The 56,343-nt window shown below is 65.2% G+C and carries 51 protein-coding genes (1 of these 51 only partly in view); 12 read left to right on the top strand and 39 right to left on the bottom strand.

From position 1 onward, the window contains the following. From ispH to murJ, 6 genes are all read right to left on the bottom strand, one after another. On the bottom strand, positions 1-828 hold the 5' portion of the coding sequence (gene ispH / locus ACFW0B_RS18940) for a 4-hydroxy-3-methylbut-2-enyl diphosphate reductase (RefSeq protein ID WP_004420133.1). It extends 117 nt beyond the left edge of the window; the window shows 828 of its 945 coding nt (coding positions 1-828); the start codon lies at positions 826-828; its stop codon lies off the left edge, out of view. A gap of 91 nt (positions 829-919) precedes the next feature. Then, positions 920-1,357 carry an FKBP-type peptidyl-prolyl cis-trans isomerase gene (locus tag ACFW0B_RS18935; RefSeq protein ID WP_449150545.1) on the bottom strand — a complete coding sequence of 146 codons (438 nt, stop codon included), beginning with the start codon at positions 1,355-1,357 and terminating at the stop codon, positions 920-922. Further along, a complete protein-coding gene (gene lspA, locus ACFW0B_RS18930; protein ID WP_449150544.1) occupies positions 1,350-1,853 on the bottom strand; it encodes a signal peptidase II in 504 nt (167 codons plus the stop codon). The genes ACFW0B_RS18935 and lspA overlap by 8 nt, the downstream gene beginning before the upstream one ends. After that, on the bottom strand, positions 1,846-4,680 hold the full coding sequence (gene ileS, locus ACFW0B_RS18925; RefSeq protein WP_449150543.1) for an isoleucine--tRNA ligase: 2,835 nt from the start codon (positions 4,678-4,680) through the stop codon (positions 1,846-1,848). The genes lspA and ileS overlap by 8 nt, the downstream gene beginning before the upstream one ends. A gap of 15 nt (positions 4,681-4,695) precedes the next feature. Then, a complete protein-coding gene (gene ribF, locus ACFW0B_RS18920) occupies positions 4,696-5,634 on the bottom strand; it encodes a bifunctional riboflavin kinase/FAD synthetase (RefSeq protein WP_151131843.1) in 939 nt (312 codons plus the stop codon). A 110-nt stretch (positions 5,635-5,744) separates the two neighbouring features. Then, a complete protein-coding gene (murJ, locus tag ACFW0B_RS18915) occupies positions 5,745-7,280 on the bottom strand; it encodes a murein biosynthesis integral membrane protein MurJ (RefSeq protein ID WP_449150542.1) in 1,536 nt (511 codons plus the stop codon). Positions 7,281-7,497: 217 nt separating this feature from the next. Here murJ and rpsT point away from each other — a divergent pair, with 217 nt between their 5' ends. Then, positions 7,498-7,773, top strand: a complete 276-nt coding sequence (gene rpsT, locus ACFW0B_RS18910) for a 30S ribosomal protein S20 (protein ID WP_069082204.1) — start codon at positions 7,498-7,500, stop codon at positions 7,771-7,773. A 205-nt stretch (positions 7,774-7,978) separates the two neighbouring features. Here the strand turns inward: rpsT and ACFW0B_RS18905 are convergent, their stop codons facing one another. From ACFW0B_RS18905 to rplU, 5 genes are all read right to left on the bottom strand, one after another. Continuing rightward, positions 7,979-8,443 (bottom strand): CreA family protein, encoded by a 465-nt coding sequence (locus ACFW0B_RS18905; protein ID WP_449150541.1) that lies wholly within the window; start codon positions 8,441-8,443, stop codon positions 7,979-7,981. A gap of 15 nt (positions 8,444-8,458) precedes the next feature. Then, positions 8,459-9,577 (bottom strand): glutamate 5-kinase, encoded by a 1,119-nt coding sequence (gene proB, locus ACFW0B_RS18900; protein ID WP_449150540.1) that lies wholly within the window; start codon positions 9,575-9,577, stop codon positions 8,459-8,461. Positions 9,578-9,657: 80 nt separating this feature from the next. Next, positions 9,658-10,875, bottom strand: a complete 1,218-nt coding sequence (gene cgtA / locus ACFW0B_RS18895) for an Obg family GTPase CgtA (protein WP_449150539.1) — start codon at positions 10,873-10,875, stop codon at positions 9,658-9,660. Between the two features lie 140 nt (positions 10,876-11,015). Then, complete coding sequence (gene rpmA, locus ACFW0B_RS18890) at positions 11,016-11,273, bottom strand: 50S ribosomal protein L27 (RefSeq protein ID WP_449150538.1); 258 nt, start codon at positions 11,271-11,273, stop codon at positions 11,016-11,018. Positions 11,274-11,297: 24 nt separating this feature from the next. Then, entirely contained in the window at positions 11,298-11,609 is a 312-nt protein-coding gene (gene rplU / locus ACFW0B_RS18885; RefSeq protein ID WP_044872190.1) for a 50S ribosomal protein L21, read from the bottom strand. Between the two features lie 244 nt (positions 11,610-11,853). Between rplU and ACFW0B_RS18880 the strand changes: the two genes are divergently transcribed. After that, the gene (locus ACFW0B_RS18880) at positions 11,854-12,822 is read left to right on the top strand and encodes a polyprenyl synthetase family protein (RefSeq protein ID WP_449150537.1); all 969 of its coding nucleotides are present in this window, start codon (positions 11,854-11,856) and stop codon (positions 12,820-12,822) included. A 129-nt stretch (positions 12,823-12,951) separates the two neighbouring features. Further along, entirely contained in the window at positions 12,952-13,194 is a 243-nt protein-coding gene (locus ACFW0B_RS18875; RefSeq protein WP_449150536.1) for a PA4570 family protein, read from the top strand. A gap of 138 nt (positions 13,195-13,332) precedes the next feature. On the opposite strand, the gene ACFW0B_RS18870 is transcribed toward ACFW0B_RS18875, so the two are convergent. The 6 genes from ACFW0B_RS18870 to ACFW0B_RS18845 all read right to left on the bottom strand — a co-directional run bounded on the left by ACFW0B_RS18870 (position 13,333) and on the right by ACFW0B_RS18845 (position 18,628). Continuing rightward, positions 13,333-13,950 carry an FKBP-type peptidyl-prolyl cis-trans isomerase gene (locus ACFW0B_RS18870; RefSeq protein WP_449150535.1) on the bottom strand — a complete coding sequence of 206 codons (618 nt, stop codon included), beginning with the start codon at positions 13,948-13,950 and terminating at the stop codon, positions 13,333-13,335. A gap of 84 nt (positions 13,951-14,034) precedes the next feature. Continuing rightward, positions 14,035-14,340, bottom strand: a complete 306-nt coding sequence (locus tag ACFW0B_RS18865; protein ID WP_449150534.1) for a DUF6482 family protein — start codon at positions 14,338-14,340, stop codon at positions 14,035-14,037. A 123-nt stretch (positions 14,341-14,463) separates the two neighbouring features. Then, a complete protein-coding gene (locus tag ACFW0B_RS18860) occupies positions 14,464-14,958 on the bottom strand; it encodes a TIGR00645 family protein (RefSeq protein WP_449150533.1) in 495 nt (164 codons plus the stop codon). Positions 14,959-15,151: 193 nt separating this feature from the next. After that, entirely contained in the window at positions 15,152-15,493 is a 342-nt protein-coding gene (locus tag ACFW0B_RS18855; RefSeq protein ID WP_449150532.1) for a PA4575 family protein, read from the bottom strand. 212 nt (positions 15,494-15,705) lie between these two features. Then, a complete protein-coding gene (locus ACFW0B_RS18850; protein ID WP_449150531.1) occupies positions 15,706-18,216 on the bottom strand; it encodes a Lon protease family protein in 2,511 nt (836 codons plus the stop codon). Positions 18,217-18,304: 88 nt separating this feature from the next. Further along, positions 18,305-18,628 (bottom strand): TraR/DksA family transcriptional regulator, encoded by a 324-nt coding sequence (locus ACFW0B_RS18845; RefSeq protein ID WP_449150530.1) that lies wholly within the window; start codon positions 18,626-18,628, stop codon positions 18,305-18,307. A 163-nt stretch (positions 18,629-18,791) separates the two neighbouring features. Here ACFW0B_RS18845 and ACFW0B_RS18840 point away from each other — a divergent pair, with 163 nt between their 5' ends. Then, the gene (locus tag ACFW0B_RS18840; protein ID WP_449150529.1) at positions 18,792-20,645 is read left to right on the top strand and encodes an Lnb N-terminal periplasmic domain-containing protein; all 1,854 of its coding nucleotides are present in this window, start codon (positions 18,792-18,794) and stop codon (positions 20,643-20,645) included. 115 nt (positions 20,646-20,760) lie between these two features. Continuing rightward, on the top strand, positions 20,761-21,981 hold the full coding sequence (locus ACFW0B_RS18835; RefSeq protein ID WP_449150528.1) for an RtcB family protein: 1,221 nt from the start codon (positions 20,761-20,763) through the stop codon (positions 21,979-21,981). Between the two features lie 132 nt (positions 21,982-22,113). On the opposite strand, the gene gdhA is transcribed toward ACFW0B_RS18835, so the two are convergent. The 3 genes from gdhA to ettA all read right to left on the bottom strand — a co-directional run bounded on the left by gdhA (position 22,114) and on the right by ettA (position 25,953). Next, positions 22,114-23,448, bottom strand: a complete 1,335-nt coding sequence (gene gdhA, locus ACFW0B_RS18830; protein ID WP_449150527.1) for an NADP-specific glutamate dehydrogenase — start codon at positions 23,446-23,448, stop codon at positions 22,114-22,116. Between the two features lie 253 nt (positions 23,449-23,701). Then, positions 23,702-24,232: a hypothetical protein gene (locus ACFW0B_RS18825; RefSeq protein ID WP_449150526.1), complete on the bottom strand. Its 531-nt coding sequence runs from the start codon at positions 24,230-24,232 to the stop codon at positions 23,702-23,704. Positions 24,233-24,285: 53 nt separating this feature from the next. Next, positions 24,286-25,953: an energy-dependent translational throttle protein EttA gene (gene ettA, locus ACFW0B_RS18820; RefSeq protein WP_449150525.1), complete on the bottom strand. Its 1,668-nt coding sequence runs from the start codon at positions 25,951-25,953 to the stop codon at positions 24,286-24,288. 342 nt (positions 25,954-26,295) lie between these two features. On the opposite strand from ettA, the gene ACFW0B_RS18815 reads away from it, so the two are divergent. After that, positions 26,296-30,435: a sensor domain-containing protein gene (locus tag ACFW0B_RS18815; protein ID WP_449150557.1), complete on the top strand. Its 4,140-nt coding sequence runs from the start codon at positions 26,296-26,298 to the stop codon at positions 30,433-30,435. 181 nt (positions 30,436-30,616) lie between these two features. Beyond that, entirely contained in the window at positions 30,617-31,873 is a 1,257-nt protein-coding gene (gene glyA, locus ACFW0B_RS18810) for a serine hydroxymethyltransferase (RefSeq protein WP_449150524.1), read from the top strand. Between the two features lie 102 nt (positions 31,874-31,975). Here the strand turns inward: glyA and ACFW0B_RS18805 are convergent, their stop codons facing one another. From ACFW0B_RS18805 to ACFW0B_RS18795, 3 genes are all read right to left on the bottom strand, one after another. Next, on the bottom strand, positions 31,976-32,179 hold the full coding sequence (locus ACFW0B_RS18805) for a YbdD/YjiX family protein (protein WP_120653017.1): 204 nt from the start codon (positions 32,177-32,179) through the stop codon (positions 31,976-31,978). A 13-nt stretch (positions 32,180-32,192) separates the two neighbouring features. After that, a complete protein-coding gene (locus tag ACFW0B_RS18800; RefSeq protein ID WP_449150523.1) occupies positions 32,193-34,259 on the bottom strand; it encodes a carbon starvation CstA family protein in 2,067 nt (688 codons plus the stop codon). A gap of 153 nt (positions 34,260-34,412) precedes the next feature. Beyond that, on the bottom strand, positions 34,413-34,919 hold the full coding sequence (locus ACFW0B_RS18795; RefSeq protein WP_449150522.1) for a DUF3015 domain-containing protein: 507 nt from the start codon (positions 34,917-34,919) through the stop codon (positions 34,413-34,415). A gap of 231 nt (positions 34,920-35,150) precedes the next feature. On the opposite strand from ACFW0B_RS18795, the gene ACFW0B_RS18790 reads away from it, so the two are divergent. Further along, a complete protein-coding gene (locus ACFW0B_RS18790) occupies positions 35,151-35,519 on the top strand; it encodes a PilZ domain-containing protein (RefSeq protein ID WP_449150521.1) in 369 nt (122 codons plus the stop codon). A 170-nt stretch (positions 35,520-35,689) separates the two neighbouring features. On the opposite strand, the gene radA is transcribed toward ACFW0B_RS18790, so the two are convergent. The 3 genes from radA to ACFW0B_RS18775 form a co-directional block, all read right to left on the bottom strand. Further along, positions 35,690-37,057: a DNA repair protein RadA gene (gene radA / locus ACFW0B_RS18785; RefSeq protein WP_449150520.1), complete on the bottom strand. Its 1,368-nt coding sequence runs from the start codon at positions 37,055-37,057 to the stop codon at positions 35,690-35,692. Positions 37,058-37,100: 43 nt separating this feature from the next. Further along, complete coding sequence (locus ACFW0B_RS18780; protein ID WP_449150519.1) at positions 37,101-37,352, bottom strand: hypothetical protein; 252 nt, start codon at positions 37,350-37,352, stop codon at positions 37,101-37,103. Positions 37,353-37,431: 79 nt separating this feature from the next. Continuing rightward, positions 37,432-37,677, bottom strand: coding sequence for a YdcH family protein (locus ACFW0B_RS18775; RefSeq protein WP_449150518.1), 246 nt, complete (start codon positions 37,675-37,677; stop codon positions 37,432-37,434). Between the two features lie 207 nt (positions 37,678-37,884). Here ACFW0B_RS18775 and mscL point away from each other — a divergent pair, with 207 nt between their 5' ends. Continuing rightward, positions 37,885-38,301 carry a large-conductance mechanosensitive channel protein MscL gene (gene mscL, locus ACFW0B_RS18770; protein WP_449150517.1) on the top strand — a complete coding sequence of 139 codons (417 nt, stop codon included), beginning with the start codon at positions 37,885-37,887 and terminating at the stop codon, positions 38,299-38,301. A gap of 155 nt (positions 38,302-38,456) precedes the next feature. Here the strand turns inward: mscL and ACFW0B_RS18765 are convergent, their stop codons facing one another. The 3 genes from ACFW0B_RS18765 to ACFW0B_RS18755 form a co-directional block, all read right to left on the bottom strand. Beyond that, a complete protein-coding gene (locus ACFW0B_RS18765) occupies positions 38,457-40,010 on the bottom strand; it encodes a TerC family protein (RefSeq protein ID WP_449150516.1) in 1,554 nt (517 codons plus the stop codon). Between the two features lie 278 nt (positions 40,011-40,288). Beyond that, complete coding sequence (locus tag ACFW0B_RS18760) at positions 40,289-40,771, bottom strand: DUF934 domain-containing protein (protein WP_449150515.1); 483 nt, start codon at positions 40,769-40,771, stop codon at positions 40,289-40,291. Next, positions 40,768-42,438, bottom strand: coding sequence for a nitrite/sulfite reductase (locus ACFW0B_RS18755; protein ID WP_449150514.1), 1,671 nt, complete (start codon positions 42,436-42,438; stop codon positions 40,768-40,770). The genes ACFW0B_RS18760 and ACFW0B_RS18755 overlap by 4 nt, the downstream gene beginning before the upstream one ends. Before the next feature lie 266 nt (positions 42,439-42,704). Between ACFW0B_RS18755 and ccoN the strand changes: the two genes are divergently transcribed. Both ccoN and ACFW0B_RS18745 read left to right on the top strand, forming a co-directional pair. After that, complete coding sequence (gene ccoN / locus ACFW0B_RS18750; RefSeq protein ID WP_449150513.1) at positions 42,705-44,141, top strand: cytochrome-c oxidase, cbb3-type subunit I; 1,437 nt, start codon at positions 42,705-42,707, stop codon at positions 44,139-44,141. After that, complete coding sequence (locus ACFW0B_RS18745; protein WP_449150512.1) at positions 44,134-44,379, top strand: cbb3-type cytochrome c oxidase subunit 3; 246 nt, start codon at positions 44,134-44,136, stop codon at positions 44,377-44,379. The genes ccoN and ACFW0B_RS18745 overlap by 8 nt, the downstream gene beginning before the upstream one ends. A 129-nt stretch (positions 44,380-44,508) precedes the next feature. Here the strand turns inward: ACFW0B_RS18745 and ACFW0B_RS18740 are convergent, their stop codons facing one another. Beyond that, a complete protein-coding gene (locus ACFW0B_RS18740) occupies positions 44,509-45,285 on the bottom strand; it encodes a ferredoxin--NADP reductase (RefSeq protein WP_449150511.1) in 777 nt (258 codons plus the stop codon). Between the two features lie 83 nt (positions 45,286-45,368). Between ACFW0B_RS18740 and ACFW0B_RS18735 the strand changes: the two genes are divergently transcribed. After that, positions 45,369-46,493 carry a methyltransferase gene (locus ACFW0B_RS18735; RefSeq protein ID WP_449150510.1) on the top strand — a complete coding sequence of 375 codons (1,125 nt, stop codon included), beginning with the start codon at positions 45,369-45,371 and terminating at the stop codon, positions 46,491-46,493. 130 nt (positions 46,494-46,623) lie between these two features. Here ACFW0B_RS18735 and ACFW0B_RS18730 read toward each other — a convergent pair whose 3' ends face one another. The 9 genes from ACFW0B_RS18730 to ACFW0B_RS18690 all read right to left on the bottom strand — a co-directional run. Further along, positions 46,624-46,764 (bottom strand): DUF2474 domain-containing protein, encoded by a 141-nt coding sequence (locus ACFW0B_RS18730; RefSeq protein WP_449150509.1) that lies wholly within the window; start codon positions 46,762-46,764, stop codon positions 46,624-46,626. Between the two features lie 10 nt (positions 46,765-46,774). Continuing rightward, positions 46,775-47,782 carry a cytochrome d ubiquinol oxidase subunit II gene (cydB, locus tag ACFW0B_RS18725; protein ID WP_449150508.1) on the bottom strand — a complete coding sequence of 336 codons (1,008 nt, stop codon included), beginning with the start codon at positions 47,780-47,782 and terminating at the stop codon, positions 46,775-46,777. A 2-nt stretch (positions 47,783-47,784) separates the two neighbouring features. Beyond that, complete coding sequence (locus ACFW0B_RS18720) at positions 47,785-49,224, bottom strand: cytochrome ubiquinol oxidase subunit I (RefSeq protein WP_449150507.1); 1,440 nt, start codon at positions 49,222-49,224, stop codon at positions 47,785-47,787. Positions 49,225-49,558: 334 nt separating this feature from the next. Then, positions 49,559-50,128, bottom strand: a complete 570-nt coding sequence (locus ACFW0B_RS18715; protein WP_449150506.1) for a nucleotidyltransferase family protein — start codon at positions 50,126-50,128, stop codon at positions 49,559-49,561. A gap of 148 nt (positions 50,129-50,276) precedes the next feature. Continuing rightward, on the bottom strand, positions 50,277-51,248 hold the full coding sequence (locus tag ACFW0B_RS18710) for an XdhC family protein (protein WP_449150505.1): 972 nt from the start codon (positions 51,246-51,248) through the stop codon (positions 50,277-50,279). A gap of 15 nt (positions 51,249-51,263) precedes the next feature. Then, the gene (locus tag ACFW0B_RS18705; RefSeq protein WP_449150504.1) at positions 51,264-52,484 is read right to left on the bottom strand and encodes a cytochrome c; all 1,221 of its coding nucleotides are present in this window, start codon (positions 52,482-52,484) and stop codon (positions 51,264-51,266) included. 2 nt (positions 52,485-52,486) lie between these two features. Next, a complete protein-coding gene (locus tag ACFW0B_RS18700; RefSeq protein ID WP_449150503.1) occupies positions 52,487-53,026 on the bottom strand; it encodes a (2Fe-2S)-binding protein in 540 nt (179 codons plus the stop codon). Then, positions 53,019-55,847, bottom strand: coding sequence for a xanthine dehydrogenase family protein molybdopterin-binding subunit (locus tag ACFW0B_RS18695; protein ID WP_449150502.1), 2,829 nt, complete (start codon positions 55,845-55,847; stop codon positions 53,019-53,021). The genes ACFW0B_RS18700 and ACFW0B_RS18695 overlap by 8 nt, the downstream gene beginning before the upstream one ends. Before the next feature lie 379 nt (positions 55,848-56,226). Continuing rightward, on the bottom strand, positions 56,227-56,343 hold a 117-nt coding region (locus ACFW0B_RS18690), incomplete at its 5' end, for a transposase (protein WP_211168518.1).

Below are 56,343 nucleotides of genomic sequence, written 5' to 3'. Positions count from 1 at the left end.
CACCAGCACCTCGGGGGCGGAGGCGCCGGCGGTGATGCCGACCCGACCGGCCTGGTCGAACCACTCGCGCTTGAGATCCTCGGCGCCGTCGATCAGGTAGGCCGGGGTGTCCAGACGCTCGGCCAGTTCCCGCAGGCGGTTGGAGTTGGAGCTGTTGGGACTGCCCACCACCAGGACCACGTCGCTCTCGCTCGCCAGTTGCTTGACCGCGTCCTGGCGGTTCTGGGTGGCGTAGCAGATATCGTCCTTGCGCGGTCCGCCGATGCTGGGAAAGCGCGCGCGCAGGGCGTCGATCACCCGGCTGGTGTCGTCCATGGACAAGGTAGTCTGGGTGACGAAGGACAGGGCGTCCGGGTTGCGCACCACGAGGCGGGCCACATCGGCCTCGTCCTCCACCAGGTAGATGGCACCGCCGTTGGCGGGGTCGTACTGGCCCATGGTGCCTTCCACCTCGGGGTGGCCGGCGTGGCCGATCAGGACGCACTCGCGGCCGTCGCGGCTGTAGCGGGCAACTTCCATGTGGACCTTGGTCACCAGGGGGCAGGTGGCGTCGAACACCTTGAGGCCCCGGCGGGCGGCTTCCTGGCGCACGGCCTGGGAAACGCCGTGGGCGCTGAAGATGACGATGACGTTGTCCGGCACCTGGTCCAGTTCCTCGACGAACACCGCGCCACGGGCGCGCAGGTCTTCCACCACGAACTTGTTGTGCACCACTTCGTGACGCACGTAGATCGGCGGGCCGAAGACTTCCAGGGCGCGGTTGACGATCTCGATGGCGCGATCGACGCCGGCACAGAAGCCGCGGGGGTTGGCGAGTTTGATTTGCATGCTGGTTACCTCGTGCAGCCGTCGCGGTCGGGAATCGCCCATTCGCGAGCAGGAACTAGGCGCCCCCTCGCTCCACAGGTGCCCCGCCCCATCAGACGGGGCGGACCGAGAGGATCTCCACTTCGAAGGAGAGCGGCTTGCCGGCGAGCGGGTGGTTGAAGTCGACGGTCACATGGGTGTCATCGATCAGCTTCACCACGCCGGGCAGTTCGGCGTTGGCTGCGTCATTGAAGATGATCAGCAGGCCTTCGGAGAGTTCCATGTCCTGGAAGTTGCCGCGCGGCATCACCTGCACGTTCTGCGGGTTGTGCTGACCGAAGCCTTGCTCGGGCTCGATGGCCAGGACGCGCTTGTCGCCACTCTTGAGGCCGAAGAGCACGCTTTCAAAGCCCGGGAGCAAGTTGCCGTCTCCCACCTTGAAGGTAGCCGGGTTCTTCTCGAAGGTGCTGTCCACCACGTCGCCGTTATCCAGCTTGATGGCGAAATGCAGGGTGACTTCCATGTCCGGCCCTATGCGATGTTCAGTCATGGGCGGGTTCTCCGGACTTCTTCGCTTTGAACATATCCAGCGCCAGCATCACGGCGCCGATGGTGATGGCGCTATCGGCCAGGTTGAACGCCGGAAAATACCAGCGGTTCTGCCAATGCACCAGGATGAAATCGACCACGTGGCCAAGCACCACGCGGTCGTAGAGGTTACCGAGGGCGCCGCCCAAGACCAGGGCCAGCGCAATGGCCAGCCAGGTTTCCTCGGGTTTCAGGCGCTTCAGCCAGACGACCAGTACGCCGCTGACCACCAGGGCGATCAGGGCGAACAGCCAGCGCTGCCAGCCGGAGCTGTCGGCCAGGAAGCTGAAGGCCGCGCCGGTGTTGTAGGCCAGGGTCCAGCTGAAGTAGTCGGGGATGACCACGATCTGCTGGTAGAGGTTGAGCTCGCTCTCGAAGAACCACTTGCTCGCCTGGTCCAGCACGAACACGAGGGCAGTCAGCCATAGCCAACCCAGGCGGCCGTATGCCTTAGGCATAGTGTCGAACCTCGCCGGCACCCTCGATGTTCTCCACGCAACGGCCGCACAGCTCAGGGTGTTTCACGAACTGGCCGACATCGGCGCGGTGGTGCCAGCAACGGCCGCATTTGGTGTGGGCCGACTTGTGGATCTTCAGCTTGAGACCGGCGACTTCGGTTTCCACGGCATCGGCCGGGGCGCTGGCCAGCGGCTGCACGTCGGCCGCCGAGGTGATCAGCACGAAGCGCAGCTCATCGCCCAGCTTGGCCAGGGCGGCTGCCAGGGCGTCTTCGGCGAACAGGGTGACTTCGGCCTGCAGGTTGCCGCCGATGGCCTTGTTGCTGCGTAGGTTCTCGAGCTCCTTGTTGACCGAAGCCTTCACGGCCATGACCTGCTCCCAGAACTCGCGGCCCAGCTCGAAGCCTTCCGGCAGCTCACTCAGCCCTTGGTACCAGGTGTTCAGCATGACCGATTCATTGCGCTCGCCCGGCAGGTATTGCCAGATTTCGTCGGCGGTGAAGGCCAGGATCGGCGCGACCCAGCGCACCAGTGCCTCGGCGATGTGGAACAGCGCGGTCTGGCAGGAGCGGCGCGCCACGCTGTCGGCAGCGGTGGTGTACTGGCGGTCCTTGATGATGTCGAGGTAGAAGCCGCCCAGCTCCTGTACGCAGAAGTTGTGCACCTTGGAGTAGACGTTCCAGAAGCGGTACTCGCCGTAGGCTTCTTCCAGTTCGCGCTGCAGCAGCAGGGCGCGATCCACGGCCCAGCGGTCCAGGGCCAGCATGTCCTCGACGGGCAGCAGGTCCTTGGCCGGGTCGAAGCCGTTCAGGTTGGCCAGCAGGAAGCGCGCGGTGTTGCGGATGCGGCGATAGGCATCGGCGCTGCGCTGGAGAATCTGCTGGGAAACGGCCATTTCGCCGGAGTAGTCGGTCGCCGATACCCACAGGCGCAGGATGTCGGCACCCAGGCTGTCGGTAACCTGCTGCGGAGCGATCACGTTGCCCAGGGACTTGGACATCTTGCGGCCGCTCTCGTCCACGGTGAAGCCGTGGGTCAGCAGCTGGCGATACGGCGCGTGGCCGTCGATGGCGCAGCCAGTCAGCAGGGACGAGTGGAACCAGCCGCGGTGCTGGTCGGAGCCTTCCAGATAGAGATCGGCAGCCGGGCCGCTGGCATGGCCCAGCTCGGCATGGGAGCCGCGCAGCACGTGCCAATGGGTGGTACCGGAGTCGAACCAGACGTCCAGAGTGTCGCTGATCTTGTCGTACTGGCCAGCCTCGTCGCCAAGCAGCTCGGCGGCGTCCAGCTTGAACCAGGCCTCGATGCCTTCCTGCTCGACGCGCTTGGCCACTTCTTCCATCAGCTCGACGGTGCGCGGGTGCAGCTCACCGGTGGCCTTGTGCAGGAAGAACGGGATCGGTACGCCCCAGTTGCGCTGGCGCGAGATGCACCAGTCCGGGCGGCCGGCGATCATGCCGTGCAGGCGTGCCTGGCCCCAGGCGGGAACGAATTCGGTCTTGTCGATGGCGGCCAGGGCGCTGTCGCGCAGCGTGGAGCCCTGCTCCGACTGTTTGTCCATGCCGACGAACCACTGCGCAGTGGCGCGGTAGATCAGCGGAGTCTTGTGGCGCCAGCAATGCATGTAGCTGTGGCTGATGACCTCGTGCTTGAGCAGCGCGCCCACTTCTTCCAGCTTGGCGACGATGGCCGGGTTGGCCTTCCAGATGAACTGACCGCCGAAGAACGGCAGGTCCTGCACATACACGCCGTTGCTCTGAACGGGGCTGAGGATGTCGTCGTTGCTCATGCCGTGCTGTTTGCAGGTACGGAAGTCGTCCTCGCCGTAGGCCGGCGCGGAGTGGACGATGCCGGTACCGGCGCCCAGTTCGACATACTCGGCCAGGTAGACGGGCGACAGGCGCTCGTAGAAGGGGTGGCGGAAGCGGATCAGGTCCAGCGCTTCGCCCTTGGCGGTGGCGATGACCTGGCCTTCCAGGCCGTAGCGCGAAAGACAGGATTCCACCAGCTCTTCGGCCAGCACCAGCAGGCGCGCGCCGGTATCCACCAGCGCGTAGTTGAATTCGGGGTGGACGTTCAGGGCCTGGTTGGCCGGAATGGTCCAGGGGGTAGTGGTCCAGATGACGATGGCGGCCGACTTGGACAGGCTCGCCAGGCCGAAGGCCGCAGCCAGCTTGTCGGCGTCTTCGACCGGGAAGGCCACGTCGATGGCGTCGGACTTCTTGTCGGCGTACTCCACCTCGGCCTCAGCCAGGGCCGAGCCGCAATCGAAGCACCAATTCACCGGCTTCAGGCCCTTGAACACGAAGCCGTGCTTGACCATCTCGGCCAGGGCGCGGATCTCGCCTGCCTCATTGGCGAAGGCCATGGTCTTGTAGGGGTTGCCCCAGTCGCCCAGCACGCCCAGGCGGATGAAGTCGGCCTTCTGGCCCTCGATCTGCTCGGTGGCGTAGGCACGGCACAGCTCGCGGGTCTTGTCCGCGGGCAGGTTCTTGCCATGGGTGGTCTCGACCTTGTGCTCGATCGGCAGGCCGTGGCAGTCCCAGCCCGGCACATAGGGGGCGTCATAGCCCGCCAGGGTCTTGGAGCGGACGATGATGTCCTTGAGGATCTTGTTGACCGCGTGACCGATGTGGATGCTGCCGTTGGCGTAGGGCGGGCCATCGTGCAGGATGAACTTCGGGCGACCTTCGCCGATCTGCCGCAGCTTGCCGTACAGATCGATGCTGTTCCAGCTTTGCAGCAGTTCCGGCTCGCGCTGGGGCAGACCGGCCTTCATCGGGAATGCCGTCTCGGGCAGGTTCAGGGTCGCTTTGTAATCGGTCATTTCAGTCCAGGCTCTTCAATTTGATTGAGTACCCTGCCAATAGGCACGGGCGGCAGCGACATCCGCATCGATCGCCGACTTCAGCGCCTCCAGGGAGGCAAAACGCTGCTCATCACGCAGCTTGTGATGGAAGGTCACGCTGATCCGCCGGTCATAGAGATCCCCGGCGTAGTCCAGCAGGTGGACCTCCAGATGGGCGCGCCCGTCGCCCTTCACGCTCGGGCGCACACCGATGTTGGCAACACCGGGCAGCTGCCGGCCTTCCAGTTCCACGCTGACCAGGTACACGCCATTGAGCGGAACCCGGCGACGCTTGAGCTGCACGTTGGCGGTCGGAGTGCCCAGCTGACGGCCAAGCTTCTGCCCGTGCAGCACCCGGCCGGTAATGGTGAACGGGCGCCCCAACAGGCGTTCGGCAAGGGCGAAATCACCTTCGGCCAGCGCCTGGCGGACGCGGGTGCTGCTGACCCGCAGGCCATCCAGCTCCACCGTGGCCGCGGCTTCGACGCTGAAGCCTTCCGCTGCACCGGCCTGCTGCAGGAATTCGAAATCACCGGCGCGATCGCAACCGAAGCGGAAATCGTCACCGATTTCCAGATGCCGGGCCCCCAGCCCCTCGACCAGGACCGCATGGACGAACTCGGCAGCGCTGAGTTCCCGCAGGCGGCGGTTGAACGCCAGGCAAAGCACCCGGTCCACACCCTCACGAGCCAGCAGCTCGAGCTTGTCGCGCAGACGGGTCAAACGTACCGGTGCGGTATCCGGGCCGAAGAACTCGCGCGGTTGCGGCTCGAATATCACCACGCAGGTGGGCAAACCAAGCTCAGCCGCACGCTCGCGCAACCGCTTGAGAATGGCCTGATGGCCGCGGTGCACGCCGTCGAAATTGCCGATGGTGGCGACACAGCCCCTATGTTGGGGCCGCAGGTTGTGGAGGCCTTGAACCAGCTGCATAGCACAAGTCTTGTTCACAAAGTGGTCGATTATACGCACAGCCGGCGCTGGACAACAGGCGCTATAAGCCCGCCAGCGCGACAAGTGGCGATGCGTCGCGGCTCAGCGAATCACACGGCCCGCCGGGCGAAGTCGCGAAGCCTGAAGCCCAGCACGGCCAGCATGCCGAAATAGGCCATCACACCAGAGCCGACGAGCACGCCAAGGCGCAGCAGGCGCTCGGGCATGCCACCCAGCTCCCAGGCCGGCAGCAGGTGCATTACGCCCAGCAGAACCGCACACATCACCAGCACCGCCAGCCCCAGCTTGACGAGGAACCGGCCCCAGCCGGGTTGCGGCTGGAACAGGCGCTGCTTGCGCAGCTGCCAGTAGAGCAGGCCGGCGTTCATGCAGGCCGCGAGGCTGATGGCCAGCGCCAGACCGGCATGCTTCAGCGGGAAAACGAAGGCAAGGTTCATCAGCTGAGTCGCCACCAGGGTGAAAACGGCGATCTTCACCGGCGTGCGGATGTTCTGTCGGGCATAGAAACCGGGCGCCAGCACCTTCACCAGGATGATCCCGAGCAGCCCCACGGCGTAGGCGATCAGCGCACGCTGGGTCATCAGGGCGTCATTGGCGGTGAACTTGCCGTACTGGAACAGCGCCACCGTCAGCGGCTCGGCCAGCAGGGCCAGCGCCAGGGTGCAAGGCAGCACCAGGAGGAAACACAGGCGCAGGCCCCAGTCGAGCAACTGCGAGTAGGCCTGGCGATCATCGCTGGCATAGGTCTTGGCCAGGGAGGGCAGCAGGATGGTGCCCAGGGCCACCCCGAGCACGCCGGACGGCAACTCCATCAGGCGGTCGGCGTAGTACATCCAGGACACGGAACCGGCTGCCAGGAACGAGGCGAAGATGGTGTTGATGATCAGCGAGATCTGCCCCACGGACACCCCGAAGATCGCCGGCCCCATCTGCTTGAGCACGCGCCAGACGCCGGTGTCGCGCAGATTCAGGCGCGGCAGCACGAGCATGCCGATGCGTTTCAGCGCCGGCAGCTGGTAGAGCAGCTGTGCCAGGCCACCAGCCAGCACGGCCCAGCCGAGGGCCATGACGGGCGGGTCGAAATAGGGCGTCAGGAACAACGCGAAGACGATCATGCTGACGTTCAGCAAGGTCGGCACGAAGGCCGGTACCGAAAAGCGGTTCCAGGTATTGAGGATGGCGCCGGCCAGGGAGGACAGCGAAATCAGGAAGATATAGGGGAAGGTCACCCGCAGCAGATCCGTGGTCAGGGCGAACTTCTCGGGGGTATCGGCGAAGCCCGGCGCGGTCACCCAGATCACCCAGGGCGCAGCCAGGATCCCCACCAGGGTCACCAGCGCCAGAACCAGCGTCAGCAAGCCGGAGACGTAGGCGATGAAGGTACGGGTCGCCTCCTCCCCCTGCTGGGTCTTGTACTCGGCGAGGATGGGGACGAAAGCCTGGGAGAACGCGCCTTCGGCGAAGATCCGGCGCAGCAGGTTCGGCAGCTTGAAGGCGACGAAGAAGGCGTCGGTCGCCATGCCGGCGCCGAAGAACCGCGCAACGATAGTGTCACGGACAAAACCCAGCACGCGGGAAAGCATGGTGATGGAGCTGACAGCCGCCAGCGACTTGAGCAGATTCATTCAGGGGTCCGGAGAGAAAGTGCGCCTCCCGCCGGGCAGCGCTGCCGGGGGAGGTTCAAGGCTGCCGAGTGTAGAGTCCGGGCAGGATAAAATCATCCGGAAGAAAAGCTTACGCTCGTCGCCCCATCCACCGGATCGCCCTTGACAAGCCCAAAGCGCGTGGGCATGATTCGCGGCCTTAATTTGATTCAATCCCCCAGTTTCGAGGAGCTTGACGGTGGCCAACACACCTTCTGCCAAAAAACGCGCCAAACAGGCTGAGAAGCGTCGTAGCCATAACGCCAGCCTGCGCTCCATGGTCCGTACCTACATCAAGAACGTGGTCAAGGCTATCGACGCCAAGGACCTGCCGAAAGCCCAGGCCGCTTTCACCGCTGCCGTTCCGGTGATCGACCGCATGGCTGACAAAGGCATCATCCACAAGAACAAAGCTGCTCGTCACAAGAGCCGCCTGAACGCCCACATCAAGGCGCTCGGTCAAGCTGCTGCCTAAGCTTGAGTTCTTGCGAAAAACCGGCCTTCACGGCCGGTTTTTTTATTGCCTGGACTTTGTACTCGCGAAGCTTTCCGGGACATCACCTCTCTGCCAGCAAGCTGGCTCCTGCCGCGATTTCCCGGCACAGAAAGCAGAAACGCCGCTTACCGATGAGGGATAAGCGGCGTTCTTATATGAACAGCACGCGCTCTTTCCAGTTATCTCAGGGCCTGTTCGGCCATGGCAGGATCGGGATTGCCGTGACGGAATTCTGCGGACTGCCCTCGATCACCCGGTCGCTATAGACCAGATAGACCAGGGTATTGCGCTTGCGATCGAAAAAGCGCACCACCTGCATGGTCTTGAACACCAGCGAAGTGCGCTCCTTGAACACCTCCTCGCCGTCCTTGAGCTCGCCACTGAAGCGGATAGGCCCGACCTGGCGACAGGCGATGGACGCCTCGGCTCGATCCTCGGCCAGCCCCAGGCCACCCTTCACACCGCCAGTCTTGGCCCGCGACAGATAGCAGGTCACGCCTTCCACCTTGGGATCGTCGAACGCCTCCAACACGATCTTGTCGTTCGGACCGACCCACTTGAACACCGTCGACACCGAGCCAATCTCTTCAGCCCCAGCCAGCAGCGGCACCACCAGCAGCGCCGCAGCCATTCCCTTGATCAGTCGCATCCCTTCCCCCACGCCTCAGACCAGGACCAGGTTATCGCGATGCACCAGTTCCGGCTCATCGACATAGCCCAGCAGCTTTTCGATGAGATCGGAGGACTGGCCAATGATCTTCTGCGCCTCGAGGGCGCTGTAGTTGGCCAGACCGCGAGCGATTTCCGAACCATCAGGACCGACGCAGACCACCATCTCGCCGCGACGGAAACTGCCCTGGACGGCCTTCACACCAACCGGCAACAGGCTCTTGCGATCTTCACGCAGCGCCTTGACCGCCCCCGCATCGAGCACCAGGGTGCCGCGCGTTTGCAGATGCCCCGCCAGCCATTGCTTGCGTGCCGCCAGCGTGCCGCGCTCGGGCGCCAGCAGCGTACCCAGGCGCTCGCCAGCCTTGAGGCGATCCAGCACCCGCTCGATGCGCCCGCCGACGATCACCGTGTAGGCACCGGAGCGCGCCGCCAGGCGAGCCGCACGCAGCTTGGTCTGCATACCGCCGCGCCCCAAGGCACCACCGGTTCCGCCGGCCACGGCATCCAGGGCCGGGTCATCGGCACGAGCCTCGAAGATCAGCTGAGCATCGGGGTTGTGGCGCGGATCGGCGTCGAACATGCCATCGCGGTCGGTGAGGATCACCAGCAGGTCGGCTTCCACCAGGTTGGCCACAAGGGCCGCCAGGGTGTCGTTGTCGCCGAAACGGATCTCGTCGGTGACCACGGTGTCGTTCTCGTTGATCACCGGGATCGCCCCCAGCTCCACCAGCGTACGCAGAGTGCTGCGCGCATTCAGGTAGCGCTTGCGATCCGACAGGTCGTCGTGGGTGAGCAGGATCTGCGCAGTGTGGCGGCCATGCTCGGCGAAACTGGACTCCCAGGCCTGGACCAAGCCCATCTGCCCCACAGAAGCCGCAGCCTGCAGCTCATGCACGGCGCTCGGGCGACTGCTCCAGCCCAGGCGGCTCATACCCGCCGCCACGGCACCGGAAGACACCAGCACCAGTTCTACGCCCGCATCGCGCAGGGCCACCATTTGCTCGACCCAAACCGCCATGGCCGAACGATCCAGCCCACGGCCATCAGCCGTGAGCAACGCACTACCGATCTTCACCACCCAGCGCTGCGCGCCAGTCACCTTGTCCCGCATATCGTCCAACCTTAGCTAGAAGGCCGCGCGGCAAGGCGCGCGGCCATGCGAACACTCCACAGCGCCGGGCGGCGCCGGGCTCAGGGCACGTAGAAGATTTCCGGCCCGTCGCCGTCATCCTCGTCGTCATCGAAATCGTCGTCATCGTCGGCACCGGCACTCTTCAGGCCGGCACGGCGCAGGGCGCGCTGGTCATCCATGGCCTGCAGACGGGCACGCGCCTCGTCCTCGATGCGCTGATCCAGCTCGGTGAGCCGTTCGGCGTATTCTGGGTCCTCCTCCATGCGCAGGCTGCGCTCGTCGAGGTAACGCATGATCTCCTGGGAAAGCGCCTCGGTACCTTCGCGCTCCAGGGCGGAAATCACGAATACCGGCCCCTCCCAACCCAGGCGCTCGATCACCGCCTTCATGCGTGCATCACGATCCTCGTCGAGAAGCTGGTCGGCCTTGTTCAGCACCAGCCAGCGATCACGCTCGGTCAGCGCAGGGCTGAATCGGGCAAGCTCTTCGATGATGGTCGCGGCAGCTTCGGCCGGATCGCTTTCGTCCAGCGGCGCCATGTCGACGATGTGCAGCAACAGGCGGGTACGCGCCAGGTGCTTGAGGAAACGAATGCCGAGGCCGGCACCTTCGGCAGCGCCCTCGATCAGGCCGGGAATGTCGGCCACGACGAAGGACTTGAAGCGCCCCACGCTGACCACACCGAGGTTCGGCACCAAGGTGGTGAAGGGGTAGTCGGCGACCTTCGGCTTGGCGGCGGATACCGCGCGAATGAAGGTGCTCTTGCCGGCATTCGGCAGCCCCAGCAGGCCAACGTCAGCCAGCACCTTCAGCTCCAGCTTGAGGTCGCGGGACTCGCCCGGCTTGCCCTTGGTGGTCTGGCGCGGCGCGCGGTTGGTACTGGATTTGAAACGGGTGTTGCCCAGGCCGTGCCAGCCACCCTGGGCCACCAGCAGGCGCTGACCCGGCTTGGTCAGGTCGCCGATGATTTCCTGGGTGGACGCGTCGATCACCGTGGTGCCCACCGGCACCGGCAGGATCAGGTCATCACCCTTGCGCCCGGTGCAGTCCTTGCTGCCGCCGTTCTCACCGCGCTGGGCATCGAAACGACGGGTGTAGCGATAATCCACCAGGGTATTGAGATTCGGATCGGCCTCCATGAACACGGAGCCGCCATCGCCCCCGTCACCACCGTTGGGGCCGCCCTTCTCAATGAATTTTTCGCGACGGAAACTCATCAGGCCGTTGCCGCCGTCGCCCGCTTTTACAAAGATCGATACTTCATCGACGAATTTCATCAGGACGCCTCCCGCCACGGGGACGGGTTGAGTGAAACAAAGCACATAGGATACAGGGAACCCTGCCCGATGCAGAGTTTCCACGAAGCAGAAACAAAAAAGCCCCGTCGCAAGACGGGGCTCTTCCAGCGAGGTCGCTATCAGGCAGCGACGATGCTCACGTACTTGCGACCGAAAGCACCTTTGACCTCGAACTTGATCACGCCGTCCACTTTAGCGAACAGGGTGTGGTCCTTGCCCAGGCCTACGCCGAAACCGGCGTGGAACTTGGTGCCGCGCTGACGCACGATGATGTTGCCGGCCTTGACAGCCTGGCCGCCGTAAAGCTTCACGCCAAGGCGTTTACTTTCTGAGTCGCGGCCGTTGCGGGTAGAACCGCCAGCTTTTTTGTGTGCCATGAGTCAAATCCTCCAAAAAGGAAATTAGGCCTGGATGCCGGTGATCTTGATTTCAGTGAACCACTGGCGGTGGCCCTGGCGCTTCATGTGGTGCTTACGACGACGGAACTTGATGATGCGCACTTTGTCGTGACGGCCCTGGGAGACCACTTCAGCGACTACTTTGGCGCCATCTACGACCGGAGCACCGATTTTCACGTCTTCGCCATTGCCGATCAGCAGGACGCGGTCGAAAGTCACGGATTCGCCGGTGGCGACTTCGAGCTTCTCGACTTTCAGGAATTCACCTTCAGCGACTTTGTATTGCTTGCCGCCGGTAACGATAACTGCGTACATGGATTTTCTCCGTTAAACCTGCTCACCCGACGCTTTATAGAAAGAGGTATGGGTCGGCATGGCTGCATGGGGCCGGAACTGACACCCGTGCAATTGCGTAAGGCAGGAAAATGCCCAAGGAAGTTCAGGGGCCGCGATTGTACGCAAGCCACGATTGCCGCGCAAGCACCGCCAGCGCTCGCCTTGACAGCCCCCGGCCCGGTCCCTAGCATGCCGCGCATCCCAATTGGAGCACCTCTGGCTGATGCAACCCCAGGCTTTCTACCGCGTGGTGGCGGACGATTTTACCGCAGTCGACGACATCATTCGCCGGCAGTTGACCTCCCGCGTTCCCCTGGTGGAGAAGATCGGTGATTACATCGTCTCCGCCGGCGGCAAGCGCCTGCGCCCGCTCCTGGTCCTGCTGAGCGGCAATGCCCTGGGCTTCGGCGGCGACCAGCTGCGCCTGCTGGCCGCCACCATCGAGTTCCTGCACACCTCCACCCTGCTCCACGACGACGTGGTGGACGCTTCCGGCCTGCGCCGCGGCCGCTCCACCGCCAATGCCCTGTGGGGCAACGCGCCGAGCGTGCTGGTGGGCGACTTCCTCTATGCCCGCTCCTTCGAAATGATGGTGGAACTCGGCTCCATGCCGGTGATGCGCATCATCTCCCAGGCCACCCGGGTCATCGCCGAAGGCGAAGTGCTGCAGCTGTCCAAGATCCGCGACGCCAGCACCACCGAAGAAACCTACATGGAAGTCATCCGCGGCAAGACCGCGATGCTCTTCGAGGCCTCTACCCACAGCGCAGCGATGCTGGCCGGCGCGAGCGCCGAACAGGCCGAAGCCCTGCGCCAGTTCGGCGACGCCCTGGGCATTGCCTTCCAGCTGGTGGACGACCTGCTCGACTACCGCGGTGATGCCGCCACCCTCGGCAAGAACGTCGGTGACGACCTGGCCGAAGGCAAGCCCACCCTGCCGCTGATCGCCACCATGCGCGACGGTTCTCCGGAGCAGGCCAACCTGGTGCGCAAGGCCATCCAGCAAGGCGGCAGCCAGGACCTGGAAGGCATCCGTGCCGCGGTCGAAGCCGCCGGCGCCCTGGATTACACCGCGCGCCTGGCCCGCGACTACGCCGCCCGCGCCATCGCCTGCCTGGACGCGCTGCCGTCCAACGCCTACCGCGATGCCCTGATCGAGCTCACAGAATTCGCCGTAGCGCGGACCCACTGAGTCCCGATCCGCTGAAAAGCCCGTCCTGGTGACGGGCTTTTTTCTGCCTCGATGAAAGGCATCGATTGGGGCTTGTTATTTTGCTAATAGGAATTATTCTCATCTCTGCGTTTTTCAAGGAGATGAGCCATGACCTACCTGATCGATGCCTGGCTGGATCGCCCCGACCCCTACCTGCGGATACTCCATCGGGAAACCGGTGAGGTGTGCGCCGTACTGGAAGAACAAGACCTCGACGAACTGCGCGACCAGGGCGACCTTGACCTCGCCGGTCTGAACTCCAGCGAACCGCTGGTACTCAAGGAGCTGGTGCGCAATCTCTTCCTGTTCTGCTACGCCAGGGCGCTGCGCCCCCACGGTGAGGCGCACTGAAAGGGATTTGGGAATCCGGGTGACGCCGGGACGCGTCATCCGCAATGCCGGCGCCCGGGCGCCGGCTTGCAGCGAGGGCAAAGGCGCCCTCGCGGGTACTGGGCGGGCCAGGGACGGCTCGCCCAGGAGTCACCTGGATCAGAGGATGTCCAGGAGCTCCACGTCGAACACCAGCACGCTGTGCGGCGGGATGCTGCCGACAGCCTGGCCGCCGTAGGCCAGTTCGCTCGGTACGTGCAGACGCCACTTGCTGCCGGTATTCATCAGCTGCAGGGCTTCCACCCAGCCGGCGATCACGCCGCCCACCGGGAATTCGGCGGGCTGGCCACGATCGTAGGAGCTGTCGAACACGGTGCCGTCGATCAGCGTGCCGTGGTAGTGGGTGCGCACGGTGTCTTCGGCCGACGGCTTGGCGCCCTCGCCCGCTACCAGCACCTCGTATTGCAGGCCGGAGGCCAGGACGGTCACGCCCTCGCGCTTGGCGTTCTCTTCCAGGTAGGCGCGGCCGGCACCAGCGGCGGCTTCCGCCTTGGCCTGGGCTTCAGCCTGCATGCGCTCGCGGATCACGCGGAAGCTGGCAGACAGGGCAGCACCGTCGACGCGGCTTTCCAGGCCCTGGAAGGCATCGCTGAGACCCGCGAGCACGGCATCCAGGCTCACGCCGGGCGGAGGATTGTCACGGATCTGGTCGCCGAGCTGGCGGCCAATGCCGTAGCTGACGCGGGTTTCGTCGGTGGAAAGGTCGAGTTGGGACATCGCGGAGCTCCGCTCAGGGTAAAAAGGCCGGCCAGACTAGCACAGCTTCCACTGCCCCGGCGCGGGCTCCGAGCCACCATCCGTTCAGTGGGAAACACGTGTCGAGATGGGGACCCTCACGGTGTCCTGGCTATCGGCATCCATTCCACACATCTCGTCATGCACCACGCTGTGCACCAGGTGGAACGGCAGGTCCGGGAACTCGTGGAGCACTTCCCGGGCATGCTCCACCGAACGCAGGTGCGTGGCATGGCCCCGGCCATCGTCCAGATGGTGGGAATGGCCATCGATGCGAGCCTCCAGCAGGTAGATACCCCCTTCCAGGGAGATCAGGTTGATTTCTTCGACGTGCCCGGCACGGGCATGGCTGGTGAGGTCGTGCAATTTCATGACGTCGCCCTCGCGCGCTGTACACCTCAAATCTAATGCACAAGGCCGGCAGCAGACGGCAGAAACGCGACCGCCCGTCCGCTTTTCAGCGAACGGGCGGTCCGGAAGGGGGCTGCGCGTGAATCAGTGGTCGTGCTTGGTCATCTTGTCCAGGTAGCCCATGGCAAAGGCGGAGAGGACGAAGGTCATGTGCAGGATCACGTACCACATGATCTTGCTGTTATCGACGTTCTGCGCGTCCATGAAGATGCGCAGCAGGTGGATGGAGGAAATCGCCACGATGGAGGCCGCCACCTTCATCTTCAGCGAGCCGGAGTCCATCTTGCCGAGCCAGCTCAGCTTCTCCTTGTCCTCGTCTATGTCCAGTTGCGAGACGAAGTTCTCGTAGCCGGAGATCATCACCATCACCAGCAGGCCGCCCACCAGGGACATGTCGATCAGCGAGAGCAGCACCAGGATCAGGTCCGCCTCGGACTTCTCGAAGACGTGCGGCAGGATATGCACGATCTCCTGGAAGAATTTCAGGGACAACGCCAGCAAGGCCAGCGACAGGCCGAAGTAGATCGGAGCCAGCAGCCAGCGCGCGGCGTACATCGAGTTTTCCAGAAAGCGTTCCATGGCTTCTCGTAGTCAGTAAAAAACCGGCCGCGAGTATAACGAGGAGTTTTCTGCAGAAAAATAACTGCAAGGCAGGAAGAAATATCCCCAAACGCTGTGGATAAGTCTGTGTGCGAACGCTGGACCAAAGCGCCAACACCGCTCCCGGTGCTGACGGGCAGACACTGCTCAAAAAATGATCAACCAGCCTCTGTCAGCTTTCGGGACGGAACTGGCAGTCACCCAGGCTTCGGCAGCGCGTGCCGTTGAGGCGTCGCAGCTCGCCTTGCAGGTGCAGTCGCCAGATCGGCGGGTCGTGAGCTTCGGTATAGCCCTGCTCCGCCAGGCAGTCGGCAATCGCCGAGAGCACCGATTCCGCCACGAAAGGCCCGTGGAATGGGCCCTGGGCTTTGATCGCCGAGGGTTGCTCCCCCGACATTCCCGCCGCACAGAGCAGCGTCCAGAGTCCATTCTCTCCCGCCAGCGGACGGATCACGCACTCGATCCGGGTCTCCAGTCCCAGGCATTGGCGGGTAAGGCAGAGGTTGCGCGTCATGGCGGCTTTCCTCGCAGGGGCCTGAATTCAGCCTACACCCGAGTGTAGACCTGCGAAAGCGCGACGCTTATCCACGCAAACTGTGGATAACCCTGTGAACAGGATGAGGGAAACGCGAAGGGAGGCCGATTGCGCGAGCCTCCCTTCCTGCTGTTCGGTGACTGACCAGCCACGCCGGGAACTCGCCCCAGCATGGCCGGTCACGGGATCGATCAGGACGGTCCCTGGGTCTTGTCCGGAACCGGCGCCTTGCCGGGCTCCTGCTTCGGCCCCTTGCGCGCCGGCTTGGGCGGCGCTGCGACCTTGGCGACCATCTCGGCGACTTCCTGGGCGGGCGCCGCCTTCTCCTCTTCCTCCAGCCCCATCTCGGCGATTTCCCGCAGCCGCGCCACCACACGGGCGTTGACGCTGCCTTCGGGGAACTGACCCTTCTCGTCAGGCACGCCTGCCGGCTCACCCACCAGCAGGCTCAGGGCCTCGTCGGCCTGGCGCACGGCGTAGACATGGAAGCGCCCCTTGCGCACCGCATCCAGCACGCGCTCGTCGAGCATCAGGGTGGTGACGTTGGCGTGAGGGATGATCACACCCTGTTCACCGGTCAGGCCGCGGGCTTCGCACAGGCGGAAGAAGCCTTCGATCTTCTCGTTGACCCCGCCCACTGCCTGCACTTCACCGAACTGGTTGATCGAGCCGGTGATGGCGAAGCACTGCTTGAGCGGCGTGCGCGACAGCGCGGAGATCAGGGTGCAGGCCTCGCCGAGGGAGGCGCTGTCGCCGTCCACGTAGCCGTAGGACTGCTCCAGGGCGATGCTCGCGGAGATTTCCAGGGGGAATTCCTGCGCATAGCGGCTGCCGAGGTAACCGGTGAGGATCATGACGCCCTTGGAGTGGATCGGCTGGCCAAGGTTGACCTCGCGCTCGATGTCGACGATGCCCGAGCTGCCGGGATAGACGGTCGCGGAAATCCGCGCCGGCACGCCGAAGGCCGAGTCGCCCACTTCCAGCACGGTCAGGCCGTTGCACTTGCCCACGGCGGCGCCGGCGGTATCGATCAGGATCACCCCCGCCAGCATGTCGTCGAGGATGCGTGCCGATACCCGGCCGGTGCGGGTGGCCTTGGCCTTGAGGGCGCGCTCGATGTGGCCCACGTCGGTTACCGGCTCGCCAGCCAGGCTGCGGATGAAGTCCGCTTCGCTGACCAGCTGGAACAGATCACCGATGCGCGCCGACAGGCGCCCCTGGTGCTCCGCCAGGCGCGCACTGTAGGTGGCCAGGCGGGCCACGGCGGCAGCGGTGAGCGGCGCCATGCCCTCTTCCGAGGTGCGGGTTTTCAGCAACTGGGCGAACTGTTCGAGGCTGTCGTCCGACAGGGCGATCTCCTCGTCGAAGTCCACCAGCACGCGGAACATCTCCTGGAAGTCCGGATCCAGGTCCTGCAGCGTGTAGTAGAGCTGGCGCGAGCCGATGATGATCACCTTCACCTGCAGCGGGATCACCTGCGGCGTCAGGGTGACGGTGGCCAGGCGACCGAGTTCCGCAAGAGGCGACTCCATCTTCAGCTTGCGCGACTGCAGGGCGCGCTTGAGGGCATCCCAGACGAAGGGCTCGCCCAGCAGTTTCTCCGCCTCGAGGATCAGGAAACCGCCATTGGCCCGGTGCAACGCACCCGGGCGCAGCTGGCGATAGCTGGTGTAGAGGGCGCCCTGGTCGGTGCCGTACTCGATGCGGCCGAACAGGTTGTCGTAGGTGGGATGCGGCTCGAACACCACGGGAGCGCCCCCGCTGGCGTGATGGCCAACCACCAGGCTGGGGCAGTACTGCTCTTCCAGAAGCTCACGGCGCTGGGCGTCCGGCTTGTCGTCCAGCAGCTGGTCCACCACCGTTTTCAGCAGGTTCACCTGCATCGCCTGCAGATAGGCCACCACCCCGGCGTTTTCCGCGTACTTCTCCGAGAGCGGCGAAAGCAGCGGCTGCAGGGCCTGGGTAATGGTTTCCTCGTTGAGCTGGCGCAGCTGGTTGCTGGACTCGCGCTTCCACTGCGGCAGGCTGGACAGCTCCTCGTTCAGGCGCTCCTCCAGCATGGCGATGTCATCATGGAAGCGCTCGCGCTCGGCTTCGTCCAACTGGGCGAAGTCCGCCTCGTCCAGGGCCTTGCCATCCTTCATCGGGGTGAAGGCAATGTTTGCGCTGTCGCGGTAGAGGGCGACGTCCTTCTCCAGCGCGAGCCGTTCGATCACATCCAGGGCACGGTCGTAGCGCTGGTTGAAGGCGCGATCGATGGCGCTCTTCTTCTGCTGGTAGGTGGGCGTCTCGAAGACCGCCGGGAAGGTGGACAGCAGGTTATCCACCAGATGCTCGATGTCGCAGATGAAGCCGCTCGCCTCGCCGGCCGGCAACTGCAGGGCGCGCGGCTCGCGCGGCTCGTCGAAATGGTTGACGTAGAGCCAGTCCGCCGGGGTTTGCAGGCGCTTGCCCTCGGCCTTGAGGTAGCGTTTGACGAAGGAGAAGCGGCCGGTGCCCGGTTCCCCCATCACATAGACGTTGTAACCCGGACGCGGCATGGCCACGCCGAACTGCAGAGCTTCCACCGCGCGTTCCTGGCCGAGTACGCCGCGGAAGGGCTCGAGGTCGTCGGTGGTCTTGAAATTGAACTGATGGGGCTCGAACGGACGGGTCAGCGCATCGGGCGCCAGTCGCAGGCTCGCAGCGAAGGAATCAGGCATCGAGTGTCCTTAATGGCTCGGCAAGAAAGCAATGGCCGCATTCTGGCGCCGCCCCGACATCACTGGCAAGGCATTGCGCCAGGGGTTGTCAGTGCTCGCGATCGGCGCAGTCCAGGCAGTACTCGGCGGCGGGCAGTATCGCCAGGCGCGCCGGCTCGATGGGCTCGCCGCAGCGCTGGCAATAGCCGTAGCTGCCGTCTGCCAGGCGCAGCTTGGCCAGCCCCACGCGGCGCAGCGCCGCCTCGGTTTCGGCCAGGATGGCCTCGAGCACCTCATCGTTCTCCCGTTCTCCCGCCTGTTCGGCGAAATCCGGCGAGTGGCTGCGAGCAAGATCCTCGCGAATGGAATTGGCGCGGGCGGTGTACTCCGCTATCAGGGCGTCAAGAGTCGCCCTCGGATCGGTTGCGGTCATGCTGGAATCTCCCCAGTTCACCCCTTAAGTGTGGACGCTGTAACGCAGCCTGCATCCCGCCCGTGCAAACTTGCGCAAATGCGCCTCCTGGCCTCGCTTGACACTCGCCCGGCCTTCCCCAAAGCTCCCCCCGACGAACCTCTCATGAAGAAGAGCCGCGCCCTTGAAACGGATTTTCCCGTACCTCGCCCTGTGCACCTGGATCACCGCCCACGCCGCTCCCCAAATCCCCGCTGAACGCCTGCAGAGCCTGGCCAGCGATCCCTACTGGATCGCCCTGGGGCATTACGAGACGGGCAAGCTGCGCGGCTGGCGCAGCTATGTGGACGATGCCGATTTTTTCCTCGCCGAGGACGGGCCGGGCAACCCGGAAGCCGAACTGCGCGCCACCCTGGAGGCGCTCTACACCCCGGCCGATCAGGGCGACAGGCACCCGCAGTGCACCTACCCGGCGCGCACCCGCTGGCTGCGCGAACAGCTCCGGCTCGACGACCTGCCGCAGCCGGCCTGCAGCGAGTTCAAGACCTGGTACGCCGACGTCAACCCGCACAGCACGGTGCTGGTGTTCCCCGCCGCCTACCTGAACAGCCCCTCGTCCATGTTCGGCCACACCCTGCTGCGCATCGACCAGCCGGACTTCCACGAAAACAACACGGTGATGCTCAGCTATGCGCTGAACTTCGGCGCCTTCATCGAGGGTGCGGACAACAGCATCCTCTATGCCTGGAAGGGCCTGATGGGCGGCTACCCCGGCCTGTTCGCCCTGGTGCCCTATCGCGACAAGCTCAAGGAATACAGCCGCCTGGAGAACCGCGATCTCTGGGAGTACCGCCTGAACCTCACCCCGGAGGAAACCGGGCGCATGGTCGAGCACGTCTGGGAACTCAAGCAGATTCGCTTCGACTACTACTTCTTCGACGAGAACTGCTCCTATCGCCTGCTGGAGCTGCTGGAGATCGCGCGTCCTGGCATCGAACTCACCGATCAGTTCCCGATCACCGCCATCCCCACCGACACGGTGCGCGCGGTCAAGCAGGCCGGCCTGGTGGAGTCCATCGACTACCGCCCCTCGCGGGAAAAGGAGCTGCTGGCCCGCGCCGAGCCCCTGGACAACGCCGAACAGCAGTGGGTGCTGCGCCTGGCCGACGACGAGCAGTTGCTCGACGACCCGGCCTTCCTCGCCCTGCCCGCCCCGCGCCGCGCCCTGATCCAGGACGCCGCCTTCCGCCTGGTGCGCTACCGTTCCACCGGCGAAGACCGCACCCGCGAGATGGCCAACCGCAGCTTCAGGCTGCTGCAGGGCATCAACCGCAATCCGCCGCCGGCGCTGGAAGTGCAGCGTCCCGGCCTGCCCGAGGAAGGCCACGAATCGCGCACCTGGCAACTGGGCGCCGGCACCCGCGAGGACCGCGCCTTCGCCGAATACGGCCTGCGCATGGCCTATCACGATCTCAACGACAACCTGTCCGGCTTCCCGCTGGGGGCGCAGATCGAGATCCTCCAGCTCAAGCTGCGCCAGTACGAAGACAACCACTGGCAGCTACAGCGTCTGGACTTCGCCACCATCCGTTCCCTGACCCCGCGCGGTGAACTGCTCAAGCCGCTGTCCTGGCAGGTTGCCGGCGGCCTGGAGCGCGTACTGGGCGAGGATGGCGACGAACGCCTGGTGAGCCACCTCAATGGCGGCGTCGGCGGCTCGTGGAATTTCGGCGAGGACGCCCTCGGCTTTGCCCTGGCTACCGCCCGCATCGAGCACAACGAAGACTTCGCCCCCTTCGTCGCCAGCGCCGCCGGCTTCAACACCGGCCTGCTCTGGCACAACCCGCTGGGCACCACGAGCCTGGAAGCCGCCGGGGACTACTTCCACAATGGCGAAGTCCGCCGCCGGCTGTCCCTCAACCAGCAATGGGAAATCTCCCGCAACCTCGGCCTGCGCCTGACCGCGCAACGGGCGTTCAGCCAGCTCGCCGCGCCGGTGAACGAAGTGATGCTGGAGCTGAAGTGGTACCACTATTGACGGGGACTGCTTCGCTCGCGGAACGCCGCCCGCAGGAGCTCCGTCGGTAAGATGCGCACCCGGCCTGAGCGAACAGGCCCAGAATGGTTATCCACATGTTCATCAGGCAATCCAGATGAAAGCGAACAGCCCGCAAGTGCTTGAGGTGGCCGGCGGCAAGCCCATCCGCCTGTGGACCCAGGGCGTGCCGGTGGAAGACGAAGCCCGCCAGCAACTGATCAACACGGCGAAGATGCCCTTCATCTACAAGCACCTGGCGGTGATGCCCGACGTGCACCTGGGCAAGGGCTCGACCATCGGCAGCGTGATCCCGACCGTGGGCGCCATCATTCCCGCCGCCGTGGGCGTGGATATCGGTTGCGGCATGATCGCCGCCCTCACCTCCCTGCGCGCCAGCGACCTGCCGGACAATCTCCACGGCCTGCGCAGCGCCATCGAACGCGCGGTGCCCCACGGCAAGACCTTCGGCAGGCACGACCAGGGCGCCTGGGACAATGTGCCGGATGCCGCCGACCAGGCCTGGCGCCCCCTGGCCAGGCGCTTCAAGGCGATCACCTCGAAGTACCCGCGCCTGGAGAAGACCAACAACCGCCACCACCTCGGCACCCTGGGCACCGGCAACCACTTCATCGAGGTCTGCCTGGACGAGGCCGACCGCGTCTGGTTCATGCTGCACAGCGGCTCGCGCGGGGTGGGCAATGCCATCGGCACGCTGTTCATCGAACTGGCCCAGGCCGACATGCGCCAGCACATCGCCAACCTGCCGGACCGCGACCTGGCCTATTTCGAAGAAGGCAGCAGGCACTTCGACGACTACGTGGAAGCCGTGGGCTGGGCCCAGGACTTCGCCCGGCAGAACCGCGCCCTGATGATGCAGGCGGTGATCGATGCAGCGCGCAAAGTGCTCAGGAAGCCTTTCGAAGCCAGCCTGGAAGCGGTGAACTGCCACCACAACTACGTGCAGAAGGAATGGCACTTCGGCCGCGAGGTGCTGGTGACGCGCAAGGGCGCGGTGTCGGCGCAGAAGGGGGAGCTGGGCATCATTCCCGGCTCCATGGGCGCGAAGAGCTTCATCGTCCGCGGCCTGGGCAACGAAGAGGCGTTCTGCTCCTGCAGCCACGGCGCCGGCCGCGCGATGAGCCGTGGGCGGGCGAAGAAGCTGTTCACCGTGGAAGACCAGGTCCGCGCCACCGCCCATGTGGAATGCCGTAAGGACAAGGATGTGATCGACGAGATCCCGATGGCCTACAAGGACATAGACGCGGTGATGGCGGCCCAGCGCGACCTGGTGGAAGTGGTGCACACCCTGCGCCAGGTGGTCTGCGTCAAGGGCTGACGGCCTTGTTCACAGCACCGGTGCCATGGGGAAGGCGCTACATCCGAACTGACGAAAACCTGTAGGGGCTACGGAGCTGGAAAGGGCAGCCAGGCTGCCCTTGGCGAATGAATTCGCCAAGGGCCCGCAGTGTTACACCACGCCCTGCGCCAGCATGGCGTCGGCGACTTTCACGAAGCCGGCGATGTTGGCGCCTTTCACGTAGTTGATCCGGCCGTTTTCTTCGCCGTAGCTCACGCATGCGTGGTGGATGTTCTGCATGATGCCGTGCAGGCGCTGGTCCACCTCGCCGGCGGTCCAGTGCAGGCGCATGGCGTTCTGGCTCATTTCCAGGCCGCTGGTGGCCACGCCGCCGGCGTTGGATGCCTTGCCCGGGGCGAAGAGGATGCCCGCTTCGAGGAACAGGTCCACCGCCTCGAGGGTCGACGGCATGTTGGCGCCTTCGGCCACGCAGATGCAGCCATTGGCCAGCAGCGTGCGGGCATCTTCGCCGTTGAGCTCGTTCTGGGTGGCGCAGGGCAGCGCGATGTCGCAGGGCAGCGACCAGGGACGCTGGCCGGGCATGAAGCGCAGGCCCGGCGCGTTCAGCTCGCTGATGCGGCCACGGCGGACGTTTTTCAGTTCCATCAGCTCTTCCCACTGTTCCAGGGTCAGGCCGGCCTCGGCGAACAGGGTGCCTTCGGAGTCGGACATGGAAATCACCTTGCCGCCCAGCTCCATCACCTTCTGCGCCGCGTACTGGGCCACGTTGCCGGAACCGGAAATGGCCACACGCTGGCCGTCGAAATCCCGGCCGAGGCCCTTGAGCATTTCCTGGGCGAAGTAGACGCAGCCGTAGCCGGTGGCTTCGGGGCGGATCAGGCTGCCGCCGTAGGCCAGGCCCTTGCCGGTGAGGACCGAGGTGAACTCGTTGGAGAGGCGCTTGTACTGGCCGAAGAGGAAGCCGATTTCGCGGGCGCCGACGCCGATATCACCGGCCGGCACGTCGAGGTCGGCGCCGATGTGGCGGTACAGCTCGCTCATGAAGGACTGGCAGAAGCGCATGACTTCCGCGTCGCTCTTGCCCTTGGGGTCGAAGTCCGAACCGCCCTTGCCGCCACCCATGGGCAGCGAGGTCAGGGAGTTCTTGAATACCTGCTCGAAGGCCAGGAACTTCAGCACGCCGAGGTTCACCGACGGATGGAAACGCAGGCCGCCCTTGTACGGGCCGATGGCGCTGCTCATCTGCACGCGATAGCCACGGTTCACCTGCACACGGCCGGCATCGTCGACCCAGGGTACCCGGAACAGGACAGCACGCTCCGGCTCGACGATCCGCTCGATGATGCCGGCCTCCAGGTACTTCGGATTGGCTTCAAGGAATGGCCAGAGACTGCGCAGCACCTCTTCCACCGCCTGATGGAACTCAGGCTGGTCAGGGTCGCGCTGCTTCAGGCGCAGCAGGAAAGCGTCGACGGATTGCGTCATGTGTCTCACCAGTTTTCTTTTGTGAACAATTTCTGGCGCGAGACTCTACCAAGCGCCGCGGCACCTAGATAGGGCGAAATGACGCATTTATGAAACTTTTTGGTGCATTGGATGTAATTAGGGTGAAACCTACAGGGACTTGCTCACGCAAACACCGTCTGAATCAGGCATTTCCACTGCCGGTTGCCGGCAGTCGGATTGCACCAAAGCGACCCGTCATTGCACCGCGAAAGATCACTTCAGGCTCGCTGCTTCAGCGCGCCATGGGCTTTTGCTGGATCGCCCGCAGATCGATACCCAGTTCGCTGCGCTTGCCACGCATCACCACCACGCCATGGTCCGGCAGGGAGCGCCAGACATCCTCGGTCACGCAGACGCCCACGCCCATGGCGGCATCGTCCAGCGCCAGCTCCACGCGGAACTGGCAACCCAGCCCCCCGGACACCTTGCCCAGCACGCGGGCGGAGAATTCGGCGTCGTCTCCCAGCCATTGGGTATAGAGCGCGGCAACGGGGACCTGCAGGGCACCCCAGACCACCAGCGCCAGCAGCGACCCCAGGGTCAGGTGCAATTGCCAGCGTGCGGCAGCGGTTTCCAGCCCGAACAGGGTGCTGAAGCGCTCGCGCCGGGCCAGCCAGGCATAGAGCCCGCCCCCCAGGGCCAGGGAACAGGGCACGGACAGCACCTTCCAGGCGGGAGAGGGGTAGAAGGAAAAGTACAGGCCGCAGACCCCGAACAGCGCCAGGGACGAAAGCCAGAACAGGTAGTGGCTGAATCCCTTCATCGAACCTCCAGAAACGACAACGGAGCCTTGCGGCTCCGTTGTCCTGTTGGCGCTTACTGCGCCAGCTTCTTGTAACGCACGCGGTGCGGCTGGGCGGCAGCCTCGCCGAGGCGTTTCTTGCGGTCCGCTTCGAACTCGGTGTAGTTGCCTTCGAAGAAGGTCACCTTGCCGTCGTCCTCGTAGGAGAGGATGTGGGTGGCGATACGGTCCAGGAACCAGCGGTCGTGGGAGATCACGATGGCGGAGCCGGGGAAGTCCAGCAGCGCTTCTTCCAGCGCGCGCAGGGTTTCCACGTCGAGGTCGTTGGACGGTTCGTCGAGCAGCAGCACATTGCCGCCCTGCTTCAGGGTCAGGGCCAGGTGCAGGCGGCCACGCTCACCACCGGAGAGGTCCTTGACGAACTTCTGCTGGTCGGCGCCCTTGAAGTTGAAGCGGCCGACGTAGCTGCGCGACGGGACTTCGTAGTTGCCGATCCTGATCTGCTCGAAGCCGTCGGACACCTGCTCCCAGACGGTCTTGGTGCCATCCAGGCTGTCGCGGCTCTGGTCGACGCTGGCGATCTGCACGGTTTCACCGATCTCGATGGTGCCCGAGTCCGGTTGCTCCTTGCCGGTCAGCATGCGGAACAGGGTGGACTTGCCCGCGCCGTTGCCGCCGATCACGCCGACGATGGCGCCTTTCGGGATGCTCAGGGACAGGTTGTCGATCAGCACGCGATCGCCATAGCCCTTTGTGACGTTGTGCAGTTCGATGACCTTGTCGCCCAGGCGCGGACCGGCCGGGATGTAGATCTCGTTGGTTTCGCTGCGCTTCTGGAATTCCTGGGACTGCATTTCCTCGAAGCGCTGCAGACGGGCCTTGGACTTGGCCTGACGGCCCTTGGCGCCCTGGCGCACCCACTCCAGTTCGGCCTTCATGGCCTTGGCGTGGGAGGCTTCCTGCTTGGCTTCCTGGGCCAGGCGCGCGGCCTTGGATTCCAGCCAGCCGGAGTAGTTGCCTTCGAACGGGATGCCGTGGCCGCGGTCCAGTTCGAGGATCCAGCCGGCGACGTTGTCGAGGAAGTAACGGTCGTGGGTAATGGCAACCACGGTGCCCGGGAAGTCGTGGAGGAAGTGCTCCAGCCAGGCCACCGAGTCGGCATCCAGGTGGTTGGTCGGTTCGTCCAGCAGCAGCATGTCGGGAGCCGACAGCAGCAGGCGGCACAGGGCTACGCGACGCTTCTCGCCACCGGAGAGGTGTTCGATCTTGGCGTCCCACGGCGGCAGGCGCAGGGCGTCGGCGGCGACTTCCAGCTGACGCTCCAGGTTGTGGCCGTCGGCGGCCTGGAGGATGGCTTCCAGCTTGGCCTGCTCGGCGGCCAGGGCGTCGAAGTCGGCGTCCGGCTCGGCGTAGGCGGCATAGACTTCGTCCAGGCGGGCCTGGGCCTGTTTGATCTCGCCTACGGCCTCTTCGACGATGTCACGCACGCTCTTGGCCGGATCCAGCTTGGGTTCCTGGGGCAGGTAGCCGACCTTGATGCCAGGCATCGGCCGGGCTTCACCATCGATCTCGGTGTCCACCCCGGCCATGATGCGCAGGAGGGTCGACTTGCCCGCGCCGTTCAGGCCGAGCACGCCGATCTTCGCGCCCGGGAAGAAGGACAGGGAAATGTCTTTGAGGATCTCACGCTTCGGGGGCACGACCTTGCCGACCCGGTGCATGGTGTAGACGTATTGAGCCATGACTGACCTTGGTGCTGTAACGAGTGTGGAATAAGGCGGGGAGCGACGATCAGGGAACAGGCGCTCCCGCGCGCGTGCGGCAAAGCTACCGGAATGCGCCGGGGAGGGCAAACGACGCTCGTCGCTCGTACTGGCACTTTGCATCCCTTCAAGGCATGCTAGCGCGCCCCGCGGCCCCTTGGCCCGGGACACCCCGTCACCTGCCCCCCATGAGCAGAAGCAGGAACGCTATCCGTGCCAGCCAGCCCACCCTCTACCTCCCAGCCCGAGCCAGGACAGCCCCTGGACAACGCTGCTGCGCGCGGTTCGGTCAAGGGCCTTCTGGCCGGCCTCGTCCTGCTGATGCTGGCCCTGCTGCTCTGGCAATTACACCAGGAGTACCGGCAGCTGCAGGACAGCGCCCGGGAGCGCAACTACACCCTGACCCGCGAGCTGGCCAGTCACCTTGAGCTGGTCATGCAGATGAAGGCGGGTGCCGTACTCACCCTGCTCCGCCAGCGGCCGCCCCTCCCGGCGAGCGAAGAACGGCAACTGGCGGAACTGGACCTGCTGCGCCCCATCCTGCCATCGGTCACCAGCCTGGCCTGGCTCAATCCCAACGGCGGCGCGCTGGCGGACACCCGGGCAAACAGCGACGACACCCTGTTCCTCGCCAGCCTGGTCCAGCGTGCCGAAGGCCAGACCTACCACTACGCCTTCAGCCCCCAGGGCCGTGGCGAGGTCTACCTGATCCTGCGCCAGTCGCCCCTGCCCGAGCCCAGCGGCTACTGGGTCCTGCGCCTGGATGCCGAAGCCATCCGCACCTGGCTGCTCAAGCATGAAGACCGCGACTACCGCTGGCTGCTGGAAGACCACTTCCTCCAGCGGGTCCTGGCGCAGAACGGCAAGTTCAGCCGCAGCAGCCCCATCGTGATGCCGGTGACCGCCGAACAGGAGGCGCAGACCATCCTCGTTTCGCCCCTGGGCCACAGTGACTGGCAGCTCCGCGCCCTTCACGACGAACGCCAGGTGCGCACCCGCCTGCTGCCCAAACTGCTCAGCAAGTTCCTGCTGTTCCTCATCAGCGCCAGCCTGGCGCTGATCGCCCTCTACTACCTGCAGCGCGAGCAACGCAGCCTGCTCGAGCTCAACGACGCCTCGCGGCGTTCCCTGCGCCAGGCCGCCAGCGCCCTCGGCGTGATCGAGGAACGCGTGCTGGTGACCCAGGTGGACGGACGCCTGAGCTACCTCAACCCGCAGGCCGAAGCCCTGTTCGGCATCAGCGGCGAGGCCGCCCGGGACCACCACCTGCTGGCCCTGCTGCCGGGCCTGGACCCGTTGCTGCTCAACACCCCCAACCTGGACCACGAGCTGGGCTCGGACCTGGTGCAATTCCAGCGCGGCAACGAACAGCGCCTGCTGGCCGTGACCCGCAACGACCTCGACGACGGCTCCCAGTTGCTCGGCTACGTCTGGGTACTGCGCGATGTCACGGAAGAACAGCGTGCCCTGCGCGTGCTGCAGGAAACCCGGCGGCGCTACCAGGACATCTTCGAGGGCGGCGGCATCGCCCTCTGCGTGCTCGACCTCGCCGACCTGCGCAAGCACCTGATCCAACTCGGCCTGCTCGACCGCGCCAGCCTGGCCGCGTGGATCAGGGACAACCCGCAGCAGCATGGCGAGCTGCTGCAGCGGCTGCGTATCACCGAGATCAACCAGGTGGCCATGCACCTTTTGGGCGTCAGCAGCAGCGAGCAGGCCTGGCGGCAACTGATCGGTACCCATCCGCTGCATGAAGACGGCATCCGCTTCCAGCTGATGGCGGCCCTGCTGGGCGGCAGGAAGCACCTGGAAATGGAGAGCGAGATCGTCACCCCCCAGGGCCAGATGCGGCACATTTGGCTGGTTCTGCACCTGCCGGACATGATCCAGGACCTGGAAGCAGTCACCCTGAGCATCAACGACATCACCAGCCGCAAGGAGGTCGAGCTGTCGCTGATCGAGCGCGAGCGCTTCTGGTCCGACGTGGTGCTGGCGCTGCCCGATACCCTCTATGTGCACGACATCGTCAACAAGCGGGTGATGCTCACCAACAACCGCCTCGGCCCGCAGCTGGGCTACGACCGGGAAGACATCCAGAGGATGGGCGAGCGCTTCTGGGAGGAGGTGCTGCACCCGGACGACACCGAACAGTACTGGCGCATGCGCAGCCTGCAGCAGGTGGTGGGCGACGGCCTGCTGCTGCAGTGCCAGCTACGCTGGCGGCACAAAGACGGCAGCTGGCGCTGGTTCGACATCCGCGAACAGGCCCTGTCGCGCGACGAGAAGGGACGCGTCAGCCGCCTGATCGGCGTGGCCAAGGACATCACCGAGCAGATCGAAGCCACCGAATCCATGCGCGAGAGCGGACGCCGCTACCGCATGCTGGCCGAAAGCATCAGCGACGTGATCTTCACCACCGACAGCGAACTCCAGCTCAACTACGTCAGCCCCTCGGTGCAGCCGGTGCTCGGCTACAGCGCCGACTGGGCCATCGCCAACGGGTTCCATGGCATATCCGCCGACACACGGCAGATGCACGACCTGTTCGAGCAGCTGGAGCAGATCCGCAATGCCCTGGGCAACCCGCAGCGTCTGGCCGAACTGCGCAGCCAGATGCCGGCGCGGCTGTTCGTCTTCGACTGCATGCGCGCCGATGGGCAGAAGGTCCCGGTAGAACTGCGCACCATGCTGATGTGGGACGAATACGGGCGCTTCGAAGGCGTGCTCGGCGTCGGCCGCGACATCAGCCAGCAGCGTCGCGCCGAAAAAGACATGCGTATGGCGGCCACAGTGTTCGAGCATTCCACCTCGGCCATCCTGGTCACCGACCCGGCCGGCTACATCGTCCAGGTCAACAAAGCCTTCTGCCGCATCACCGGCCACAAGGCCCGGGATGTGCTGGACCAGCTGCCGGCCATGCTCACTGCCGACCGCCAGCAGGCCAACCAGCTCAATTTCATCCTCAGCCAGCTCAACCAGCGCGGCAGCTGGGAAGGCGAAATCTGGCTCAAGCGCCGCGAGGGCGACAATTACCCGGCCTGGGTCGGCATCACCGCGGTGCACGACGAGGACGGCGACCTGGTCAGCTACGTCTGCTTCTTCAGCGACATCAGCGAGCGCAAGGCCAGCGAACAGCGCATTCACCGCCTGGCCTACTACGATGGCCTGACCCACCTGCCCAACCGCACCCTGTTCCAGGATCGCCTGCACACCGCCCTGCAGCACGCCGAGCGGCACCAGGAATGGGTGGTGCTGATGTTCCTCGACCTGGATCGCTTCAAGCCGATCAACGACTCCCTCGGCCATGCCGCCGGCGATCGCATGCTCAAGGACGTCGCCGTGCGCCTGGCCGCCTGCGTCGATGAGGACGACACCGTGGCACGCATGGGCGGCGACGAGTTCACCCTGCTGCTGCAGCCGCGCGCCAGCCGCGAAGGGGCGTTGAACCGCGCCATCCATGTGGCCGAGCAGATCCTCGACAGCCTGGCCCGACCCTTCGTCCTCGAAGGCCGCGAATTCTTCGTCACCGCCAGCATCGGCATCGCCCTCTCGCCCCAGGATGGCCGCGAGCTGAGCCAGCTGATGAAGAACGCCGACACCGCCATGTACCACGCCAAGGAACGCGGCAAGAACAACTTCCAGTTCTACCAGGCGGACATGAACGCCCGCGCCCTGGAGCGCCTGGAGCTGGAAAGCGACCTGCGCCACGCCCTGGAGCAAGGCGAGTTCCTGCTGTACTACCAGCCGCAATTCTCCGGCGACGGCCGCCGCCTGACCGGTGTCGAGGCCCTGCTGCGCTGGCGCCACCCCAAGCGCGGGCTGGTGCCGCCGGGGGACTTCATACCGGTGCTGGAGGAACTCGGCCTGGTGGTGCAGGTGGGCGACTGGGTGCTCGGCGAGGCCTGCCGCCAGCTCAAGGCCTGGCATCAGGCGAAGATGCGCCTGCCGAAAATCTCGGTGAACATCTCCGCCCGCCAGTTCGCCGATGGCCAGCTCGCCGAGCGCATCGCCGCCAGCATCCAAGCCAGCGGCCTGCCGCCGGCCTGCCTGGAGCTGGAACTGACCGAGAGCATCCTGATGCGCGATGTGGGCGAAGCCATGGCGATCCTGGAAAACCTCAAGCGCCTCGGCCTGTGCATCGCGGTGGACGACTTCGGCACCGGTTACTCATCGCTCAACTACCTCAAGCAGTTCCCCATCGACGTGCTGAAGATCGACCGCAGCTTCGTCGACGGCCTGCCGGACGGCGAGCGCGACGCGCAGATCGCCCGCGCCATCATCGCCATGGCCCACAGCCTGAACCTGGCGGTGATCGCCGAAGGCGTGGAATCCCACGCGCAGCTCAACTTCCTCCGCGAACACGGCTGCGATGAAGTGCAGGGCTACCTCTTCGGCCACCCGGTGCCGGCGGCCCAGTTCGAGCGGCTGTTCGGCACCAGCGCCGACTTCGTCCTCAGCTGAAGTCAGGGCGAAGGCCGTACAGCATGGGTTTCGTGCCTCAACCCATCCTTCGAACCGGGCCCAGGCCAGCCTGCAGGATGAAGGCCACTTGTCTGTCACATGACCGACCTTCATATGCCAGCCCGCGACCGATCAGGTAGAATGCGCAGCTTTCCCAGCACCGTTCCTTATGAGGACCGCCATGTTCAGCCGTGATTTGACCCTCGCCCGCTACGATGCCGACCTGTTCGCCGCCATGGAGCAAGAAGCCCAGCGCCAGGAAGAGCACATCGAGCTCATCGCCTCCGAGAACTACACCAGCCCGGCGGTGATGGAAGCCCAGGGCTCCGTGCTGACCAACAAGTACGCCGAGGGCTACCCGCACAAGCGCTACTACGGTGGTTGCGAGTACGTCGACATCGTCGAGCAACTGGCCATCGACCGCGCCAAGCAACTGTTCGGCGCCGACTACGCCAACGTCCAGCCGCACTCCGGCTCCCAGGCCAACAGCGCCGTATTCCAGGCCCTGGTACAGCCGGGCGACACCGTCCTCGGCATGAGCCTGGCCCACGGCGGCCACCTGACCCACGGCGCTTCCGTGAACTTCTCCGGCAAGATCTACAAGGCCGTGCAGTACGGCCTGGACACCGCCACCGGCCTGATCGACTACGACGAAGTCGAGCGCCTGGCAGTGGAGCACAAGCCGAAGATGATCATCGCCGGCTTCTCCGCCTACTCGCAGATCCTGGACTTCCCGCGCTTCCGCGCCATCGCCGACAAGGTAGGCGCCTACCTGTTCGTCGACATGGCCCACGTCGCCGGCCTGGTTGCCGCTGGCGTCTACCCGAACCCGCTGCCCTACGCCGACGTGGTCACCACCACCACCCACAAGACCCTGCGCGGTCCGCGCGGCGGCCTGATCCTGGCCAAGGCCAACGAAGAGATCGAGAAGAAGCTGAACTCCGCCGTATTCCCGGGCGGCCAGGGCGGCCCGCTGATGCACGTGATCGCCGCCAAGGCCGTGTGCTTCAAGGAAGCCCTGCAGCCCGAGTTCAAGGCCTACCAGGAGCAAGTGGTGAAGAACGCCCAGGCCATGGCCCAGGTATTCGTCGAACGCGGCTTCGACGTGGTTTCCGGCGGCACCAGGAACCACCTGTTCCTGCTGTCCCTGATCAAGCAGGACATCACCGGCAAGGATGCGGACGCCGCCCTGGGCCGCGCCTTCATCACCGTGAACAAGAACTCCGTACCGAACGACCCGCGCTCGCCCTTCGTCACCTCCGGCCTGCGCATCGGTACCCCGGCCGTCACCACTCGCGGCTTCAAGGAAGCCGAGTGCCGCGAGCTGGCCACCTGGATCTGCGACATCCTGGAGAACATGGGCGACGAGTCCGTGATCGACCGCGTTCGCGACCAGGTCAAGGCCATCTGCGCCAAGCTGCCGGTTTACGGCAAGTAAGCAACCGCGCAACGAAGGAGCCCGGCACATGCCGGGCTTCTTCTTGGGCGAAAAAAAGAGCGCCACGACAATGCGTGGCGCTCCCTGCCTCTGCTTCTCAGCTCAGCAACAACGCACAGGCCGTCCCTTGCCGCCGCCATAACGCGCCTCCTGGCGCTCGCGGAAGAACTCCTCGTAAGTCATCACCGGCTTGTCCGGGTGCTTGTTGTGCATGTGCTCGACGTAATTGTCGTAGTCGGGCATGCCCACCAGCATGCGCGCGGCCTGCCCGAGGTACTTACCCATGCGGCTCAGGTCATTGAACATGCTCGTGGTCTCCTCAAGCGTCCGGAACCGGCTGGAACGGCGATTCCTTGTCGGTGCGCTCCGGCTTCATCCAGGCGTTTCTGCCCACCTTGATGGCGTAGAACAGGATGCTCAGCACCACAAAGAGGAACAACGCGGTCAGGGTCGCGTTGGTGTAGGCGTTGAAGATCACGTTCTGCATCTGGCCGATGTCCTTGGCCGGCGCCAGCACCTGCCCGGCGTCCAGGGCGTCGCTGTATTTCCTGGCCAGGGCCAGGAAGCCAACGGCCGGGTTCGGGTCGATGAGCTTGATCACACCGGCGCTGGTGGTGCAGATCAGTAGCCAGGTCGCCGGAATCAGCGTCACCCATACATAGCGCTGGCGCTTCATCTTGATCAGCACCACGCAGCCCAGCATCAGGGCGATGCCGGCGAGCATCTGGTTGGAAATGCCGAACAGCGGCCACAGGGTGTTGATGCCACCCAGCGGGTCGATCACGCCCTGGTACAGCAGCCAGCCCCAGAGGGCCACGCAACCGGCGGTGGCGATGACGTTGGCAGTCCAGGACTCGGTCTTTCTCAGCGCCGGGACGAAGTTGCCCAAGAGGTCCTGCAGCATGAAGCGACCGGCGCGGGTACCGGCGTCCACCGCGGTGAGGATGAACAGCGCCTCGAAGAGGATCGCGAAGTGGTACCAGAAGGCCATGGTGTTCTCACCCGGCAGCACCTGGTGAAGGATCTGCGCGATACCCACGGCCAGGGTCGGCGCGCCGCCGGCACGGGCCAGGATGGTGTGTTCGCCAATGTCCCTGGCGGTCGCCTGCAGTTGCTCGGGGGTGATGGCGAAGCCCCAGTTGCTCACCGCCGCCGCCACGCTGGTGACATCCGCCCCCACCACGGCCGGCGGGCTGTTCATGGCGAAGTACACGCCCGGCTCGATCACCGAGGCGGCGACCATGGCCATGATGGCAACGAAGGATTCCATCAGCATGCCGCCGTAGCCGATGTAGCGAGCATGGGACTCACTGGCCAGCATCTTCGGCGTGGTACCGGAGCTGATCAGCGCATGGAAGCCGGAAACCGCGCCGCAGGCGATGGTGATGAACAGGAAGGGGAACAGGGTGCCCTTCCATACCGGGCCAGTGCCGTCGACGAACTGGGTCAGCGCCGGCATCTTCAGCTCCGGCATGGTGATCAGGATGCCGATGGCCAGCGCCACAATGGTGCCGATCTTGAGGAAGGTCGACAGGTAGTCACGCGGGGCGAGGATCAGCCACACCGGCAGCACGGCGGCGACGAAGCCGTAGCCGATCAGCATCCAGGTGATCTGCACGCCGCTGAAGGTGAACGCCGGGCCCCAGACCGGGTCGGCGGCGACCTGGCCGCCGAGCCAGATGGAAGTCAGCAGCAGGACCACGCCCACCACCGAAATCTCGCCAATGCGGCCCGGGCGGATATAACGCATGTAGAGCCCCATCAGCATCGCGATGGGGATGGTCGCCATCACCGTGAACATGCCCCAGGGGCTTTCCGCCAGGGCCTTCACCACGATCAGCGAGAGCACCGCGAGGATGATGATCATGATCAGGAAGGCGCCGAACAGCGCGATGGTGCCAGCCACCTGGCCCATCTCCTCACGCACCAGGTCGCCCAGGGAACGACCGTCACGACGGCTGGAAATGAACAGCACCATGAAGTCCTGCACCGCACCGGCCAGGACCACGCCGGCGATCAGCCAGAGGGTGCCGGGCAGGTAGCCCATCTGCGCAGCGAGTACCGGGCCCACCAGCGGACCGGCGCCGGCGATGGCAGCGAAGTGGTGCCCGAAGAGCACGTGTTTGTTGGTTGGGACGAAATCCAGGCCGTCATTGTGAAGGACGGCCGGCGTGGCGCGAGCTGGATCGAGCTGCATCACTCTGGTGGCAATGAACAGGCTGTAGTAGCGATAGGCGACCAGATACAGGGCAACGGCCGCGACCACTATCCACAGTGCATTGATCGCTTCACCGCGCCGCAACGCGACGACACCCAGGGCGCAGGCGCCGGCCACGGCCACCACTGCCCAGGGCAGGTGGCGCAGGACGCTGTTGTTATTGTTCATGGGGAGCTCCGAATGAATGAACAGACAAGCTGCCGCACAAGCTTAGTCCCTGTGGAAATGGCCATGACCGAACCGGGTCTGGAATGGTCCTTTCAGCGACAGGGGGCTAGAAAAAAGCCGGGCAAGGCCCGGCTTTCTTATGCCCTGTCGGACTTAGCTCGGCTGCTTGGCATAACGGGCCAGCTGCTGGTCACGGCTCATGACGTCGAGCGTGGCGGCGAGCACCTGATCCCCAGTGACGTCTGGCGAGGAGAAGATGGTGGAGAAGTTGGCCTGGGTGACCTGGGCGAAGTGGGCGCGATCGGACTGTTCGATGCCCAGCAGGGTCGCATAGGCGTCCAGCGCCTCGCCCTTGCCCAGGGCCATGTCTTCGGCAATGTTGTCGAGCATGCCGTTCATGGCCAGCCAGGAGCGGCCGCCATAGCCCAGGCGCACACTGGAATCACAACCGTTGGTACCCGAGGTCAGGCCGAAGGTGGCATTACCGGACGTACCGTTGGTGGTGGTGGCCAGCAGGTGCGGGGCCAGGCCGCGCTGGCCTTCGAACAGCATGTTGCCCCAGCCGCAACCACCGCCACCCGCCTGGTCGGCCTGCGCCGCCACGCTGGCTGCGCCGAGCAGCCCCGCAATCAAAGCCTTTTTCAGAAGTCGCATATCCATTATTGGCGCTCCGCTGGAATTTATAGAGAAACCGCATAAGCAGCTTTGGCGACGTATGGAGAACTGTCAAACCGACTCCGGCTCGCCTTATCGGCCACCGGCCGTGCCGACTTCTCCACCCAGCCGGCGCTGGCGATTGCGGCAATGATTTTGTGGATCTGGCGGCACCTGGGCGAATGAAGGCCTGGAGCGCCTTGTCTATAGTGGTTGGAATCTCGCAGGAGCATGAACATGAGTGAAATCGCCAGCGAACGTCGGCGCTTCCACCGCATCCACTTCGATGCCGCCACCACCATCGCGCAGGACGACAGGCGCTGGGTGGCGGAGCTGCACGACATATCCCTCAAGGGCCTGCTGGTGATTCGCCCGTCGGACTGGGATGGCGACCCGGCCAAGCCCTTCGACGTCCGCATCGACCTGGGGGCCGGCGTTCAGGTCGCGATGGAAGTGGAACTGACCCGCGCCCAGGGCGACCAGCTGGGTTTCATCTGCCGCCATGTCGACCTGGACTCCATCAGCCACCTGCGCCGCCTGGTGGAGCTCAACCTCGGCAGCGAAGCGCTGCTGGAACGTGAGCTGACGGCATTGGGCGAGTCCTAGCAGCCTTCACACCCGCCCTTGATGGGTATCCTACAAGGCCGACCTCTTTGGCTTGGCCTGAACCGGGCGTGTCTTCTGCGCCAGGTCAAACCGCTGGTGCGCACGGTGGATTGTCATCCTCGTTAAAGGCGCAAGGTGCGCCGCGCGCACCGGTTCCGAGGCGTAATCGGCTATTCGAACAGCGCATCCAGTGCCTGCTCCAGGCGCGTCACCGCGATCACATCAAGCCCCGGCGGATTCTCCTTGGGCGCGTTGCCCCTGGGCACGATCGCGCGCTTGAAGCCGTGCTTGGCAGCTTCCTTCAGGCGCTCCTGGCCGCTGGGCACCGGGCGTACCTCGCCGGAAAGCCCGACCTCGCCGAACACCAGAACGTCATGGGCCAGCGGACGATTGCGCAGGCTGGAGATGATGGCGGCGATCAGCGCCAGGTCGGAGGCGGTCTCCAGCACCTTCACACCGCCCACCACGTTGAGGAACACGTCCTGGTCGTAGGTGGGAATGCCGCCATGGCGGTGCAGCACCGCCAGCAGCATGGCCAGGCGGTTCTGGTCCAGGCCCAGGGTCACCCTTCGCGGGTTGGCCAGGTGGCTGGTGTCCACCAGGGCCTGGACCTCGACCAGCATGGGCCGCGACCCCTCCCAGGTGGCCATCACCACGCTGCCGGGCACGGATTCCTGGGCGCGGGTGAGGAAGATCGCCGAAGGGTTGGAGACTTCCTTCAGACCCTTGTCGGTCATGCCGAACACGCCCAGCTCGTTCACCGCGCCGAAACGGTTCTTCACCGCCCGCAGCAGGCGCAGGCGGCCATCGGATTCGCCCTCGAAATAGAGCACCGTGTCCACCATGTGCTCCAGCACGCGGGGGCCGGCCAGGGCGCCTTCCTTGGTCACGTGGCCGACCAGGAAGATCGCCGTGCCGCTCTGTTTGGCGAATCGCACCAGCAGGGCCGCGCTCTCGCGCACCTGGGCCACGCCGCCGGGGGCGGACTGCAATTGCTCGGTGAAGATGGTCTGGATGGAGTCGATCACCATCACCTTCGGCTTTTCCAGCCGGGCGGTGGCGATGATGGCTTCGATGCAGGTCTCGGTCATGACCTTGAGCTTGTCTTCCGGCAGGCCCAGGCGGCGAGCGCGCATGGCCACCTGCTGCTGGGATTCCTCACCGGTGACATAAAGGGCGGGGAAGCGCGTGGCGATGTTGCAGAGGGTCTGCAGGAGAATGGTGGACTTGCCGATGCCCGGATCACCGCCGATCAGCACCACCGAGCCATCCACCAGGCCGCCGCCGAGGACGCGGTCCAGCTCGGTGGACGCGGTGGAGAAGCGCGGCATTTCCTCGACGCTGACCTCGGCCAGGGTCTTGATCTGCGCCTGCTGGCCAGCCCAGCCGCCGCGGCCGCCCGAGGAAGACGCCGCGGCGCCCTCCAGCACGGTTTCCACCAGGGTGTTCCATGCCCCGCAATCGGCGCACTGGCCGGCCCATTTGGGAAAGGTGGCGCCGCACTCGGTGCAGCCGTACAAGCGCTTGGCCTTGGCCATCAGCGGACTCCGTCAGAAACACGAAAGCCCGCATGATAGCGGATCACCCCCGGCAACCGCCGCCGCAGTTGCAGCACTGGCCGCGGGCACGCCGATACTGTCGCTCCATGTCCCGGCGCAGGCCGTCAAGGCGCATGCGCAGGATGATCAGGCTGGAGCCGTCCAGCGGCTCGCTGCCCTCCTCGACGCGCGCGATGCGACGTTGCAGCAGGTCGTACTGCTGTTGCAGGCGTTCCAGACGCTCGATGGCTTGCTGACGCTCGGCAGATACGGGCGGCGGGGTGGTGGCAGGCATGGGACGGGCTCCGGAAAAGGGACGCCCCAGCCTATCCGGCCACCTCCCCGCCCCCGTTGACCCCGATCAAGTCGCCTCGTCAGCCCTTGGCACTCTTGAGCAGCCGGGCGATCTCGTCCTTCAGCGCAACCCTTTGCAGCTTCCAGCCGTGCAAAGTGTTGTCGTCGAGGGCCTGGTTGCCGTCCTCGACTTCATAGATGCGCGAATCCAGTTCCTGATACTCCCCCGCCAACCGGGCAAAGTGCGCATCGCTCTGCAGCAGCGTGCGCATGGTGTCCTTGAACTCCGGGAATTCACGGTTGAGCGGGTGGTGTTCTAGTGGCATGGCAGCGACCCTCCTCTTGCAGCCTCACTCTCAGGCTAGACCAGTGTCCAGCGGCGGAAAGCGCCACCCGACGGAAACACCCGGCAGGCTTGGCAGCGGCCATGCCGGGCCCTAGCATGTGCGGCGCACAAGGAGGTGACCAGCACTGGAAGCCTCGATTCGTTGAATTACACTTCAGCCTTAAAACCAGAACTCAGGGAGTGAAACATGAGCCTGCTCAGTGAATTCAAAGCCTTCGCCGTCAAGGGCAATGTGGTCGACATGGCCGTGGGCATCATCATTGGTGCCGCCTTCGGCAAGATCGTCTCGTCCTTCGTGGGCGACGTGATCATGCCGCCCATTGGCCTGCTGATCGGCGGGGTCGACTTTTCCGACCTGGCCATCACCCTCAAGGCCGCTGAGGGCGATATTCCGGCGGTAGTGCTGGCTTATGGCAAGTTCATCCAGACCGTGCTCGATTTCGTCATCATCGCCTTCGCGATCTTCGTGGGGGTCAAGGCGATCAACAAGCTCAAGCGTGAAGAGGCCGCTGCCCCGGAAGCACCACCGGCGCCCACCAAGGACCAGGAGCTGCTGACCGAGATCCGCGACCTGCTGAAGGCGCAGCGGGACAAGCAGTCCTGACGGACATCGCATAAAAAACGGCGCCTCGATGGCGCCGTTGCTTTTTGTGGGGGCGAATTTATTCGCGATGGGGCGCGAAGCGGCCCTGTGACCTCGTGGGGCGAGCCTGCAGCCCGCTCAGCGATTGAAATCGCCCCCACAATGTCTCGGCTCATCTACGCCAAAGGCTTGAGCAGCAGGCGATTGACCCGCCTTTCCTTCACCTCGATCACCTCCAGCTGCCAGCCGTCCACTTCCAGGGCATCCCCCATCACCGGCAGGCGGTCCAGCAGGCTCATGGCGAGACCGGCGAGGGTCTGGTAGTCCTCGCCGGGCTTGGCGGAAAAGCCCAGGCGCTCGCCCAGAAGACTGAGGTTCAGCGCACCGCTGACCTTCCAGCCGCCATCGCATGGCTCGATATCCAGCCCGTCCACCTCGCTGGCATCGGGCAGTTCGCCGGCGATGGATTCGAGTATGTCGGTCATGGTCAACAGGCCCTCGAAGCCGCCGAACTCATTGACCACGAAGGCCACGTGGGTAGAGGCCTTGCGCATTTCCTCCAGGGCGCCCAGCACCGATGCGCTTTCCGGCAGGTTGGGCGGAACCCGCAGCACCTGCGTGAAATCCGGGTCCCGGCCCTGCAGCAGTTCGCGCAGCAGTTCCTTCTTGTGCACGTAGCCCAGGGGCTCGTCCACGTCGCCGCCGCGGATTACCAGCAGTCGCGAGTGAGGTGAGCGCAGCAGGGCGTCGCGGATGACCTCGCGGGGTTCGTCCAGGTCGATGCGCTCCACCTCGCTGCGGTTGGTCATCAGGGTGTGGATCGGGCGTTCTGCCAGCCCCAGCACACCGCTGATCATGATCCGCTCGCGGCGGTCGAAGGGCGCCTTGCCAGCATCGTCAGCACCCACCAGATCGGCGATTTCGTCGCCGACTTCTTCGGCCTCCACACCACGCCCGCCCAACAGGCGCAACACAGCGTGGGCCGTGCGCTCACGCACGCTGCGGTCGCCCTGGAGCTGGCGCTTGCGGCGCCAGCGCACCAGTTGGTTGGCGGCCTCGATCAGCAGCGAGAAGCCGATGGCGGCGTACAGGTAGCCCTTCGGGATGTGGAAACCCAGGCCTTCGGCGGTCAGGCTGAAGCCGATCATCATCAGGAAGCCCAGACACAGCATGATCACCGTCGGGTGGGCGTTGACGAAGGCGGTCAGAGGCTTGCTGGCGATGATCATCAGGCCGATGGAGACAACCACGGCAATCATCATCACTTCCAGGTGCTCCACCATGCCAACGGCGGTAATCACCGCGTCCAGGGAGAACACTGCGTCCAGCACCACGATCTGCGCCACCACCGGCCAGAACAGGGCATATGCTCGGCTGCCGCCCTGTGTGTGGACCCGGCCCTCCAGGCGTTCATGCAGTTCCATGGTGGCCTTGAACAGCAGGAACACACCACCGAAGAGCATGATCAGGTCGCGGCCAGAGAAGCTCTTGCCGAATACCTCGAACAGCGGCGTGGTGAGGGTGACGAGCCAGGAAATACTCGCCAGCAGGCCCAGGCGCATGATCAGCGCCAGCGACAGGCCGATCAGCCGCGCGCGGTCGCGCTGATGGGGCGGCAGCTTGTCGGCCAGGATGGCGATGAACACCAGGTTGTCGATGCCGAGGACGATCTCCAGGACGATCAGGGTCAGCAGGCCTAGCCAGGCCGTGGGATCAAGTATCCATTCCATAGGGATCAGGCTCTCGGGAGAGATTTACGGGCAGGCGCAAACCACGCCTGCTGGCGTTGCATCGACATGCACGAAGCGTACGCAGCGGGAAGCTGCAATTTGAACTGGCGTACGGGGACGCAGGTGGGGAGGGAAGCCGCCTCCAGGGTCGCAGGGGGCGGCTTGCAACTACTGTCGCTGTCCATTGGTTTCCGGTTCGGATAAACGAACTGCGAATGCTAGGTCAGAAAATCGCCAGCGCTAAGTCAGGAATCATTACCAATCATGTAAGAAATCTCTTAGCGCCTACGAAACAGAGGGTTTGGCTCTATCACGGAGCGACCGTAGAGCACGCTCAAGCCGGCCAATCCCTTGAGCGCGTCCTCGGCGGATTTGTCCTCGCGCACGGCGAAGGCATCGAAGCCGCACTGGCGCATGTGGCTGAGCTGGTCCCGTAGCACATCGCCTACCGCGCGCAGTTCGCCACGCCAGCCGAGACGCACCCGCAGCAGGTAGGCCTGGCTGTAGCCACGGCCGTCGCGGAAGCTGGGAAACTCCACGGCGATCAGCGGCAGCGATTCCGACAGCAGCGACGCCAGTGGCTCCACCTCGTCATCCGGTTGCAGCAGCAGGCCATCGCGGCCATCGCGCTCGCGCCAGAGCGCCAGCGGCAGGATCAGCGGGCCCGCGGGCAAGGCATCACCGGCCTCGCGCACCAGGGTCCAGGGGTCGTTCGCCATCAGTTGCGCCTGGCCGTCCACCAGCCTGATCAGGTTGTTCATGCCGGCACCTCCGCCCTGGCGTAGACCCGCTCCTTGAAGGGCTCCAGGCCGATGCGGCGCACCGTGTCGACGAAGCGTTCCTCCGCCTCGCGGTAGTCGCGGAAGGTCGCCACCACCTTTTCGATCACCTCCGGCACCTCGTCGGCACTGAACGACGGGCCGATCACCTTGCCCAGTTCACTGTCCATACCCTGGGCGCCGCCGAGGGTGATCTGGTACCACTCGCTGCCGCCCTTATCCACGCCAAGGATGCCGATGTTGCCGATGTGGTGGTGGCCGCAGGCGTTCATGCAGCCGGAGATGTTCAGGCTCAGCTCACCCAGGTCCTCAAGTGCCGCCGGATCGGGAAAGCGCGCCTGGATGGCCTGGGCGATGGGGATGGACTTGGCGTTGGCGAGGGAACAGTAGTCGCCCCCCGGGCAGGCGATGATGTCGGTGAGCAGGCCGATATTGGCGGTCGCCAGCCCCTGTTCGCGAGCCAGCAGCCAGAGCGCGTAGAGGTCGGATTTACGCACGTCCGGCAGCACCAGGTTCTGTTCGTGGGCGATACGGATTTCACCGAAGCCGAAACGCTCGGCCCAGTCGGCCACCGCTTCCATCTGCGCGGCGGTGACGTCACCGGGGGGCGCCTCTGGCCCCGGCTTGGTGGACAGCACCACCGCGGCATAGCCCGGCACCTTGTGCGCCTGCAGGTTACGCGCGCACCAGCGGGCAAAGGCCGGGTCCCGCGCCAGGTGGCTGCCGAAGCCGAGATCGGCGTCATCGAGACGGGCATAGGACGGCGCCTCGAAGCTGGCGGCGACCCGCTGGTATTCGTCTTCGGTCAGCTCGGCAGGGCCATCCTTCAGGTGTTGCCACTCGGCTTCCACCTCACGGGCGAAGGCGTCGATGCCCAGCGCCCTCACCAGGATCTTGATCCGCGCCTTGTACTTGTTGTCACGCCGCCCGTGGCGGTTGTAGACCCGCAGGATGGCCTCGACGTAGGACAGCAGGTGACGCCAGTGCAGGCCGTCGCGGATCTGCTGGCCGAGGATCGGCGTGCGCCCGAGCCCGCCGCCCACCATCACCCGCAGGCGCATCTCGGCGTTTTCGTCGCGGTACAGGTAGAGGCCGATATCGTGCATCTGCACAGCGGCGCGGTCTTGTTCGGCGGCGCAGAGGGCGATCTTGAACTTGCGCGGCAGGAAGAGGAATTCCGGGTTGATGGTGGACCACTGGCGGAGGATTTCCGCCAGTGGTCGCGGGTCCAGCAGTTCGTCGGCAGCCACCCCGGCGAAGGCCTCGGTGGTGATGTTGCGTACGCAGTTGCCGGAGGTCTGGATGGCATGCATGTCCACCTCGGCCAGCAGTTGGAGGATGTCCGGCACTTCGGCGAGCTCGATCCAGTTGAACTGGATGTTCTGCCGGGTGGTGAAATGGCCGTAGCCACGGTCATGTGCGCGGGCGATGTGCGCCAGGCAGCGCAGCTGGTTCGACGACAAGGTGCCGTAGGGGATGGCGACCCGCAGCATATAGGCGTGTTTCTGCAGGTAGAGGCCGTTCTGCAGGCGCAGCGGAAGGAATTCTTCCTCGCTCAGCTCGCCGCTGATACGCCGCGCCACCTGGTCGCGGAATTGCGCCACGCGCTCCTGCACCAGGGCGCGGTCGTAGTCGTCGTAGTGGTACATGCAAGCGGCTCCAGCAAGGCAGGCGGGGGCCTTCACTATGCGTGGGAGAGCCTCACGAAAACAGCTTCAGGTCTGCTGCGAAAAACCGTATCAGATGGAGTTGTAGGAGCGAGCTTGCTCGCGAATGGCTGCGGTTCGCGAGCAAGCTCGCTCCTACAGGGGGCTCCGATCTGAGCATGCAAAAGTGCCTGGATCTGAGTCTGTTTCCTTTTCGGTTGGCTTTCCAGAATGGCGCCGCTCAGTCTTCCCAACCGAAAGGCCCGCACATGAACACCGCAATCCCGGAACCGACCTACGACTACAAGGTGGTTCGCCAGTTCGCCCTGATGACCCTCGTCTGGGGCATCGTCGGCATGGGCATGGGCGTGTTCATCGCCGCCCAGCTCGTCTGGCCGGCGCTGAACCTCGACCTGCCATGGACCAGCTTCGGCCGCCTGCGCCCGCTGCACACTAACCTGGTGATCTTCGCCTTCGGCGGCAGCGCGCTGTTCGCCACCAGCTACTACACCGTGCAGCGCACCTGCCAGGCGCGGCTGTACGGCGGCTCGCTCGCAGCCTTCACCTTCTGGGGCTGGCAGGCGCTGGTGGTGATCCTCCTGGTGACCCTGCCCCAGGGCCTGACCACCACCAAGGAATACGCCGAGGTGGAATTCACCGGCGCGGTGTGGATGGGCATCATCTGGGTCGCCTACGCCGTGGTGTTCTTCGGCACCATCATCAAGCGCAAGACCAAGCACATCTATGTGGGCAACTGGTTCTTCGGCGCCTTCATCGTGGTCACCGCCATGCTCCACGTGGTCGTCCACCTGGCCATTCCGGTGAGCTGGTTCAAGTCCTACTCGGTCTACTCCGGCGCCACCGATGCGATGGTGCAGTGGTGGTACGGCCACAACGCCGTGGGCTTTTTCCTCACCACCGGCTTCCTCGGGATGATGTACTACTTCATCCCCAAGCAGGCCGGGCGCCCGGTGTATTCCTATCGCCTGTCCATCGTGCACTTCTGGGCGCTGATCACCTTGTACATCTGGGCCGGCCCGCACCACCTGCACTACACCGCCCTGCCGGATTGGGCGCAGTCCCTCGGCATGGTGATGTCGATCATCCTGCTGGCGCCGTCCTGGGGCGGCATGATCAACGGCATGATGACCCTCTCCGGCGCCTGGCATAAGCTGCGCGACGACCCGATCCTGCGCTTTCTGGTGGTGTCGCTGGCCTTCTATGGCATGAGTACCTTCGAGGGCCCGATGATGGCCATCAAGACGGTCAACGCCCTCTCCCACTACACCGACTGGACCATCGGCCACGTGCACGCCGGAGCGCTGGGCTGGGTGGCGATGATCACCATCGGCTCGCTCTACCACCTGACCCCGCGCCTCTGGGGGCGTACGCAAATGCACAGCGTCGGCCTGATCAACGCGCACTTCTGGCTGGCCACCATCGGTACGGTTCTTTACATCGCCTCCATGTGGGTCAATGGCATCACCCAGGGCCTGATGTGGCGCGCGGTCAACGAGGACGGCACCCTCACCTACTCCTTCGTCGAAGCCCTGGAAGCCAGCCATCCCGGCTTCGTGGTGCGCATGATCGGCGGCATCTTCTTCGTCACCGGCATGCTGCTGATGGCCTGGAATACCTGGCGCACCGTGCGCACCGGCGATGCCCGCCGCACCGAAGCCGTGCCGCAGGCGGTGGCCCATGGATAGCGAAGGCGCCTACGCCCTGCTCAGCCTGGCCGCACTGAGCGTCTTCTACCTCGCCACCCAGGCCTGCCTGGGTGGCAGGAGCCAGCGCCAGATCGACGAGGCCAGCATGCTGCCCTTCGCCGACGACGAACCCGTGGCCCGGCGCATGGAACGCGCCACCGGCCGCAGCAGCACGGGGTGCAGCTGTCCGGGGCGGTGCGACGGGGGGTGTGCGAGTCGGGTGGAGATGGACGCCTGAGGGCCGAACCCTGTGGGGGCGAATTCATTCGCTTAGGGCTGCGCAGCAGCCCCCTATCAACTGTCGGGCAGACCTGCGGTCTGCTTAGCGATTGAAATCGCCCCCACAAAAGCGAGAGCAACCGCTGCCTCACCAATAATTCTCCACCGCCACCTGCCCCGGGCGACGGGTGAGGCTGAGGTTCATGTCGCGCTTCTTCAGCACCGCGCGGGTGTCGTCGATCATCTGCGGGTTGCCGCAGAGCATCACGCGGCTGTGTTCCGGGGTCAGTTCCAGCCCGGCGGCGCGTTCCAGTTCGCCGTTCCCGATCAGGGTGGTGATGCGCCCGTGCAGCGCGCCGGGCACTTCCTCGCGGGTCACCACCGGGATATACAGCAGCTTCTCGGCGACACCTTCCAGGTAGTCGCGGTTCTTCAGGTCCTCGATCAGCGGCTGGTAGGCCAGTTCCGCCGCCTGGCGCACGCTGTAGACCAGGATGATGCGCTCGAAGCGCTGCCAGACTTCCAGGTCCTGGAGGATCGACAGGAAGGGCGCCAGCCCGGTGCCGGTGGCCAGCAGCCAGAGGTCGCGGCCATCGCTGAAGCGGTCGAGGGTGAGGAAGCCGAAAGCCTGTTTGTCCACCAGCAGGGTATCGCCGACTTCGAGCCGTGCCAGCTCACTGGTGAACTCGCCCCCCGGCACCACGATGGAAAAGAACTCCAGATGCTCGTCATGGGGCGCCGACACCATGGAATAGGCGCGCCAGACCGTACTGCCATCGGCCTTGGTCACCCCCAGGCGGGCGAACTGCCCGGCGCGGAAGCGAAAGCCCGCGTCGCGGGTGGTGCGCAGGGTGAACAGGCTGGGCGTCAGGGTCTGTACATCCTGCAGGGTCTGACGGGTGAACTTCTCTTCGCTGGCGGTCATACTCCGCTCCCACTCTTTTCCGATTCGTTCGAAGACCGCCCCAGTGTCTCGCAAAGCGGCCTTCAGAAACACCGCCGGTTCTTATGCCTATATTTGCTACGCCTTTCGCCCAGCTCGACCTCGTTCGCCAGCCCGAGCAGCAGGATGATCCGCTGCAAGCCTTCGATGCCGCCGACGAATACCTGCTCAACCATCTCCATGAGCAAGGTATCAGCGGCGAGACACGCATCCTGGTCCTGAACGACAGCTTCGGTGCGCTGGCGGCCAGCCTCGCGCCCCACGCCCGGGTCACCAGCAGCGGCGACTCCCACCTCGGCCATATCGCCCTGCAGCGCAACCTGGCGCGCAATGGGCTGGACGGCGAAAGCGTGCGCTTCGTGCCGGCCAGCGAAGTGGCCGCCGGCCCGTTCGACCGGGTACTGATCCGCGTGCCCAAGACCCTGGCGCTGCTGGAGGAACAGCTGATCCGCCTGCACGGCCAGCTGGCCCCCGGCGCCACCGTGGTGGCCGCCGGCATGGTCAAGCACCTGCCCCATGCCGCCGGTGACCTGCTGGCAAAATATATCGGCCCGATGCAGCCCTCGCTGGCGGTGAAGAAAGCCCGCCTGCTGATCGCCACGCCCGAGCAGAAACCGGCCGCCACATCGCCCTACCCCACCCGCTACCAACTGGAGCAACCGCGCCTGACGCTGGTGAACCACGCCAACGTGTTCTGCCGCGACGGGCTGGATATCGGCACCCGTGCCTTTCTCCCGCACCTGCCGCGCAGCCTGGCGGACGTCCGCGCTGCGGACCTGGGCTGCGGCAATGGCGTGCTCGGCATCGTCTACGCCCTGGCCAACCCGCAGGCGCGGATGACCCTGGTGGATGAGTCCTACATGGCGGTGCAATCGGCGCAGGAGAACTGGCGCGCGGCCCTGGGCGAGCGCCCGGCGGACATCCGCGCCGGCGACGGCCTCGCCGAGCAGCCGGCGGATTCGTTGGACCTGGTGCTGTGCAACCCGCCCTTCCACCAGCAGCAGGTGGTGGGCGACTTCCTCGCCTGGCGCATGTTCGTGCAGGCGCGCAATGCGCTGGCGAAGGGGGGCGAGTTGTGGATCGTGGGCAACCGCCACCTGGGCTACCACGCCAAGCTCAAGCGCCTGTTCCGTGGGGTCGAGCAGGTGGCGGCGACGCCGAAGTTCGTGGTGTTGAAGGCGAGCAAGTAACCCCTGGAGCCCTGCCTCTTGCAGGAGCGAATTCATTCTCGAAGGGCAACGCAGTTGCCCCCGGAATCCGAGCGAGGCCCAGCAGCCCTCTCCCCCGGCCCCTCTCCCAGAGGGAGAGGGGAGAAAGCAGTCAGTGCGTACTCAACCCCGCCGCCGCCATGAACATCCGCAGCAGGTAGGCCGCCGCACCGAGGGCCAGCACGCTGAGGGCCCAGATGCCCACCAGCCAGCCCAGGCGCTGCCACAGGGGCCTCTTCCCGGATTCGTCCATCGCCCTGCTCCTAGTGGTAGCCATCTTCCACCCGCACCTTGCCGCGGAACACGTAGTAGCTCCACGCGGTGTACATCAGGATGAAGGGGATGATGAACAGCGCCCCCACCAGCATGAAGCCCTGGCTCTGCGGCGGCGCCGCGGCATCCCAGATGGAGATGGACGGCGGGATCACGTTGGGCCAGAGGCTGATCCCCAGGCCGCTGTAGCCGAGGAAGATCAGCACCAGGGTCAGCACGAACGGCGCATGGTGGGCGTTGTTCGCCACTGCGCGCAGCAGCGCCCAGGTGCACACCAGCACCAGGATCGGCACCGGCATGAACCAGAACAGGTTGGGCAGGCTGAACCAGCGCGTGGCGATCTCCTCGTGGGCCAGCGGCGTCCAGATGCTGACGATGCCGGTGATGCCCAGCAGCACCAGCACCAGCGGACGGGCCAGGTCGTGCATCTGCTGCTGCAGGCGGCCTTCGGTCTTCATGATCAGCCAGGTGCAGCCCAGCAGCGCATAGGCGGCGATCAGGCCCAGGCCGCAGAACAGCGGGAAGGGCGCGAGCCAGTCCAGGGAACCGCCGACATAGGCGCGGTCCACCACCGGGATGCCTTCGATGAAGGCCCCCAGGGCCACGCCCTGGAAGAAGGTGGCGGCGATGGAACCGCCGATGAAGGCCTTGTCCCACAGGTGGCGCTTGGCCGGCCGGGCCTTGAAGCGGAACTCGAAGGCCACGCCGCGGAAGATCAGGCCCAGGAGCATCAGGATAAGCGGCAGGTAGAGCGCGGAAAGCACAACCGAGTAGGCCAGCGGGAAGGCGCCGAACAGGCCCGCGCCGCCGAGGATCAGCCAGGTTTCGTTGCCGTCCCACACCGGCGCGACGGTGTTCATCATCACGTCGCGCTCGCCGTCATCCTTGACGAAGGGGAAGAGGATGCCGATTCCGAGGTCGAAACCGTCCATCACCACATACATCATCACGCCGAAGATGATGATGATGGCCCAGATCAGAGAAAGGTCGACGCCCATGTTCAGGTCCTCGGCAGGGTTGCAGCGTTGTCGTCATCGTCCATGCCCTCTTCGGTCGCCGAGAGCGGGCGTGCAGGGGTGCGGTGCTGGCCGGGGCCGCCAATGCCCAGTTCCTTGCCTTCATGGATGACCGGGCCCTTGCGCACCAGGCGCATCATGTAGCCGATACCGGTGCCGAAGAGCACGAAATACACCACCACGAAGCTCACCAGGGTCAGGCTCATCTGCGCCACGCTCTGGTTGGACACCGCATCGGCGGTGCGCATCAGGCCATAGACCACCCAGGGCTGGCGGCCCACTTCGGTGGTGAACCAGCCGGCGAGGATGGCGATCAGCCCCGACGGCCCCATCCACAGGCACAGGTAGAGGAACGGCCGCGAGCGGAACAGCCCGCCGCGCCAGCGCAGCCACAGGCTCCAGAGGCCCACCAGAATCATCAGCATTCCCAGGGCCACCATGATGCGGAAGGACCAGAACACCACGGTGGAGTTGGGGCGGTCTTCCCTGGGGAACTCCTTCAGCGCCGGCACCTGCTGGTCCAGGCTGTGGGTCAGGATGATGCTGCCGAGGTAGGGAATCTCCACCTTGAAGCGGGTTTCCTCACGCTCCATGTCCGGCCAGCCGAAGAGGATCAGCGGGGTCGCCTCGCCGCTGCTGTTGTCCCAGTGGCCTTCCATCGCGGCGATCTTCACCGGCTGGTGCTTGAGGGTGTTCAGGCCGTGCAGGTCGCCGATGAAGGCCTGTACCGGCGCCACCAGCAGCGCCATCCACATGGCCATGGAGAGCATCTTGCGGATCGCCGGGTTGTCGCGGCCGCGCAACAGGTGCCAGGCCGCCGAGGCGCCGACGAAGAAGGCCGTGGCGAGGAAGGCGGCGGTGGCCATGTGCAGCAGGCGGTAGGGGAAGGACGGATTGAAGACCACCGCCAGCCAGTCCACCGGCACCACGCGGCCGTCGATGATCTCGAAGCCCTGCGGGGTCTGCATCCAGCTGTTGGAGGCGAGGATCCAGAAGGTGGAAATGATGGTGCCGATGGCCACCATCACCGTGGCGAAGAAGTGCAGGCCCGGACCGACGCGGTTCCAGCCGAACAGCATCACGCCGAGGAAGCCGGCTTCGAGGAAGAAGGCGGTGAGCACCTCGTAGGTCAGCAAGGGTCCTGTGACTGCACCTGCGAAGTCGGAGAAGGCGCTCCAGTTGGTGCCGAACTGGTAGGCCATGACCAGGCCGGATACCACGCCCATGCCGAAGTTGACGGCGAAGATCTTCGACCAGAAGTGGTAGAGGTCGCGGTAGACCTCCTGCCCCGTCTTCAGCCACAGCCCTTCCAGTACGGCGAGGTAGCTCGCCAGGCCGATGGTGATGGCCGGGAAGATGATGTGGAAGGACACGGTGAAGGCGAACTGCATTCGGGCGAGATCGAGAGCCTCCAATCCGAACATGGCGAATCCTCTAATCAGGTTGATACGGGCAAGGGCCCCGCGCGACTCCCTTGGTAGCGGAGCCAGGCCGGGCCGGATTGTTCTTGTCAGGCTGCTGCGACTGGATGCGGGCCACGGCCCTTCACGATCCCGCGCCAGGGGTTTTGACGCAGATCAAGCAATGCATTGAGATTAGCCGGCCAAGGCATTCTGGAAACTGTGTCTCGTTGCCGCGCGACAGGTTGCCGCGCGGCTGCGCGCCGCATGGAGTGGTGTAGGTTGGTCTGAGCGCAGCGAAGCCCAACGACGCGAACTTGCGGCCGAGCTGTCGGGTTTCGCTGCGCTCTGCAGCAACCTACGGTTCGAGCGCCTCGGGATTGTCCACGTCGCGCAGCACACCCGGATCGTCCACCCCCACCGCCACCCAGGCGGAGGCGTGAGCACGCAGGACGCGGCGCGCGCCTTCATCGCCGGTAAGCCTCTGCAATTCAGGCCAGAAGTCCCGCCCGAACAGCACCGGATGACCGCGCTCATCGTGGTGGACCGGGAAGACGATGCGGCGCGGCGCCGCCCTGGCGATCAGGGCGCGCAGGCTGGACTCGGCGATCCAGGGCATATCGCCCAGCAGCACGGCGATAGCTTCCCCCTCCCCCGCCGCCAGCGCCCGCGCCCCGGCCGCCAGGCTGTGGCCCATGCCCTGACTGGCGTCTTCGCAAAGGATGATGTTGCAGTCCGGCGGAAGGCCGAGGGTCGCCGGGTCGTCGTCCGGGCGCAGCACCAGGTGCACCTCGTCGAACACCGCCTGCGCCCGCACAAGGCTGGCCGCCAGCAGGGTGCGGCCATCGGCCAGCGTGGCGCGGCGCTTGTCGCTGCCGAAGCGGTTGCCGAAGCCGGCGGCGAGGATCAGGGCGGGGACTTGGGGCATAGATCAGCTCCGTTCTGCTGGGGCGGCACAATCACTGTGGGGGCGCATTCATTCGCTAAGGGCAGCGCAGCTGCCCCACAAAGTTGCAGGGCAGACCGGCGGTCTGCATAGCGAATGAATTCGCCCCCACAAGGAAAGCAGCCCGGCGTCAGACCCTTTCCCGCGCAATGCCATTGCGCACCCGCAGGATATCCGCCATCACCGCCAGGGCGATTTCCGATGGGGTCTTGCTGCCCAGGTTGAGGCCGATGGGGGCGATGATGCGGGCGATCTCCGCCTCGTCTAGGCCGCCCACCCGGCGCAGGCGCTCCATGCGCTTGGCGCTGGTGGCCATGGAGCCCATCACGCCGATGTAGAAGGCGTCGGTGCGCACAGCTTCGATCATCGCCAGGTCGTCGATCTTCGGATCGTGGGTCAGGGCGACCACTGCGGTATCAGCATGGCAACCGCCCTGGCGGATGAACTCCGAGGGCAGTTCGCGGCGGATTTCTACCCCCGGCAGCTCGACGCCCTGCAGGGCTTCGTCACGCGGATCGCAAAGCACCACTTCAAAGCCCAGGCTCTGGCCGAACTCGGCGCACACCTGGGCGACCGTGGAATACCCCGCCAGCAGCAGGCGCTGGGCGGCACCGACGCGCAGGCGCAGCAGCCGGTCCTCGCGCTCCACCCGCGGACCGTGATCGCGGTCGGGCAGCAGGCGCCGGGCGCCGTCGGGCACGGACACCTCGCGGATCAGCCGGCGCTGGCCCGCCAGGGCGCTTTCCAGCTCGCGCAAGTGGGCCTGCACCTCGCAATCGGCGGGCAGGTTTTCCACCAGCACGTCGAGGATGCCGCCGCAGGGCAGGCGGATCGACGAATGGCTGTCGCTGCCATCGCCATAGCGCACCAGCTGCACCGGCTCGGGGAAGGCACCGGCAACCAGGCGTTCAAGGAAGTCATCCTCCACGCAGCCACCGGACAGCGAGCCGATCCAGTGCCCGTCGGCGGTGGCCGCCAGCAGCGAGCCCGGCGCGCGGGGCGCCGAGCCGTAAGTGGCCAGGACGGTGCAGAGCCACACGCGCTGGCCGGCAGCGGACCATTCCAGGGCCTTGCGCACCACCAGCAGGTCGAGGTGTTGCATCGCGGGATACCGTTATCAGTGGGACGGGGCTTGGCCACGCAATTGCGCCACCCGCTCGGGGTCCACCTCGTTATCGAGACCACCCCAGGTCTGACGCAGGTAGTTGAGCAGGTCGCGCAGCTGGCCGTCGTCGAGTTTATCCCTGAAGCCGGGCATTGGCTGCATCCGCTCGAAGCCGGTGAACTGCTGTGCGCGGATACCGTCGTCGATCACCCGCAGCAGGTTGCGGGGATCGGCCAGGCGCAGGGTCGTGTTGCCGTTCATGGCGACCGCCACGTGGGGCACGCCCTCGCCTTCCGCGCCGTGGCAGCCGGCGCAGACGTTGAGGTACTGCTGGAGGCCACGGGCGGCGCTTTCGCCCAGCCGGGCCTCGGCAACGGCGACGATCTTGCGCGGTGCAGGCGGCTGCTCGCCCAACAGGTAGGTGGCCATCGCGCGATGGTCATCCCGGGGCAGGTACTGGGTGCTGTGGTGCAGCACCGGGTACATCTCGTTGAACACCGAGCCCTGGTCGCTGATGCCGTGCTTGAGGAAGGTGGTCAGGTCGTCGGTGGTCCAGCCACGCTCGGCCAGGTCCCGGGCCAGCAGGCTGGGAGCCTCGTAGCCGAGGATCACTCCGCCACTCATGCGCCGGTCCTGCTGCAGGGCGCCAACGGCGTTGCGCGGGGTGTGGCACTCGCCGCAGTGGCCGAGCACTTCCACCAGATACTGGCCACGCTGCCATTCCTCGCCCTTGCCGTCGGCCGGTTCGAGCTGCACGCGGTTCTTGTACAGCATGTTCCAGAAGGTCATGCCGAAACGCACGTTGAAGGGGAAGGCCAGCTCGGTCTTCGGGCTCGGCTTGGCGATGGGCTCCAGGCTCATCAGATAGGCGTAGATGGCGTCGGAGTCTTCGCGCTTGAGCAGGTGGTAAGAGGTGTAGGGCATGGCCGGGTACAGCTTGCTGCCGTCCTTACGCTCGCCCTGGGTCACCGCCTTGAAGAAGTCGTCGGCGCTGTAGTCGCCGATGCCGTGCTCCTTGTCCGGGGTGATGTTGGTGCCGTAGATGGTGCCGAACGGCGATACCAGCGGCAGGCCACCGGCGTACTCGGCGCCGCCTTCGACGCTGTGGCAGGCCACGCAGTCGGCGGCGCGGGCCAGGTACTTGCCGCGCTCGATCAGCGCCTTGTCCGCCGGTTGTTCAGCGGCCTGGGCGGCCAGGGGCAGCAGCAGGGCCGCGAGGATAAGCGCGCGCATCCTCAACCCTCCCTGACCAGGCCGAGGTCTTCCACCACTTCGCGCGCGGCGTTGTAGTAGCGGACATAGCCGGTACAGCGGCAGATGTGGTTGCCCAGCGCGCGCTCGATCTCCCCTTCCAGTTCGCTGCGCCTGACCGGCTGGCGCTGGAGCTTTTCCACCAGCACGGTGGCGGCGTTGACGTAGCCGGGGGTGCAGTAGCTGCACTGGAAGGCGAACTGGTCGATGAACTTCTGCTGGATCGGGTTCAGCCCGGTCACTTCGCCCTTGTCATCGCGCCTGGCGTGGCCTTCGACGGTGCGCACCTTCTTGCCGTCGAAGAAGTGCGCGCCGGTGATGCAGGTGCGGATTTCCTCACTGGTGCCGTCGGGCTTGTCGAGGATCGCCACGCAGGCATGGCAGACGCCCTGGCCGCAGCCGAAGCGCGAGCCGGTGAGGTTCAGGTATTCGTGGAGGAACTCGATCATCATCAGGTCGTCGTCCACGGTGAAGGGACCGACGGCCTGGCCGTTGATGGTCATGCTGAGGGCGCGCTTAGCCATGGAGGGCCTCCTTGATGCGGGCCGGGGTCAGGGGAAGGTCGCGCAGGCGCTTGCCGGTGGCATGGGCCACGGCGTTCACGATGGCGCCAACCACGGGGATCATCACCACTTCGGCAATGCCCTTGGCCGGGTCGCTGGGCGACAGCGGCGGAAGGATTTCGGCGCTCTGGCTCCACACCGCGCAATCCTTGGCGCGGGGCAACTGGTAGCGGTTGAAGTTCCAGGTGCCTTCGCCGGGACCGCCCTCGTACAGCGGCATTTCTTCCAGCAGCGCGTGGCCGATGCCCATGGCGATGCCGCCTTCGAGCTGGCCGCGCACGAGTTCCGGGACGATGACGCGGCCGCACTCCAGCCAGGAGTGATGGTTGATCACCCGCGCCTCGCCGCTGCCCTTGTTCACCTTCACCTCGACCAGGGTGGCGACCGGGCTGTAGTAGGTGACCATGGCGTTGTTCAGCTGGGTCGGCGGGTAGCTGATGGCAGTGCGGTCCAGCAGGTGGAAGCCGTGGCTGGTCATCTTCGCCTTCTTCTCCGGGGGCGCGCCGTCGCCGTACTTCACGGCGATAGCGTCCAGCGGGAAGGTGTCGCGCTTGCCGTCGATTTCGAACTCGCCCTCGGCCCAGGCCCAGCGGTTGAACCCGTGGACGCTGGCGCCGGTGACCAGGCCCAGTTCATGGGCCTTGTGCGCCAGCAGCTCGAAGGGAATCGGCGGCAGACCGTTGGCGGTGAGCTTGCCTTCCACCCAGTGGGCGTCTTCGCGGCGCACCACGTAAGGGTTGGCCAGACCGCCGAACTCGCCGCGCCCCCAGATGGCCAGCGCCGCCGGCCACAGGCCGTGGTTGAAGAGGATGCGCGCCGCCTCGCGGGTGCCGTGGCCGGAGTAGTAGGCCGAGTTGGTCGCCGAGGACGGCGATGCCAGCTTGCCGACCCAACGCGGGTTCTGCAGCGCGGCGTCCTGCTCGGCCTGGCTGATCAGATAGGGGTTGCCACTGGTGGTCAGGGCCAGTTCGGCCCATTCGGTAACGCCGGTGCGGATCTCGTGGGCCGGGCGGCCCAGGTAGTCGGCCACCAGCAGGGCCTGGGAAGTGGCCATGCCAGTGCCCATGTCGATGGCGATCTGGCGCAGCATCACGCGGCCATCGGCAGTGAACTCGAGGCTCGCCATCGGCGCTTCGGAGCCGGTGCCGAAGTCCTTCTGGCAGATGGCGAAGCCCACGCCGTAGTAGTTGTCCGGGTCCTTCGCCTCTTCCTCGCGCTTGCGTGCCTCGCGGTTCTTCCAGATCTCGTGCTGCGCGGCCTTGTCGAGGATCTCCTCCAGACGCAAGGCTCCGGCGGGAATGGCGCCCTGGGTGTTCTTCATGCCGGACTTGAAGACGTTCTTCTTGCGCAGCTCGATGGGGTCGACGCCCAGGCGCTGGGCCACCTCGTCCACCATCATCTCGGTGGCGGCCATGGTCTGCAGGGTGCCGTAACCGCGCATGGAGCCGGCCTCGACGCCACGGGAGTGGTAGGCGGTCGCGGCCAGGTCGCTCTGCGGCAGGTAGTAGATGGACTGCGCGGCGGTAGCCCCCACGGCGGCTACCGAGGGGCTGTAGTTGATGCGGCCGCCGCCGTCGACGTCCATGTGGGCACGGAAGATCTGGAACGACAGGTCGTCCTTCTTCACCGCCAGCTGGTAGTGCATGTCGAAGGCGTGACGCTTGATGCCGCTCTGGAACTGCTCGTAGCGGTCATTGGCCAGGCGCACCGGCACGCCGTCGCCGTACATGGCGGCCAGGGCGGCGTAGAAGACGAAGATGTTGTTGTCCTTGGAGCCGTACCCCACGGTGTAGCCGGGGTGCATGTTCAGCCTGGTGACCTTGAAGCGCGACGGCGCCAGCATGTGCGCGGTCTGCTCAGCCACTTCGAAGGGGCACTGGGTGGCCACGACAAAATGCAGGGTGCCGGTGGCCGCGTCGTACCAGCCGTTGCCGTTGTCCGCTTCCAGGGCGGCCGGCTCGATGGATTGGGTCTTGAAGCGCTCGTCGAAGATCAGCCAGCCTTCCGGCGGATTGGCCAGCTTCGACTGCATCTGCTCGGCGTGGTAGATGCCCTGGGCGGTCAGGTCGCCCATCGGGTTGCCAGCCCCCCAGGTGGGTTTGCGCTCGCGGATCAGCGGGAACAGCATGCTGTCCTTGAGGCTGGAGAAGGTGTCCGGCTCGAACGGCGTGGCGCCGCCCACGCGGACGAAGCGGAAGCTGCCGTAGGGGTCGCGCTGGAACAGCGGGGCCTGGGCACCGTAGCGCACCACCTTCTCGTTGAACTTGAGGATGTTCCTGGCGCGGCGATAGCGGTCGAAGTCCTTCCAGATCAGCAGCGCCACCGGGTGGCCGATGAACATGGGCACCTGGCCTTCCGGCAGGAAGGGGTCCGGACTGTGGCCTTCGGGGAAGGCGATGCCATCCCGCGCCAGGTCCGCGGCGGTCACCACGCGGTCGGGCTTGAGCTCATCCCCCAGCATCGACAGGTCGAGGCCCTGGTACAGGTGGTCGGCGCGGGTGGCCTTGATCAGCAGTGCATGGCCCTGCCGCTGCGGCCAGCCGGGCATGTCCCTGGCGCGGATGTCGCGGGCGAACACCTTGCCGCCACAGACCTTGCTGACCCCATCGATCCGCCCACGGGCCTGGCCACCAGCGGTGTGCCAGGACTCGGGGCCACGGGTGACCTGTTCTTCGAACAGCGCGGCGAAGGCCTTGCTGCCGAGCGGCGCGAGGGTGATGCCGATGCCGGCGACAACGCTGCCTTGCAGGAAGGCGCGGCGGGATAGTTCAGGAGTGGACATGCCCGTTTCTCCTGGGCCGGCCGAAGCCGGACCCAATTTTTGTGCAATAAACGGTTGTCGGTCCTTTTTGGGGAAGGACCGCAGAAAGAATAGTCGGCGGGAATTACCTGACTCGGAGGTCAGATATTAACGAAAAGCCTGCCTCTGACAAAGAAAAATTGTCTTACGAGTCAGAAAAATCTGACAAGAAACTCGGTGACCGAACAGCTTGCCCAGCAAATGCAACCGCATGTTTCAGCAGTCGTGCTAGGCTGCGCCATCGATAGCAACCTAACAGGTTGTTGAAGAACGTAGGCGAGGCAGCCGAGACAAGGCAAAAACGGCCGAAGAAGCGGAGTTTACGAGTTGTAAATGAGCATTCTGAGGCCGTTTTTAAGGTTCATCGCGCTTTCCCGGGGAAGGCGGCCTTGATTTTCAGGAAAAAGTAGGCCGAGTCCCGAAAGCCATAGGCCATGCGTTTGATCACCTTGATGCGGTTGTTCACCCCCTCCAGGAC

It is taken from the genome of Metapseudomonas phytobenefica, assembly GCF_043392685.1.
Classification (GTDB): Bacteria; Pseudomonadota; Gammaproteobacteria; order Pseudomonadales; family Pseudomonadaceae; genus Metapseudomonas.
The sequence above is the reverse complement of the archived record's forward strand: the minus strand, read 5'-3'. Positions and strand labels throughout refer to the sequence as shown.

Coding starts and splice junctions, on each gene's coding strand:
- cydB (WP_449150508.1), bottom strand. CDS start 47,782: ATGGGCGTCGACCTTTCTCTGATCTGGGCCATCATCATCATCTTCGGC.
- ACFW0B_RS18705 (WP_449150504.1), bottom strand. CDS start 52,484: ATGCGCGCGCTTATCCTCGCGGCCCTGCTGCTGCCCCTGGCCGCCCAG.
- ACFW0B_RS18700 (WP_449150503.1), bottom strand. CDS start 53,026: ATGGCTAAGCGCGCCCTCAGCATGACCATCAACGGCCAGGCCGTCGGT.
- ACFW0B_RS18795 (WP_449150522.1), bottom strand. CDS start 34,919: ATGGATATGCGACTTCTGAAAAAGGCTTTGATTGCGGGGCTGCTCGGC.
- murJ (WP_449150542.1), bottom strand. CDS start 7,280: ATGAATCTGCTCAAGTCGCTGGCGGCTGTCAGCTCCATCACCATGCTT.
- ACFW0B_RS18715 (WP_449150506.1), bottom strand. CDS start 50,128: ATGCCCCAAGTCCCCGCCCTGATCCTCGCCGCCGGCTTCGGCAACCGC.
- ACFW0B_RS18825 (WP_449150526.1), bottom strand. CDS start 24,232: ATGAAGGGATTCAGCCACTACCTGTTCTGGCTTTCGTCCCTGGCGCTG.
- ACFW0B_RS18780 (WP_449150519.1), bottom strand. CDS start 37,352: ATGCCTGCCACCACCCCGCCGCCCGTATCTGCCGAGCGTCAGCAAGCC.
- ACFW0B_RS18835 (WP_449150528.1), top strand. CDS start 20,761: ATGAAAGCGAACAGCCCGCAAGTGCTTGAGGTGGCCGGCGGCAAGCCC.
- ACFW0B_RS18765 (WP_449150516.1), bottom strand. CDS start 40,010: ATGGAATGGATACTTGATCCCACGGCCTGGCTAGGCCTGCTGACCCTG.
- ACFW0B_RS18935 (WP_449150545.1), bottom strand. CDS start 1,357: ATGACTGAACATCGCATAGGGCCGGACATGGAAGTCACCCTGCATTTC.
- ACFW0B_RS18875 (WP_449150536.1), top strand. CDS start 12,952: ATGACCTACCTGATCGATGCCTGGCTGGATCGCCCCGACCCCTACCTG.
- rpmA (WP_449150538.1), bottom strand. CDS start 11,273: ATGGCACACAAAAAAGCTGGCGGTTCTACCCGCAACGGCCGCGACTCA.
- ACFW0B_RS18800 (WP_449150523.1), bottom strand. CDS start 34,259: ATGAACAATAACAACAGCGTCCTGCGCCACCTGCCCTGGGCAGTGGTG.
- ACFW0B_RS18855 (WP_449150532.1), bottom strand. CDS start 15,493: ATGACGCGCAACCTCTGCCTTACCCGCCAATGCCTGGGACTGGAGACC.
- ACFW0B_RS18775 (WP_449150518.1), bottom strand. CDS start 37,677: ATGCCACTAGAACACCACCCGCTCAACCGTGAATTCCCGGAGTTCAAG.
- ribF (WP_151131843.1), bottom strand. CDS start 5,634: ATGCAGCTGGTTCAAGGCCTCCACAACCTGCGGCCCCAACATAGGGGC.
- ACFW0B_RS18845 (WP_449150530.1), bottom strand. CDS start 18,628: ATGACCGCAACCGATCCGAGGGCGACTCTTGACGCCCTGATAGCGGAG.
- ACFW0B_RS18865 (WP_449150534.1), bottom strand. CDS start 14,340: ATGAAATTGCACGACCTCACCAGCCATGCCCGTGCCGGGCACGTCGAA.
- ACFW0B_RS18760 (WP_449150515.1), bottom strand. CDS start 40,771: ATGAACAACCTGATCAGGCTGGTGGACGGCCAGGCGCAACTGATGGCG.
- ACFW0B_RS18755 (WP_449150514.1), bottom strand. CDS start 42,438: ATGTACCACTACGACGACTACGACCGCGCCCTGGTGCAGGAGCGCGTG.
- cgtA (WP_449150539.1), bottom strand. CDS start 10,875: ATGAAATTCGTCGATGAAGTATCGATCTTTGTAAAAGCGGGCGACGGC.
- ACFW0B_RS18870 (WP_449150535.1), bottom strand. CDS start 13,950: ATGTCCCAACTCGACCTTTCCACCGACGAAACCCGCGTCAGCTACGGC.
- ACFW0B_RS18735 (WP_449150510.1), top strand. CDS start 45,369: ATGCCTATATTTGCTACGCCTTTCGCCCAGCTCGACCTCGTTCGCCAG.
- ACFW0B_RS18720 (WP_449150507.1), bottom strand. CDS start 49,224: ATGTTCGGATTGGAGGCTCTCGATCTCGCCCGAATGCAGTTCGCCTTC.
- gdhA (WP_449150527.1), bottom strand. CDS start 23,448: ATGACGCAATCCGTCGACGCTTTCCTGCTGCGCCTGAAGCAGCGCGAC.
- ileS (WP_449150543.1), bottom strand. CDS start 4,680: ATGACCGATTACAAAGCGACCCTGAACCTGCCCGAGACGGCATTCCCG.
- ACFW0B_RS18740 (WP_449150511.1), bottom strand. CDS start 45,285: ATGACCGCCAGCGAAGAGAAGTTCACCCGTCAGACCCTGCAGGATGTA.
- ACFW0B_RS18710 (WP_449150505.1), bottom strand. CDS start 51,248: ATGCAACACCTCGACCTGCTGGTGGTGCGCAAGGCCCTGGAATGGTCC.
- ACFW0B_RS18805 (WP_120653017.1), bottom strand. CDS start 32,179: ATGTTCAATGACCTGAGCCGCATGGGTAAGTACCTCGGGCAGGCCGCG.
- ACFW0B_RS18790 (WP_449150521.1), top strand. CDS start 35,151: ATGAGTGAAATCGCCAGCGAACGTCGGCGCTTCCACCGCATCCACTTC.
- ACFW0B_RS18815 (WP_449150557.1), top strand. CDS start 26,296: ATGCTGGCCCTGCTGCTCTGGCAATTACACCAGGAGTACCGGCAGCTG.
- ACFW0B_RS18860 (WP_449150533.1), bottom strand. CDS start 14,958: ATGGAACGCTTTCTGGAAAACTCGATGTACGCCGCGCGCTGGCTGCTG.
- glyA (WP_449150524.1), top strand. CDS start 30,617: ATGTTCAGCCGTGATTTGACCCTCGCCCGCTACGATGCCGACCTGTTC.
- ACFW0B_RS18850 (WP_449150531.1), bottom strand. CDS start 18,216: ATGCCTGATTCCTTCGCTGCGAGCCTGCGACTGGCGCCCGATGCGCTG.
- proB (WP_449150540.1), bottom strand. CDS start 9,577: ATGCGGGACAAGGTGACTGGCGCGCAGCGCTGGGTGGTGAAGATCGGT.
- ACFW0B_RS18695 (WP_449150502.1), bottom strand. CDS start 55,847: ATGTCCACTCCTGAACTATCCCGCCGCGCCTTCCTGCAAGGCAGCGTT.
- lspA (WP_449150544.1), bottom strand. CDS start 1,853: ATGCCTAAGGCATACGGCCGCCTGGGTTGGCTATGGCTGACTGCCCTC.
- ACFW0B_RS18905 (WP_449150541.1), bottom strand. CDS start 8,443: ATGCGACTGATCAAGGGAATGGCTGCGGCGCTGCTGGTGGTGCCGCTG.
- radA (WP_449150520.1), bottom strand. CDS start 37,057: ATGGCCAAGGCCAAGCGCTTGTACGGCTGCACCGAGTGCGGCGCCACC.
- ccoN (WP_449150513.1), top strand. CDS start 42,705: ATGAACACCGCAATCCCGGAACCGACCTACGACTACAAGGTGGTTCGC.
- ettA (WP_449150525.1), bottom strand. CDS start 25,953: ATGGCTCAATACGTCTACACCATGCACCGGGTCGGCAAGGTCGTGCCC.
- ACFW0B_RS18880 (WP_449150537.1), top strand. CDS start 11,854: ATGCAACCCCAGGCTTTCTACCGCGTGGTGGCGGACGATTTTACCGCA.
- ACFW0B_RS18730 (WP_449150509.1), bottom strand. CDS start 46,764: ATGGACGAATCCGGGAAGAGGCCCCTGTGGCAGCGCCTGGGCTGGCTG.
- rplU (WP_044872190.1), bottom strand. CDS start 11,609: ATGTACGCAGTTATCGTTACCGGCGGCAAGCAATACAAAGTCGCTGAA.
- mscL (WP_449150517.1), top strand. CDS start 37,885: ATGAGCCTGCTCAGTGAATTCAAAGCCTTCGCCGTCAAGGGCAATGTG.
- ACFW0B_RS18745 (WP_449150512.1), top strand. CDS start 44,134: ATGGATAGCGAAGGCGCCTACGCCCTGCTCAGCCTGGCCGCACTGAGC.